This is a genomic window from Synechococcus sp. OH20 (genome assembly GCF_047502685.1).
Classification (GTDB): Bacteria; Cyanobacteriota; Cyanobacteriia; order Thermostichales; family Thermostichaceae; genus Thermostichus.
Map to the genome: position 1 here is coordinate 1 of NZ_JANSIQ010000003.1, position 55,797 is coordinate 55,797.

The following is a 55,797-nucleotide window of genomic DNA, read 5'->3' on the forward strand; positions in this document are numbered from 1 at the left end:
CCGTGGCTAATCCACTCTTGACCGAGTAGACTAGTCCTTCTTGAGTCCCCTGGCAGATGCCGGGGGATTTTTTTCTTCTACTGCCCCCTCCAATCTTTCTACCCAGGTGGGAGACCAAAATCGGCAAACGGTTTACCAGAATCTTTCCCCCAGTTTTTTCCAGTTAGAGTAGGGCTATTGCATCTGCAGGTAAAGGATATGGCGATCATTTCTTCTCGGGCTGTGGGGGCTGAGGATCCCGGGCAGCAGCAAAAGAGTTCTGCTTGCAGAGAAGGGATGGAGTTCCGCTCCCAGAACCGGGGCCGGCAAGCCGATGAGCTGTTGCAGCCACAGGCTCAGCCTGGCGAGGCTCAGGAAGAATCCCTGCGCCCGCGCACCCTAGCCGAGTACATCGGCCAGACGGAGCTTAAGGAAGTGCTTTCCATTGCCATTGCGGCGGCCCGGGCCCGCGGTGAGCCTTTGGATCACCTATTGTTCTATGGCCCGCCCGGCCTCGGCAAAACCACGGTGGCTGCGGTGCTGGCGGCAGAAATGGGATCCCACTTCTACATGACCACAGCCCCGGCGCTGGAGAGCCCCCGCGACATTGCCGGCTACCTGGTGCGCCTGAAGCGGGGGGATGTGCTGTTTATCGACGAGATCCATCGCCTGCCCAAAGTGACGGAAGAATTGCTCTACCCGGCCATGGAAGATTTTCGCCTCGATATCACCATCGGCAAGGGTCGCTCGGCCCGCATCACCTCTCTGCCCTTGGAGCGCTTCACCCTCATCGGGGCCACCACTCGCATCGGCGCCCTCACCTCGCCGCTGCGGGATCGCTTTGGCCATGTGCAACGGCTGCGCTTTTATGAGCCCCACGAGCTGGTGGAAATCGTGTTGCGCACTGCCCGTCTCCTGAACACCTCCATCGATCCGGAAGGGGCGACAGAGATCGCCCGCCGTTCTCGGGGCACGCCGCGTATTGCCAATCGCTTGTTCAAGCGGGTGCGCGATTATGCCCAGGTGCGAGGAGATGGCCACATCAGCCGAGAAGCGGCAGCCGCGGCCCTGGAGTTGTTCCAGGTGGATCCTATGGGGCTGGATTGGACAGATCGTAAGCTGCTGACGATCCTGGTGGAGCAGTTTGCGGGCGGGCCCGTGGGCCTGGAGACGATGGCCGCCGTGACGGGTGAGGATCCCCAAACCATCGAAGAAGTCTACGAGCCCTACCTGTTGCAGATCGGCTATCTGCAGCGCACACCCCGTGGGCGGGTGGTTACCCCCGCCGCCCTGCAGCACTTGGGCTACGCAGCCCGTTCCCTCACCCCCAGCCCCTCTCCCACAAGGGGAGAGGGGAGTTAATCTAGCTGCGATCGTTGCTGCCAACAGGGCTGAAACTGGGCACCACCAGCTCGCGGTTTTGCTTAGTGAGGCGGCCATACAGCTCTTGGGTGTTGGGGAAGTTGGCCGCCGGCAAGGTGGGGAAGCGGCGGTAGGGCACTGTATCTTCCCCGAAGAGATCCCGGTACTCTTGGGTATTCAGCAAGGCGCGCACAAAGGCCTTCAAACCCTGGGTGGCCAGGATCTGGTTGTACTTGCGGATCTCCTGCTGGTTCAGGGGCGCGCGGCCCAGGAAGTGCTTGGTGCCCAACTCGATCACCTTGGTGTTGGGATAGGGAGCGTAGAACTCAGAGCGGTACAGTTCTGAACACCCCAGCGCCTCGATGAACTCCTTGACGGTGATCTCGCCGTTGCGCAGCCTGGACTCGGCGGAGCTGAGCTCGGCACTGATGTTGTAAATGTCCATATCTCGCTCAAAGACCTGCCGGTAGGCGGCGCGGATGAGGTTGTTCACCTCGGCTTTGTTGGCCAGGCTGGTGAGCTTGAAGATGGGAACCTCCTGGCGCACCTTGGGCACTCCCTGCTGGGCCCGCCGCTGGATCTCCAGCTCGCCGGAGGGCATATCCTGCGGCTGGCCCAACTTGACAAAGAGGGGGATATCCTCATCAGTGCGAATGGGCTTGAGCGCCGCCATATCGCTGGATCCGGGGCGCATCCGCCGCAACGCCAGGCCGCCGGGGGTGAGGTAGCGCTCGTAGGGCACAATGTCTTCTCCGAAGTCCCGCTGGTACTCCTCGCTGTCGAGGATGGCATCCACCACCGCGTAGAACCCTTGCTTGGAGGCAATGTCGAACAGACGGTTGATCTCCTGCCGCCCGTAGGTGGGCCGGCCCAGCAGCTTGCGGTGGATAAACTCGATGGCTTTGCAAACATACAAGCTGGACCAGTACTTGTTGCGAAAGAGATCCGATTTGGCCAGTTGGCGCACAAACTCTTTGACGCTGATCTCGCCCGACTCCAGCTTGATCTCCCAGCGGGTTAGCCGTTGGCCTTCGTAGGGCACATAGCCATATAGCTGCTGGTAGCAGGCGCGGATCACCGCTTGTGTGGATCCCTCGCTGCCAACAATCCCCGCCCGTGCCCCCAACCGCCGACTGCGATCCCCAGGGGTTTGGGTGAGCTTGAAAACCTTGGGCCCCAAGCTGCCCGGATCCCCTGCCGCCCTGGGATTGGTGCGCTCGTTGGTGAGGGCAAAGCCGCGCCGGATGAGGATGCGCTTGACATCCTTGTTGAAGGGGGCGGGGCTGGCGTTGAGGGAACGGGTCTCCTTGGGGAAGATGGCGCCAAATTGGATCTCCAGCGGGTCGTTGCCGACGCCATAGGCATGCTGATCCGGCAAAGGGCGATTGTAGCGGGCAAACAGGGTGATGAACTGGGGCACCTTGCGGCGGGGGGCAGCGTAGTTGTAAAGATCAAACTTGGCCCCCCAGTTGGCGCTGGTTTGGGCTTCCACCCCTAGCTTGCGCAGGTAGGGCACCGTCTCCTCGCCGAAGTAGTCGCCGTACTCGCGGCTATCCACCAGCGCATCCACCAGGCCGGCCAGACCCTTGCTGGAGATGATGGAGAAGTAGGTCTGCACTTCCTCGCGAGTTTCTGGGGCCCGTCCTAGGAAGTGGCGGAAGGCCAGCTCCACGACGCGGCTGTTGATGTAGGGCTCGTAAAACTGCTTGCGGTACAGTTCGGATTTGCCCAGGCGGCGGATGAACTCCTTCATGGAGATCTCGCCGTTTCTCACCTTCGATTCCAGGTCGGAAAGCTTGAGGCCGTAGGCACGGCGGATGTCTCGCTCGAACACCTGCCGGTAGGCGGCTTTGATCACGTCTTCTTTCTCGGCGTTGGACAGCCCCGGCTTCATGGCAAAAACGGGCACTTTTTCCGCCGCCAAGTTGTAAATCTGGGGGAGCTGTAGCCCCTGCAGGGGCAGGCCATCGGCGGTGCTGGCGTTGCGCTGCCGCAGCTTATCGGAGGGGGAAGGAGCGATGAACTCGCTCAGCAAGACATCGAAATATTGGTTGATGATGGCCACCGCCTCAGCATCTTTGCGGAAGTAGCCAGCGGCAGCCCGCTTCATTTCTTGAATGGCGACGATGGTGGCCTCGGCGGAGCAGGCGTTTTCGATGATCTCCCGCAGGCCACGGGTGTTGACGGCAATGATGCTGGGATCCCCGGCCACAAGAGCGTAGGTGACGTAGCGCAAGAACCAGCTCAGATCCCGCAGGGACTTGCGCATGTTGGCGGCGCCGTAGCGGGAGATGTTAATGGGGCGGAAGTTGGGGGGAATCTCCACGCCGCTGGCGCTGAAGAGGTTGCGGATGGCCTCGAGGAAGCCGCCGGTGGACTCCACGTAAAAGGCGGTGCCCAACTTAAAGGCTTCCTTCTCGTCCTGAGTGACTTCTGGCCGCTCCAGATAGGCCATGGGCGAGCCCCCCGTGAAGATGCGGTTGGCCGCCCGGCTGACGATGATTTCGGAGTTGGCCGCGATCACTTGGGCAATGTCCAGGCGTTTCAGGCCGCTGGAGAAAAAGTCCTCCAGGCGATCCAACTCGGTGCGTCCCAGATAGCGATCCTGCTGTTCTGCCTGGGAGATGGTCGATACGGGCACGGTTTGGTACAGACGGGGGCTGGAAACGACGGTGCCAGCGGATACGTTGATACCCATCGATCTCTTAAACTCCGTTTTATCGAAAAAATGGCCGACAAAGGCTGAGGACGGTGCCCTCCCATCGCGCAGCGGGCCATAGCCTTTGGGGTGAAGAGGCCGACCCACGCTCGAACCGATGTCTCTCCCTGAGCCGAGAAGGATTGATGCCGGAGGGAGAAGCCAAGCCTAGAATACTAGGGGGATGTGCCCAGAGTGGGGGGGTTGTTGCAGTTTGTAACACTGTTTCTCATCCACATAGACATGGCTCCCGACCCGGCTCTGCCCTCACATCCGTTGTTTTCCGTCTCCAGCCTTGAAGACTGGCAACAGGGGCGTTACGAGTGCCTTGTCCAAGCTTTGCAGCAGCAGCTCCAGCAGGGATCCCCCTCCTCAGAGCTGTATTGGGGGCTGGGAGCTGCCTATCTGCTGCTGGGGCGGGAGCTGGAGGCGCAGCTTGTGTGGCAAGAGGGCTTGGCAATGCAGACAGCCGGAGGTGTAGCCGAAGCCGAGGCTGTGCGTGGGTGGGCAAGGGAGCTGCAGGAGCTGGCAGAGGGGCTATGGGAAAAAGGCCATTGGCCGCAGGCGGCGGCTTTGTACCGACAGCTTGTGGAGCAGGGATCCCTTCCTCCCGATCTGGCGGCGCTGGCCGCCCATCGCGTTGGCCTAACCCAAGAGCGCAGCCGGCTGTGGAGCGCGGCAGCGGAGTGGTATGAGCGGGCTTGCCGGTGGGATCCAGCAGCGGCAGAAAGTTCTTGGCGCTGGGGCCTGGCGCTGCTCAAGTTGGGCCGGTTCCAGGAGGCCACCTCGGCCTTGGAGCAAGCCGTGCGGCTGCGGCCGGAGTGGGGGGATCCCTGGGTGCAGATGGGCTTGGCCTGGCTGGATCAAGGGGATCCGGCGCAGGCGGTGCGGTGTTTCCGGGAGGCGGAAGCGCGGGGCACGAAGACGGCAGAGCTCTACAGCTACTGGGCAGAGGCCCAGGTGCGGCTGGATGACCCGCAGGCTGCCTGGGAAAAGTTCCGGCAGGCGGTGGCGGCGGAGCGGGAGTGGCTGCAGGCGTGGTGCGAAGGCAGCGGCAGAGAAAGCCCGCTGCGGTCTGGACTGGAGCAGGCAGGCAGGGGAGAGGGGATCCCCCAGGACCTGGATTCGGCTTGGCGACGGCGCTGGGCTCCGGCAGGCTCTGTTGCCCAGGCCAGCCCCCTTGTAACCGACTCCTGGCCGCTGCCAGCCCAAGGCTACCTCACCACCCGGCAGTGGCATCAGGCCACAGGCGAAGGGGACTACCAAGCACTGGATCCAGGGGAGGTGCTCTGTCTGCAAGCGCCCCCTGTAGCTGATCCGGCCATTGGGCAAAAGCTGCGCCCGCAGCGGATCCCCCTGGCCGAGACTTTTGTGGCCCAGATCCCCCGCGGATCCGTCCATGTGGGCCACTATCCCCGCCACCTCTACGCCAGCTTTGCCAGTGCGGTGCTCACCCGCCGGGGAGAATTGCTGGCCGATGTCTCCCTCAGCTTGCCGCCACCGGAGTTTCTCGACTGGGACTGGGGGCCGGATCACCTGGAACACCACCCCATCTTGAGCTTACCCCACCTGCCGCCGCCGATCCCACTGGACGGCTCTGTCGCCCTCTTGCCGTTGGGAGCGGTCAATTACTTTCACTGGATGGTGGATGTTTTGCCTGCCCTTGATGTCCTGCAGCGGTCGGGCGCCCTCGGAAAAGACATCCCCATCTTGATCCACGGGTATCAAAGAAAACCCTTTCAGGTGCAGAGCTTGGCCGCTTTGGAGATCGCAGCCGAGCCCATCCTCAGCTTCGAGCAGGTGGGGGGATCCCATCTGCAAGCGCAGAACCTGATCGTGCCCTCAGCAGGGGCTCCGGCGGGGTGCTTGACGCCCAGGGGATTGGCGGTGCTGCGGCAACTGGCCCGGCCGAGCTTGTCCAGCGCTCCCTTGCTGCCGCGGCGGATCTACATCAGCCGTCGTGCTGCCCGCTGGCGGCGGGTGATCAACGAAGCGGAGGTGCTGGCGGCTTTGCGCCCCTGGGGATTTGTATCGGTGCAACTGGAAACCCTTTCTCTAGCGGAGCAAATAGCGCTGATGCAAGGGGCCGAGGCGGTGATCGGGATCCATGGGGCGGGCCTGACCAACCTCGCCTTTTGTCAACCCGGCGCCACCGTCATCGAGATCCTGCCCCGCAACGCGGTGCTCCCCTACTTTTGGATCATCGCCCAGGTGGCAGGGCTCAATTATTTCCCTTTGCTGGCGCCGGTCTGCGATCCAGCTTTGGTGGCCCTTCTTGCCAGCCCCGATTTGGATCGAGAAGATGCCTGGGTGCGGATCCCGGACTTGCTCAAGGTGCTGGAACAGACAGAGCTCAATTGATGGTGGGAAAATGCCTTTTTTCGAATTTACGAGAGTTCTGCAAGCCTCGCATTCAAGATGGGATCGGAGGGACTCGAACCCTCACGTTCTTGAGGAACAACGGATTTTAAGTCCGTAGCGTCTACCATTCCGCCACGATCCCCTCTAGCGGCAACAGTACTCTAACAGACCACAGGCCAGCAGGATCAGCCTGTAGGATCCGGTGGTGACCTGATGGGGTTGGAGTCGGTCGGTCAACCAGCCAAACAAGGTAACGGGGGATCCTACTCTTCTCGTGGATGACGATGGCGCGGATGGCTTCGATTGCCACAGCCCCCATGGCCGGGACCCCCACCTCGGGCACGTCACCGCCTGGGATCCCCCCACCTACTCAGGAGAGGCGCTCAGGCGGTAGCCGCGGGGGGTGATCAGCCGGCTGCCGTAGCGAAAGGTCTGCGAGTTGCCGATCAAGACCAGGGTAAACATATCCACCTGCTCAGGATCCAACTCCCCCAGCGTGGTGAGGTGGATGACCTCGCCGGAACGATAGAGGTTGCGGGCCACCGCCACCGGGGTGTGGGCGGGGCGGGCGGCCAAAAAGATCTGCAGGGCTTTGAGGAAGGGATCCAGCCGCTGCCGCGAGCGGGGATTGTACAGGGCCACCACAAAGTCGGCCTGGGCAGCCGCCTGCAGGCGTTGCTCGATGGCCGGCCAAGGGGTGAGCCGATCCGAGAGGGAAATGGCGCAAAAATCCTGCATGAGAGGGGCTCCCAGGCGGGCGGCAGCAGCCTGAAGGGCGGAGATCCCCGGCAGCACCTCCAGAGAGGGGCGGATCCCATCCCAGCTGCTGCGGGCCAAGTACTCCAGCACCAGCCCGGCCATGCCGTAGATCCCCGCATCTCCCGAAGAGATCACCGCCACCTGCAGCCCCTGCTGGGCCAGGGCAATGGCCCGCTGCGCCCGCTGCACCTCCTGGGTGATGGAAAAGGCTTCGCAAATCTGGCCCGGGTGTAAGAGGGGCGCCACCAAGTCCAGGTAGAGCTGGTAGCCGATCACCACGTCGGCTTGGGCCAGGGCCAGGCGGGCGGCCAAGGTCAATTGGGCGGGATCCCCGGGGCCGGTGCCAATCAGCCACAGGTGCCCGGCGCGAGGGGAATACTCCTGAGCCGCGCGGGCAATGGCCAGGGTACAAGCTCCCTCGCTTTCTGAGGCAAAGACCTGCTTGGGGCAGAGAAGGGTGGCTCTCCCCTGGGCTGGATCCTCATCCCCCGACATGCGCTGGGCGGCCAAGAGGGCAGCCGCCTCCGCCACCGAAGGGGTGCCCACGGCCTGCCGCACCGCCTCCGAAGGGTGGGGAACTGGGATCCCCGCCAGGGCCGCGGCAGAGAAGAACTGGATGGGCCAACCGTGGGCCTGGGCCAACTCCAGCAGTCCCGCCTCATCCCGTTTCAACTCCAGGGTGGCCAAGCCGGCAACGGCCTCGAAGGCCAGCCCCTGGGCCTGCAGCAGGCGGCGCAGGGATCCCTCCAGCCAGGCGCGGCTGGTGCCCCGCTCGCAGCCCACACCCACCCACAGCACCCGTGGATGCCAGTGAACGGTGGGGAGCTTGTCCAGAGAAGTTGTAGATTCGCTGATCCGGATCTGGGCCACTGCTTGGTCGGGAGCGGTGAGGAAAAGAGAATGATCCGCTGGCCAGGCCCGCCGCCAGAGCTGCGTGCCACAGGTTTGCTCAACGGCCACCGGCTCTCCCCGCGCCAGAGCGGCTGCCACCCCGTTCCAATCGCCGGCGCCCCGCTGCCAACCGTAGGGATCCCCCAGCAAATCCAAAGGCGGGATCCCCAGCCCTTCCGAGGCAGAGGTGAGGATGGGCTCGGCTCCCAAGGCAGCCGCCACCCGCCGCGCCAGCGCCTCAGCTCCTCCCACATGGCCGCCACAGAGGCTAATGGCCCAGCGCCCAGCTTCGTCCACCACCACCACCGCCGGATCCCGGTATTTGTCTTGCAAGAGGGGGGCAATGAGCCGCACCACCGACCCAACTGGCAAGACAAAGATACAGCCCTGCACCTGCGGCCAGCTCTGGGCCACCGCTGCCGCCAGGGGATCCCCATAGGCTTGCCAGGGGGGTGGCAGCGGCTCTCGCTGGGGGTTGGCCTTGCTCCAGCAGATCCACTCCTCCGGCAGCAGCGACAGCAAAGGCTGGGCCAAGCGGCGACCGCGCGGGGTAGGGGCAAACAGGGCAAGCTTCATCAGCCTAGGGATCCTATACTGGACTACAGAGCCACCCGCAAATAGACGAGTGCCAATGCCAACCCCCCTTGGACTGATGCTGCCGCTGATCCCCCTGGAGGTTCTGCTCTCCACGAAGGGGCTGATGTTTTTGTTGCTATCGGCCTATGGCGGGGCCATGTGGACATTTTTAAGTGGCGCTCCCCGGGTGTACACCATCATCGTGCCCGATCTGGAGCAGGCAAGGGGCTTCTACGAAAAGGTTTTGAAGCTGCCGGAGGCGGAGCTGCCGCTGCAGTACTACTACGGCTATGAGCAAAGCATGGTCAGCTCCAGCCTGGGATCGCCCTATTTTCCGGGAGATATTGGCCTCAGCCCTCACTTTGATACCAGAACCCGTCCCACTTCTGGATCGACACAACCGGATACCCCTGGCCTCTGGTATCAGCTCTCCGACACTGTGCAATTGCACGTGATCCTCGGCTCCACGGATCCCTACGGCAGTCCCTCCAGGCCCCCCTCTGTACCTGCCTACGGGGCGGCAGCCGGTCGCACTGGCGGCGTCCGCTATCGCCACACCACCTATGAACGGGAAGCCCTCAAAGCCCTCCTGAAGCGGATCAACAAGCAAGGGATCCGCAACAGCGTCCGCTCCGAAAAGCCTTTTGTCTTCTGGGTGCGCGATCATCAAGGGCAGATCATCGAATTTGCCGAAATAAAAGGATGAAGGGATCCCCTAAGATCGTTGAAGGAAGGGGAAGCAAAAAGTCGGCGAGGGGAGACGCCAACAGATGAAACGGATGCTGCTGCTGTTGCTGGGTTTGCTGTGGATCGGGATGTGGGGTGGACAGCCGGCCGTGGCTCTGTCGCGGGCCAAAGACAACCCGATGGTGGGCATCCAATCCCCAGCCAAAGACTTCATCACCACCGAGTCGGGCCTGCAATACTACGACATCGCTCAAGGCAGTGGGCCTTCACCTCAACCGGGGCAAACGGTGGTGGTGAACTATGTGGGCAAGCTGCAGGATGGCACCGTCTTCGATAGCTCCTATAAGCGCAATCAACCTTTCATCTTCACCTACGGAGTAGGGCAGGTGATCCGCGGCTGGGAGGAAGGTCTGGCCACGATGCGGGTGGGTGGCAAGCGGTACTTGCGCATTCCGCCGGAGTTGGCCTACGGCAGCCGCGGCGCCGGCGGCGTGATCCCACCCAACGCCACCCTTGATTTTGAAGTGGAGCTCCTGGCCATCCAGTAGACTCTGGACATCCACACCTAAGCTTGACTGGGGGTGGGGAAAGTCAAGGCGGTGAGATTGCAGGGCGCTGCGGCAACTCCCTTCTGGGTAACAAACCTGTCTCCGTCTGTGGAGCCCAATTTTCCCCCTGAAGCTCCTAGCGCAGAAAAAGCTCGCCTGCGCCAGCACTTCCGCCAAGTGCGGCAGGGGCTGGAACGATCCCTGATCGAGCAGAAAATAGTGGCTCATCTGGCCTCTCACCCCCAGCTTTTGGCGGCCAGAACCATCTTGGCCTACGCGGCCTTCGGCTCCGAGGTGGATCTGGGATCCCTGTTCGCCCTTTTCCCTGAAAAGCGCTGGGGGATCCCTCGTTGCTTGCCGCAGCGGCAGTTGGGATGGCATCGCTACCACCCAGCCGAGCTTGTTCCCAACCGCTGGGGGCTGCCGGAGCCCTCTCCCACCAGTGAGGTTATCGACCCTGCCGAAGCCGAGTTGATCCTCGTGCCCGCCCTGGCCTGCGACCGCTGGGGGAGGCGTTTGGGCTATGGCGGCGGCTATTACGACCGCTTTTTGGCCTCGCTGCCGGATCCCGGTGTGCCCAAGTGGGGCATTGTCCCGCAGGCTTGCCTGCTGCGGCAGCCTCTGCCTCAGGATCCCTGGGATCAACGCCTGGACGGGATCCAAACCGAAGAGGGGTTTTACCCGGCGGGGGATCCCCTAGACTAAGGGAGATGGGCCTTGGAGGAAAAACATGAGCCAAGTTTGGAAGAAGGGGCTTCGCTCCCTCTGCTGGAGCCTGGGCTGGGCGGCTTTGGCGGCCCTCTTGCTGGGCTTTGGCGCCATCCCCCTACAATTGAAGGATCTGCACATCACCCCCTGCCCGGATACCCCCGAATACACCAACCTGGTCACCAGCAACGGCAACCCCATACCGGCCAGGTGCATGTTCATCGAAGGGACGGTGGTGAACCGCTCCAAAAACACCTTGGTCAATGCGGATGTCTTCGGTCGCCTTTACGATGCCAACGGCAATGAGGTTCTGCCGGAGCGCACCCGCGTGGGAGCCATCGAAGAGGTTCCCCCCGGCGAAAGCCCCTTCTCCATTCGCATCTCCGTGCCTGTGACCAGCCCGCTGCCCTTGACCCTGGAGCAATTCAAGGCCAGCGGCTTCAGCGGCACCGTGCGCCGTTGACATCCAGTTGATCCTTAGAAGAGTTGGCGGGTGAAGTCCACCTGGGCCGGGCGCCCCGGCAAATGGAGCTGGGCAACCACCGGCGGGGTTTGGGCGATCAGCCGTCCCCGACGGAAAACGTACAGGCAAGCCGGTTTCAGGCGAATGGCTTCGACGGCATCGGCAGCCTGGAGCACCACCAAATCGGCATAGCAGCCGGGTTCTAGTCCGTAGCCTTCTAACCCCAAAATGCGGGCCGGGTTTTCCGTAACGGCCAAGAAGCACTGGCGCATCTGCTCATAGCCGGTCAATTGGGCAGCGTGGATCCCCATGTGGGCCACCTCCAGCATGTTGCCGCTGCCCAGGGGATACCAGGGATCCATCACGCAGTCCTGGCCAAAAGCTACTGTCAGCCCGGCGGCCATCAGCTCCGGCACCCGCGTCAGCCCCCGTCGCTTGGGATAGGTGTCGTGGCGGCCCTGCAGCACCAGGTTCACCAGCGGGTTGGCGATCACCCCCAGCTCTGCCTCGGCCATCAGGGAAATGAGTTTGCTCACGTAGGCATTGTCCATTGAGTGCATTGAGGTGAGGTGGGAGGCGGCCACCCGCCCCTGCAAGCCCAGCCGCTGCGTCTCGTAGGCCAAGGTTTCCACGTGGCGGGAGAGGGGATCGTCTGTCTCGTCGCAGTGCAGATCCACCCGCAGACCCCGCGCCGCCGCAATCTCGCACAGGGCCCGCACCGAAGCTGCCCCTTCGGCCATCGTCCGCTCAAAGTGGGGGATCCCACCCACCACCTCTACCCCCCAATCCAGAGCCTTCTCCAAGAGCTGCACCGCCCCCGGCGAGCGGTAGTAGCCATCTTGGGGAAAGGCCACCAGTTGCAAATCCAGGTAGGGGGACACTTTTTGCTTGACCTCCAGCAAGGCCCGCACCGCCAACAGGTTGGGATCGCACACGTCCACATGGGCACGGATGGCCAGGATCCCGCGCGCCACCGCCCAGTCGCAATAGGTCAAGGCCCTCTCTATCACTGCCTCTGGCGTCAGCAGCGGCTTCAACTCCCCCCAAAGGGCGATCCCTTCTAGCAAGGTGCCCGATTGGTTGACGCGCGGGATCCCGTAGGTGAGGGTGGCATCCAGGTGAAAGTGGGCATCCACAAAGGGGGGCGACACCAAGCGGCCACTCACATCGATTTCCTGCAGGGCAGTGGCTTGTAAGTTGTTTTCCAGAGCAACAATGCGGCCCCCTTCAATGCCGATATCAACCCCCTTGCGGCCATCCGGCAAATTGGCCCGACGCAGAATGAGATCCATAGGTTATGGCTATTTCAACTTGGGATGAGCGACTAAAGTTGTTTCAAGGGCTTCCCTCCCCCCACTAAGGTAGGGGGATTTCCAGTCCTACCTATAGTGAGAGTGGCCGCCAACAAGCAATTCAAAAAGTAAGGCTCATGGCCTCAGCCCCAGCTCCGGCCCGCCAAAGCCCTGCAGAGGATGAGCATATTCTGAGCTGGTCAGGCCCTTGGCCTGCACCAACACCCCAAAGCTCCCCAACCCCATCGGATCCAGGAGGGCGTGAAGAGCGTATCGTCGCTGCAACACCTGGCCCACATCCACAGCTTCGCCGTCAAGCGGGTCCTCAATTTGGCTGAGAGCGGCCAGCCGCTCGGTTAACCCCAGGTTCACCAAAAAGCTGCTCTGCCGGGTGAACCCCAGATACTTCAGCCCCAGCGATTCTCCCACCTGCTCTAGGGTCGTAAAGTCCACATGGGCCGTGAGATCCTGGGATCCCACCTGAACATAGGGATCCGTGTAGCTGCCGTGCCGTCGGTAGGCCAGGAGCGTGCCTTGAGCGCGCTGGGGGCTATAGTAGCGCTGGGCGGTGTGGCCGTAATCGACAGTCAGCACGTAGCCCCGCCGCAGCTTGCGGGCCAGGAGCTGCAACCACTCCAGGGCTTTCAAGTTCACCTCGGTTTGGTAACCGGACGGATAGGTTTCTATGGGGATCCCCAGACGGGCAAAATACTCTCCCAGCTCAGGAGTGGACAGATCCCCCAGCACCTCCCGGAAGTCGGCTGCGGCAGCATCGCCACAAGCGACGTAAATTTCCCGCAACGCTCCCTCTTGCACCTGCACCCGATGTACCGGAAAAGCATCCACCAGCTCATTCGAGAAAAAACAGCCGATGACCGAGTCATCCGGGATCTCATCCCAATCCAGCCAGCGCACCTTTTCCCCAAAAGGGGCCAGTCGCTCCTGCTGTAGCCGACGCAGATGGGCAGAACGCTCCAGGATCCCATATTCCAGCACCTGCCAAAAAAGGGGGTGAGCAGAGCGCACGTAGGTCAGCCAATCCTGGGCCAAACGGCCGCTGCCCGCCCCCATCTCGATCACCCTGAAGACAGAAGGCGATCCCAAAATATTCCAGAACTGGCGGATCTGCTCCGCCAACAGTTGGGCAAAATCTGCCGCCAGGTGAGGAGAGGTCAGGTAGTCGGTGCCAACCGGGGATCCCCGCTCGTAATAGCCCAGCCCCGGCTCGTAGAGAGCCCACTCCATAAACTGGGCAAAGGTCACCGGCCCCTGAGCGCGAATGCGGCTGCCGATCAACTCCTGCAACCTCTGTGTGGACCGAGGTAACAACCAAGGCAAACTCAGGTCGCGCCGGGGCTGCTCAGGAACGATCACAGGTGGGGGTTCCAAAGATCCAGACTCACTTGCTCAGAGGGCGACGCCAATTTTGGCGAAACTGACGGTTCGAGACCAACAGCAGCGGCCAGAGAGCCGATACCAGCCACTTTCCGGATCCCGAATAGACGCGATCCGCTTTGCGGGCCGAGTACCAGACTCCACCTGCATAAATTGCCAAGAGCAAAAAAGGCCACATCTCAACCCATCCTGTTAACGCTGCTCAGCGAGTGGGGATCTCCGATCAGTAGGCATCCTGCAGCTCATAAAAGTCAGGCGTGATGTAGTCTTTGCGCAGCGGCCAACCAATCCAGTCTTCCGGCATCAAGATCCGCTTCAAGTTCGGGTGTCCCTCAAAAACAATGCCATACATGTCGTAGGTTTCTCGTTCCTGCCAATCCGCCGACTTCCAGATCCAATACACGGAAGGCAGCCGCGGATCCTGGCGAGGCAACTTCACCTGTAGCCGCACCTCTTGCGGGCGGTCTGCCCCATCCGATAGCTTGATCAGATGGTAGAGGCTGACCAGTGGCTGACCTGCCCCCAAGTCGTACCCACACTGGCACTGCAAATAGTTGAAGCCGTAGGCATAGAGGGCGGTGCACACAGGCAGGAGAAAATCCCGCTCCACCTCCAACAGCTCCACCCCCGCCGCATCTTTCCCCAGGTACTGGTGGTCAAAACCGTTGTCGGCCAGAAACTGGGAGACCGGGCCGCGCTCCAACGTCGCTAACGGTTCCGCTTGCCTTTCCTGAGCCTTGTCCTCTGCCATCTTACATCCCTCCCCGCAAAGCTTTGAGCTGCTGTTCCGCCTGCTTGAAGTCGGCAGTCTGCAAGGCCGGCGGCACCGGCAAGCCGATGGCAGCCGCCAGTTCCGGCGGAGGAGCTTGGCGAGTCTCGCTCTCCAGATACTTGCCGGTGATGATCTCCGGCACCGGCTTGAGGTTGTGCTTGACCGTGTAGTAGCGGTGAGTTTGTTGCAGGCGGCCCCGCTCCCGCATGTCTTCAGCGGCGATCTTCTTGCGCAGCTTGACAATGGCATCCATGATCGCCTCCGGGCGCGGCGGGCAGCCGGGAATGTACACGTCCACGGGGATTAGCTTGTCCACCCCTCGCACTGCTGTGTAGGAATCGGAGCTAAACATGCCGCCACTGATGGTGCAGGCCCCCATAGCGATCACGTACTTCGGCTCAGCCATTTGCTGGTAGAGCTTGACCAGCGCCGGGGCCATTTTCATAGTGACCGTGCCCGCCGTGATGATCAAATCAGCCGTGCGCGGTGAAGACCGGGGCAACAGGCCAAAGCGGTCGAAATCAAAGCGGGATCCCAGCATGGCGGCAAACTCGATGAAGCAGCAGGCGGTGCCATAGAGCAGGGGCCAGAGGCTGGACATCTTGGCCCAGTTGTACAGGTCGTTCACCGTCGTCAGAACGACATTGTTGGAGAGGTCGGTGGTAACCTGGGGGGCGGCCCCTGGAAACAGAACCTGCGGTTTCTCAGACGTCATGACCATTCCAATGCTCCTTTTCTCCAGGCGTACACAAGACCCACCACAAGGATGGCGATGAAAATCAGGGCCTCCACAAAGGCCAGCAACCCCAGGCGGTGAAACGCCACCGCCCAGGGATAGAGGAATACGGTCTCTACGTCGAAAATGACGAAGACCAAAGCAAACATGTAGTAACGGATGTTGAACTGGATCCAGGCTTGCCCAAACGGCTCCATGCCCGACTCATAGGTGCTGCGGCGTAGGGATCCCCGCCGCTTGGGAGCCAAGAGCGCAGAGGCCCCCAGCGCTAAAATCGGCAGCAGAGCGCAGACGATCAGGAAAACCAGCAGATACTCGTAGCCGGACAGAACAAACACAACCTCAGACCGCCTCAGTTGCTCAACATTTAGATACGTTTTCAGTATAGAGCCAGTCTGGGATTCCCCTGCGCCCTCGAATCTTCATTCTAATCATCAGTTCTGGTGATGATCACGATTGCCGGGAGCGGCGTTTTTCCAGCCAAGCCCACACTCCGCTCACCACCGCTCCGGCCATCAGGATCCCCAAAGCCGGCTGAAACAAAGGCAGCCACAGCCGCACCCAAAGCTTGTAGCCCAGTGGGATCCCGACAAAAGCCCCCGTCACCGAAAAGACAAACCAGACAAACCCGGCGAACACCAGAAAGACAATGGCAATCAGGAAGTTATCCAGCCAGCGCTTGAGGTCAGAGGAAGTCATGGAGATTAAGGCAGAACAGCTTGAAGTCAACCCAGAAGCAATATCTGAACCGAACTTTTTGGCTATCCAACGCTGGGCCAGCTCGGCTCTCGCCTGCCGTGAGCAGGCTCCAAAACCACACTAACGCCAGTGCAGTTCTCCTGCCAGCCTACCGACAGCATTTGAGAGTTGCGATTCCCTTGGTCAGCTCAGGTGGGAGATTGTCCCCCAATCGGCTGTACCGGCTGTTGACTTGTCAAGATATAGTGGTGAAAATCTGCTTATACACAATCTGTAGCGCTAAGCCGATGTCCATCTTCTCGAGCTCCTCTTTTGCAGACCGCTTACGACAGGTGATCGGCGACGAGGCCATTTATGCGTTTGGGCGACGGGCCGGCATTAGCGATACGGCCTTGCGCAGCTACCTGAAGGGATCCGTGCCCGGCATTGACAAGGCGGTGAAAATTGCCCAGGTGGGCCAAGTCAGCCTCAATTGGCTGATCACAGGGGAGGGATCCCCACGGTTGGATTCCGACTCGAAGGCAGAGTATGTGTATGTACCTTTTGTCGATGTGGCCGTCTCTGCGGGAGCGGGGGTGTTGGTGCGGGAAGAAGCGATCGCTGCGGTGATGGCTTTCGAGCGAAACTGGCTGCGGGCCCATTTGAAGGGAAACCCTGCCAAGCTGAGCCTGATTCGGGTGCAGGGGGATAGCATGGCTCCCACCTTGGAGGATGGCGACTGGATCTTTGTGGAGCGGCAGGAGGGTGGGGATCTGAGCTGTGAAGGCATTTATGTCTTTCAGATGGATGGGGATCTGTTGGTCAAACGACTGCAGCGCCTGCCCGGATCCCAGGTGAAGGTGATCAGCGACAATCCCCGTTTTCCTCCCTTTGTGGCGGATCCCGCCAACGGATTGACCATCATAGGGCGGTATCGAGGCCGCCTTAGTTTTGATTAGCCCTTTGAACGATGGCGGGAAGTGGCAGCTTGACCGACCGAGAATCCCCTCGGCGAGCTCCGGTCGCCGGCTAGGATCGCTTTCTAGAGTTGAGTGGAGTTCCCACTCTTTGCCTGCGTCCATTTAGCCGGAGGTTTGCCCAGGATGCCTCGCTCGTCCCAGCGCTCAACGGTTGCTCTCAATTTCCTCAGTGGGATCCTCTTGGTCAGCAGCGGGATCTGGCTGGGGATGGAGCTTCCCCAGCAGGCTCAACCTCAGCCCCAACCGGAGACCAACCTCTCTGCCGGTCAACCGGCTCCGCCTACACCAGCGATCTTGCCCACCCTGGCCCCACCCCAGGCCAATCCGCCGCTGGCCAGCCCAACGGCCAATGCAGATCCAAATGCAGATCCAGAGGAACGTCAGGCGAGCCCCACAGATCTGGAAACGGAGATTCGGGAAATCCGCCAGCAGGTGATCCAGCTCTTGATAAAAATTGAGGAACTGGAGTCGCGGCTGCAGCGGCTGCGTTCTCAAACAGCCCCTGAGCCCGTCAGGGAATCTTCCACCGCCGCCGAGATCGCTCCAGGGGAAGCCAGCGTTCCCGCCCCGACCCCAACGCCGACTCCCACCTCTTTTCAGGTGGGAACCCAAACCATCAGCCTGCCGGGGGATTTGCTGTTCGATTTTGACAAGGCCGAGATTCGACCTGAGGCGACCTCGCTGCTGGCCCAGGTGGCGAAATCCTTGGAAGCCATGCCCGGCGCCCGCGTTCAAGTGAACGGTCACACCGACAACATTGGATCCCTAAACTACAACCTGGCTCTTTCCCTGCGCCGCGCCAACGCGGTTAAAGACTATTTGATGAAACTCTTGCCGGAAGGCCATCCCATCAGTTGGACAACCTCTGGCTTTGGCCCTACCTTGCCGGTGGCCGATAACGACACAGAAGCCGGACGGCAGCGGAACCGCCGTGTGGATTTGATCATCGCTCCCTAGCTTCCCCCCCAAAATGGGGGATGACATGTTCTGGCAGGGCTTTGGTCTAGAATCTGGTAGGGCCAAATGGCTTCAGGTTCAATCCCTATCGTTGGGGTTCGGTTTTGAACGCAGCAGGGATCCCTTCGGGTGAGAAGCAGACATTTGCGCTGAGGGTTGAGACAACTCTCGACGCTCTTGGCCAGGTTTTAACCTGGTTTGAATCTTTTCGAAATGCCGGCATCCCGGATCCCATTTGGACGGAATGTCAGTTGGTTTTGGCGGAGGGGTTTACCAACGCCGTTCGCCACGCCCACCGCGCCCTGCCTCCCAGTACGCCCATTGATATTGAGCTGATCCTGATGCCGCAAGAGCTGGAGTTGCGCATTTGGGATCAGGGGCAGGAGTTTGACCTGGAGGGAGCTTTCCGGCACCTGATGGCCAACCCCGATCCCGAATCCGAGGGGGGACGCGGCATTTGGCTGATGAAGGCTCTCTCCACCCACCTGAGCTATACTCGTCAGGCGGATGGGCGCAACTGCCTGTTGATCGGCAAGCGCTTCGACGATCTAGCTCAAGTCTATCGGTGCCAGGCCTAGGTGAGCAGGCCGCCGCTTAACTTGCGAATGGCCGAGCTGGCCACATCGCTGTAGCGCAGTTCACCGGCCAGGATCTGGCCCATACGCCGAGTGGCTCCTGGTCGTTTGACGCCCACCTTGTAGCCCACGCCTGGAAAGCGGTAGAACAAGGCCGCAATCCGTTTAGCCCAGCGCATCTCTGAGCCCCATTCCTGTTGCACGCGGGCCGAGTAGTTCGCCAGAGCCTCTGTGTTCCCCGCCAGGGCTTGGTCGATGGCCTCTGCCGCCAACATGCCGGTGAGGAGGGAAGGGCGGATCCCCTCGGCGGTAAACGGATCGACGACGCAGGCGGCATCCCCCACCAAGAGGGCATTTTGGCTGTGGAGCGGTTGCTCTTCATCCCAGAGGCAGATGGGATGGCCGAACTGCTTGACCGATTTCAAGTCTACGCCGAAGCTTTGGGCATATTGGGCGGCAATTTCCCGCAGGTTTTGTTTTTCTCCACCGCGAAAGGTGCCGGCCCCGATCGAGTAGCCATCGGCCTTGGGGAAGTTCCAAAGGTAGCCATTGCTCACGGCGCCGAAGTCGAAATGGGCGGCTGCAGTTGGCGGTTGCCCAACGGGCACCTCTGCTTCCAGGGCGGCGGCTAGACGACGGCGGCGTTCTTGAAAGCCCAGCCACTTGGCCATCGAGCCTTTTGCCCCATCGGCTGCGATCACATACCGACCCCAGACGGGGCCGGTGCTTGTCATCACTTGCCAGCGGTCGCTTTGCCACTCGAGGCCGGAGACGGGGCATGTTGCCTGGAGCGCTGCCCCTTGCTTTTGCGCCTGCTGAATCAAGTAGTGGTCGAAAACATCCCGCCGCACCATCCAAACGGGTTCTTGCAGATCCAGGTCGGCCACCACCGGATCCCCGCCGCGCCAGGTGTAGCGAATTTGCCGGATCTTCAGGGAAATGGCGGGGCTGAAGTCGAAGTCGAACCAAGCTGCCACCATGGGAGAGACCCCGCCCCCACAGGGTTTGTAGCGGGGCAAGGGATCTTTTTCCAAGACCAGCACCGAGCGCCCCCGCTTGGCCAGATGGTAGGCAGCAGAGCCGCCGGCGGGGCCAGCACCGACAATGACACAGTCGTAAAGCTGCGACATAACCTGCGATTCCCCAGCTCCCATGTCCTGGGCTTTGTTTATCGGCTTCTAGACTATTATGGCGGCAGCAAATCTACCCGCCTGTTTTTGGGAAGCCCATGCGAATTCGATGGCAACGGCTTGCCAACTTGCCCTTGACTTGCTGCTATGCCGCCTTCAAACCCTCTAGCTCGCTTGATCTCGTTGGATGAGGAAACCCCATGCACGACCTGGACAGTTTGCCAGAACCGGTAGCCGACGCCCTAATCAAAAGCCTGCTCACGGATGTGGAACGGCTGATCAACCAGCACGGCCTGTCAGAGGTTCTGGTGGGGTTGGCCATGTATTGCAATGTGCAGTTCAAGGCCAAGTTCAATAAACCCAACCGCACCGAAAAGGATGAGGAGCTGGGATTTTATTTCCGCGACGCTGCCAAAGCCCTAGAGGTGGCGGCCAGCCTCACCTACCGCACCATCGATCGCTCCCGGCCCAGCCAGCCCAACGCTTAGAGGGTAGGGATCCCGCCCTCACCCCTCTCCCAGCCCTCACCCCCAGCCCCTCTCCCTGAAGGAGAGGGGAGGTGGCGAGTGCTCTGGGGTTTGGGGTGGCAAGGGATCCCCCTGGGTTCTTATGCTGGTGGGCGACAGTTGCAGTGAGGCCGAGCGTGAGAGTTGTCTGGGAACGCAGCATTTACGGGGGCAATGGCCGCGTGCCCTGCATTATCTGCGGCGGATGGGCCACCCCGATCCAGAAAAAGGGGCAGCAGGTGCTGCTGGCGGTGGTCTACAACGACCGCGGCCAAATCTATGGCGAGATCTGCCGCAGTTGCCTCAGCCTGGGGGCCAAGGGCATCAAAGAGTATCTACGAGAGCGGATTGCCCGCCTGCGCAGGCAACTGCAAGACCTGGAGGAGCTGGAGCGAGGAGAGGTGCAACTGCCCACCTTGGAGCAGGAGCTGAGCGCTTACTTGGATTGAAGACTACTCTTTCTGCCGCTCAACCTCGAAATCCCGTTTGGTATGTCGCGGGATCAACTCCAGCCGGTCAATGTCGTCTCGCCAACTAGGGGGAACTCTGCGAAAACACAGGCCAAACAGCTCGTGGGCTAAGGCGATCCGTTCTTTGTCAATATGCAGGTAAGCCTTGCCGAATAACCCGTCTACCATCCACAGCCCTATCGCCCAAAGGAGCGGTATGAGCAGGTTAAGCAGCAGATTCATCCTCAGTCTCATCCCCAAGCCCTCTCCCTTGCCGCAGCCGGCTGTGACCTCTGCTGCCTGGCTTGCTCTCTTGAGTGCCGGCTTGAGTGGGGCTGCTCTCTGTTTGGCAAGTTTGGCCCCTTGGAATGCCCTCAGCCCGGCCCGAGGTTTGAATGATGTGGCCAGCAAAACGGCTGTTGTTGGCACCCCTCAGTTGTCCGGCAACGCGGATCCTTCTTGGGCGGCCTCCTCCGTCCCCCAGATGGGCAACGCCTCGGAGATGAGGATCTCCCCTTCTAAAGACTTCTTGAAGCCTTCCCCAGAGCAGATCGACCGCTTCGCCCGCGCTCTTCTGGCGGTGCAGCCCCTTCTGGCGGCCACCCAAATCGCCTGCAGCAGGCCAACGGCAGCGAGGAACGTCGGCAAATTGAACAACAGTTTGAAACCGCAGCCGCCAAGGTCATCGCCGCCCATCAACTGACCCCAGAGGACTATCACCGCATCTCTGCCAGCGCCCAGTCGGATTCGGGTGTAGCAGCCGCAGTCACCGCAGCCGTGCGCCGCTGGATGTCGCTCTAGCCCGACAAGACCCTGGCCTGCAGGCGGGAGGAGAAAACTTCGTAAATAACCGTCAAAGGTTGGCCTCGGTGCAGCAAAAGATAATGCCTAGCCCAGAAAGGGCCAGGACACTGCAGCAGCCGGGCAATCGGGTCTGTCTCACCATAGTAGAGGCCGCGCAGATCGCGAAAGGTCTCCAGTTTTTCTTGGATTAGGTTTTGACCAATGGGCAGATTGGGATGGGGCAAGTATCGAGCCAGATGGTCGGAGTTCCACCAAGAGGTGGCATAGAGCAAGGGCTGCTGAGAGGTTGCTCCACACAGCCAAACCCGCCGCCGCATCAAGGGGGATCCCAGCCGTGCCAAATCCTTGGCCAGCCGTTGCATGGACTGGGGGGCGGCCCTCTGCTCCGCCGGCAAATCGACCCGGCCCGTGTCGAGCAGATGGGCCTGAATCGGCTCTTGGGTCAAGGCAGCCAGGTTGCGGGTGGTCAAGCCATCCCCCAAGAGCAGCAGGCGCAACACGGGATCCACCTGCACCAACTCAGGCTGTAGCGGGTCTACCTCCCCCTGCCAATGCAGTTGCAGGGGCCACCAATCGCCTTGGCCAGAGGAGACGTTAGAACAGAGAGCAGCGCTCCAAGGGGATCCCGCGGCGTCGGCCTGGTAGGTCAGTGGAGAAGGGGAAAGTTCCAAGGCGGAGGTTCGGTTGTTAAGTTCTGTATCGCTCCTTAGTCTAACCCACCCCCTGCTGCAGCTCTAGGGGCTTGCCTAGCTGGTGCCCGGCTGGATCAGCAGCCGTACCACCCAGGGGACGACCACGATGACGCTGATCAGGCGGGCCAGATGCATGACCACCACTGTGCTGGTTTGGGCTCCCATGTCCAGGGCAATCAAGCTCATATCGGAAATGCCCCCTGGCGCCGTGCCCAAGATGGCCGTGAGGCGCTCGATGCCCAACCAACGGGAGATCAAATACCCCGACAAAACTCCCGTGCCCACCGCAATCACCGTACAGAGCAGGGCTGGTCGCCACAGATCCTTCAGGGCAAAGAAGGTCTCAGCAGTGAGCTTGCTGCCCAAAAGGATGCCCAGCACCACCTGCATGACAAAGCGGATCCCGGCTGGGGGAGTGGGGATCGGGATCGCCCCCCAAACATTGACCAAACCCACTGCTACCATCGAGCCCACCAAGGCTCCTGCCGGCAGCCTCAGCTTGACTGCAATCAGGGCACCTGCCAACCCGATCAACACCGTCCAGAGATAGTTCATCATTGCGGCTTGGCCTCGCGGCAAGGGGATCTCTGCAAAGCAGGGCTTGGCCCACCTTTTCCACGACATTCGGCGCAAATGCCGTAGAAGTCCAGCACATGGTACTCGATCACAAATTGGTAGCGGCTGGCAAGCTGCTCCTCCAGATCTTCCACCGGGCAATCCGGCAGAGGCACCACCCGCCGACATTCGGTGCAGATCAGGTGATGGCGGTTGTGGCCGTTGCTGGGCAGAACCTGATAGTAGGTTTGCTGATCCCCCAAGTTGACCGCCTGCAGCTTGCCCTCATTGCGCAGAGCATCCAAAACTCGGTAAACCGTGGCCAGACCCACCGTGTGGTTGGCATTGCGTAACTCCAAAAAGATCTCTTGCGCCGAAAGGGGCTGCGAGCGCTGCTCTAGCAGCTCCAGAATTAATTTCTGGTTGCGGGTCTGGCGGGAAGAAGACATGATCCTTTTGTCTGGGTCATTCTTTGGGGTCAACGCTCAGAGTCTGCCTCGGCTTTCATGCGCTCTAGGGTCTGGTGCATCTGGTCGAACATTTGGGTTAGGGAGAGCCCAAATCCCCCAAGCTGGGTTTGCAGTTGTTTGATGGTCATCTGAGCCATAAAGTCGTCGGAGAGCTCCAGCCGCTTCATGAAAATGCGCTGGCGCTCCAGCAATTCTTCCATTCGCTCAATGAAGATTTTTTTGCCTTCCCGGTCGAATTGGCCGTAGCGCTCGCCAAGTCGCATCAGGTTTTGGAAGTCCTGAAACAGTTGCTTGGCTTCTTCTTGGACGATCTCCGAGTCGAAAAAACTCATGGCCTTCGGTTTGCTCTGCATAAACTGTATTGGGTATACCTATCCTATCCGATCGGGCTGGGGGGCGCAGTCCCTGCCGTTTTCCGGCCAGTACGGGATCCCGCCCTTCGCTTGGGTGGAGAATGGAGTTTGGGCCTGTCTGCCCCGCTCTCTGCTATGTTCCCCTTTCCTGGTGTGAAGGCTTACACGCAGCCGGCTTTAGCCCGGCAGTGGTGCCAACGGGTGCAGGGATCCCGACCGCTGTTTTTGGCCTGCCTGGGGTTTACGGAAACGGCTCTTGTGCCGGGCATCTCTGCTGCTGGCGCCACGCCCTCCTTGCGGCGCTACACGGCCCTTGCCGATGGAGAGGTGCTGCTGGGGGGCTATTCTCACCGCTTACCCACCTCTCCCGATGGCTATCCTTCACCGGTGGTGATCAGCCGCGCCGTCCTGAGGGAGTTGGGGATCCCCTGTCGCGTGTTCGACTGTGGTTTGCCGGAGCCGCTGCCGGGGGCAGAAACGGTAAGCGCCAGGGGGATGGCCCGCTGCTTGAGCACAGGGCAGGCTTTATCTCTGGAACAGGTGGGATCCCTGTGGCAGGAGGGGTACGAGCGGGGATCCCGGCTGGAGTCGAGCTACTGCGTCATCGGCGAATGTGTGGCAGGGGGCACCACCACGGCACTGGCGGTGTTGCTGGGGCTGGGCTGGCAAGCAGAGGGCATGGTCAACAGCAGCCACCCGGTCTGTAACCACGCCCAAAAGCTGGCCTTGGCGCGGCAAGGTCTGGCCCATCTCTCGCCCAACGCTACAGCGCCAGAGGTGGTGGCCGCTGTGGGGGATCCGATGCAGCCCTTTGTGGCCGGGCTGGCGATGGCGGCAGCCCAGCGGGGGCCGGTGCTGCTGGCGGGCGGCACCCAGATGCTGGCGGTGCTGGCCCTGATGCGGCGCTGGGGGGAAGAGCAAGGGATCCCTTGGCCCCCAGAGAACGTAGTGGTAGGCACCACCCGCTGGGTGGCCGAGGATCCCTCCGGCAATACGGTGGCCTTGGCCGAGTTGCTAGGAACTGCCCCCCTTTTGGCTACCCAACTGAGCTTTGCCCAGAGCCGCTACGCCCCCTTACAGGCTTACGAGCGGGGCTATGTCAAGGAGGGGGTGGGGGCGGGTGGGCTGGCCATTTCCAGCAGCCTATATGCCGGCTGGGGCCAGGCAGAGCTGTTGGCCGCTGTTGAGCGCAGCTACGAGCAACTTGTGCTTCAGGCCGGCTCCAGGGGGGCCATCGTCAGGCCCTCCCGCAGCAACTGTTGATGGTAGAGCTCCGCTTGCTCTTGCGGGCCGACCCAGACGACCGCTTGCCCTTCGGCATCCACCTGCACGGTTAGTTGTCGCGCCAAGGGCAGGGTCATGCCGGGGATGTACTTGAGCAGGCATTCGGTAACGTGCTGAAAGGTGTTGAAATCGTCATCCAAGACGATCACCTTGAAGTGGGGGTAGGGCTGACGAACCCCGGTTCTCGACGGAGACGACTGCTGAGCCAGTCGAGTGGGAGCTTCCGTGGTCATAGCAGCAGAACTCAAGACAACATCCCGTAACTTTAATGCCTCAGATTTGATTCAGCTTTCTCAACAGCCAAAAATAGGCCGCTGTTGATTCTGAGTCTATTCTAGTTCCTAGTCTAGTTAACTTCAGTGGACGCATGGGGTCTGCAGGCAGCCCATGTTTGCCCTCGGATTCCTTGCCGGTGCAAGAGATGGGAAAGAGGTGCGGATTCCCGACCCACTCTCACAACATCAGCTCTTCCCGCAGGGAGCGGCGGGGCTTTTTGCCGCCGAAGTGGCGCTCAAAGTAGAGGGCGGTGGCTTGCGACAGGATCCCGGCTTCGACAAGCGCCTGACACAGGGATCCCCCCGGCGGCAGGTGCTTCTGAATCTGTTCGATTTGGACGGCGCTGACCAGCCCCGAAGCCTTAAGGTAGTCGGCTACATGCCGTCCACCTGCTAGGTACACAGAGTAGCCGTCTTCGCTGAAAAACTTGACCGTCTCTGGCTTGAGGCCGCTGTGGTGGGTCAGCACATCCGTGAAGGTGCCGCCCTCTGTTTCCCAGGCATGGATGACGGCTTCGATGCCAGCATTGTCGAGGAGGCCGGCTGCCCGCAATTGGGTCAAGATCCGCTGCACCCAAGGGGTGGCCCGCTGCAGCGCTTCCAAGTCCTCTTCTCCCAAATACCCTTGGGGCGGTAATTCCCCTTCTGCTGCTCTTGCGGCTACAGTCGGCGTTGAGATGGCCTGCGGCGGGACTTGTTGCTGGGCCGTAGGTACGGTGGCAGGGGGAGGGGCTGGCTGTGTCTGAACTGCTTGCAGTTGGGCTTGGAGCTGACGCACCTGCTCTTGGGCCTGTTGGAGCTGGGCTTGGGTTTCTTGGAGTCGGGCTTGAGTTTCCTGCAGTTGCATCTGCAGCCGGTGGATGGTCTCGGCGGCTTCTTGGCGAGCGTGGGCCAGGTCGGCGATGAGGCGAGTTTTCGTCGATTGAGCCAGTTGGAGTTGGTGCTGGTGCTCCTGCAACGATTGGCTCAGGGTGGCCAGTTGGGCTTCCTTCTGCTCCAGCGTCTGGCGCAGGTGGGCTTCCGTTTGCTGGTGCTGCTGCAGCCGGGATCCCAGCTCTTGCAGCTTGGGTTTGGCCTGGGATTGCCATTCTGTCAGCTCGTGGCAGCGGCGACGTAAGGTCTCCAGCTCGGCTTGGGAAGCTTGCAACTGTTTGGCCAGGGCCTGGACTTGCGCGGATCCCCGATCTTGCTGGGCTTGGAGCTGCTCCTCCAACTCTTGAATGCGCTGCTGGGCAGCCCTGTGTTGCTCGGATCCCTGCTGAATCTGGGCGGCCAGTTGGGCTTCCAACTCGGCCATTCGCTGCTGCTGGGCCTGGTAGTTAGCAATCTGCTGCCGCAACTGCTCGGCTGTAGCTTGCTGGTGCTGTCGCTCCTGCTCCAGTTGCGCCTCTAGGGCGGCAACCTGCTCTTGGTAGCGCTCCAGTTGGGCTTTGTATTGCGCGGTAGCTTTGTGAACCTGCTGCGCTGTCTGCAGCGGCGAAGCGTAGAGGGGAGGCTGATCCGGAATGGTGGACCACTGCTCCACCATCACTTCCCAACTGTTGGCAGCTCCTCGCCGTCGCCGTAGCTGCTGCTGCTTGTCGAGGGCCCACTCCAACCAGTGGGGTTGCACCCAGCCCTGCTGCACCAGGATCTCCCCCAACTTGCGCTCGGGGTGGTGCTTTTGCTGAAGCAGAGCTTGATACACGTGCTCCAGCTCCAGGTAGCCGTGCAGCACCAGGATCTCGCCGATGCGCACCAACTCGACCGGGATCAAAGGATAGAGATCTTGCGGGGCAACCCAGCCGTGCTGCATACACAGCTCCCCCAACATCAGGGGGCTGTCCGCCTTTTCCCACATGGCCTGAGCCAACTGGGCGGGGGTGAGCAACCCCGCTTTGTTGAGGGCTTCCCCCAAGCGGATCTCGAACTTCTCCCGCTCAATAGCGGCTGGGCTGGAGCTGGTCAACGGATTCATGGGGCCTCTCGGACATGAGGAGTAAGCTTAACTACAGCTATCATGTCGGAAAATTCTTAGAAAGGTAAGGGAGTACAACTGTGATGCATTTTGTCAAGCCAGGGATCCACGGATGTTGCAGGAATGTCCATCTTTAAGCTGCAAGAGGCCGTTGTTCCCGGCTCTGAGCAAACTGCTGAAGCCGGCGCAGCATCAGCAATTGTCCCAAGCCCAAGGGCAAGAGAGAAACGGCTTCTACCCGCAACTGCACCCAGCCGTTCCCCCACCGCCAATCACAGTAGCCATCGGCTCCGCCCCACATCAGCAGGCGCAGCCGTTCCGGCAGCAGGGTTTCCACTTGGTGCGGGATCGAGAGGGGGCCCCATTGGACGGCAAAGGTGCTGCCCGGCTCCAGCCTGGCGGGCAGGGATCCCTGCAATTGCTGTGGCCAGATCCACTGCTGCAACAACTCCACCTCGGTCAAGCAGCGCTGTATCGTCGATGCACTGGCCTCGACTTCGATGCGGATGGTGGAAGATTGGAATGTCCCGAGCATCCTTGTCCCGCGTAGGTGACCCCAAAACCAAAGCGGCAAGGGGGTGACCCCTGTTAACTCTATTCTGGCCGATTGCTCCCGATTTGCCTTTGAAAACGGCTCGTCCCCATGTGGTGGCCATCTTGGCCCAAAGTCTGGATGGCAAGCTGGCAGCTCACCGCGGGCAAAGGCCCCACTTCGCCAGCGCCGAAGACTATCGGCACCTGGAAAACCAAGCTGCCCGGCAACAGGCTTTGATTATGGGGGCGGCCACGCTGCGGGCCTACGGCACCAGCCTTCGCCTCCGGGATCCCGAGCTCATCCAACGCCGACTCCAGCAGGGCCTCTCTCCTCAGCCTCTGACGATCATCTGCTCCGGCAGCGGGGATATTCCTGAGGATTTGCCGTTTTTTCGGCAGCCCCTCACCCGTTGGCTGTGGACCACTCCCCAGGGATCCCGGATTTGGGAGAACCGCACCGGCTTTGCAGATATCTGGGTGGCTGCCGATTGGGATCTGCCGGCACGGCTGGCCCGCCTGCGCAGTTTGGGCATTGAACGGGTGGGGTTGCTGGGCGGGGGGCGGCTTTTGGGGGCGTTTTTGCAGGCAGGGAGCTTGGATGAGCTGTGGGTAACCCTGGCGCCGGTGTTGCTGAGTGGGTATGCCGATGCCCCGGCTAGCATCGAGGGCTGGCAACTGCAGGGATCCCCGCCCCAGCTGGAGCTGCTGGAGTGCCACCGTGGCTCTAAGGAGCTGTTTTTGCGCTACCGGGTCGAGTGGCCCTGAGGGGGCTCGCGAGAAAAAATTTTTGGACAAATTTAGATTTCTCAGAAATCCACAGGTTTTCCCCAGACTTTCCACAGGCGGGCGGGCTGTTTTCCACAGACTCCTTGCCACAGGAAACGGCAGCGAGGGTTTCTGTGGAAAAGTCCAAACTGGAAAGTTCAGGCGGATACACCTTTAGGAATGTAACGGGATCGCGCCGTTTTTGCCGATGGCATCAAAACCAGCGGCGGACTTTAACAAACTTGGAGCCGCTGCCCAGGATTGACAGCCCCCATGGGGCAGAGGGCAGAATAGCCGCACCTGAGGTGAGGGGGAGATTTTCCTGGCAGCTCTCCTCAGAGGCAAAGAACCCTTTGCCCAAGAACTCTATCCCTTCTCCTGCCTGAGACAAGGCCAAGGGGCAGCCCGGTATCCTCTGGCCGCTGCCGGACGGGCTAGGGGCAAACTTCTACAGACTGTCTTGCTTTTGACGGGGCTGATGCGGCCCCCGGCATACCCAAGTTAGAGAGCTGGGTTGGTTTGTTTGCGATTCCCTTCTAGGCAGGCCCGGTTTTGGCCGGATCCCTAGGTTTTCTTGGTTTCACTGTTAACCCCGAGTAGGTGGTTGGGCTATGGATTCTCCCACCGTCAGCATTTTGAGCGAAATTCCCGAGGAGCTACACGACACTCTCAAAAACTACCTCTCTCGTCACCCCGACTGGGATCAAGATCGGGTGGTGACGGCGGCACTCTCGCTATTCCTGCTCCAGAGCGGAGACACAGATCGGCGCGCCGCCCGTATTTACTTAGACAGCCTGTTTCGCCGCAACTGAGCCCTCGGAAGGCAAGCCCCGAGGATGGCCCGATGCATGGGCGGGGGGTTAGGAACACTCTGTCAAGAACGTCCTACTAACCTGAACTGTTAACCTGAGTAGGAAGATGTCCCGCTGTTGCCGCATGCCGGCGGGAAGGGTAAAAAGGGATCCACCAAGGGAAAAACCGTGCCACAGGGCTTCGGGCGAGGAAAAAGCGACCGGCAGACGGCTGGGCCAAAGGGCCTAGGACGAGGCTCCGCTCTACCCCCCTGCCCTTCCCCAGAGGCGACCCTGGCGCTGGCCGAGCGCCACCGACAAGCAGGGGATCTGGAGACGGCACTGCACCTCTGCCGGCAGCTTACCCGGGCCCATCCCCACCTGTTCGCCGCCCAGGCGTTGCTGGGGTCCCTCTATCTGCAGATGGGGGATCCCTGCCAAGCCCTGACCCCCCTGCAATTGGCTTTGCATCTGAGAAGGGACTGGGTGCCAGCCTGGCAGGAGCTGGGCGATGCCTGGATGCAGCTCGGCAACCCAGAGGAAGCGGCGCACGCCTATGAACAGGGCCTGGCTTTTGCTCCTGCCGATGGGCAACTGCTCTTGCGGTTGGGCAGTTGTTGGCTGGCTTTGGGGAAACGGGAGCAGGCGATTGCGGTGCTGCGCCAGGCCGCAGCAGCCCAGCCTCCCCAAGTTTATGCTTTGGCGACTTTGGGGAACGCCCTCCTGTTCGACAACCAGCTTGGGGAAGCGGAAGCCTGGTTTCGCCGCGCTCTTGCCCTGGCGCCGCAGGAGGGGCGGATTCTCGTCAACCTCGGCCACTGCCTGCACCTACAAGACCGCCTAGAGGAGGCCGCCGACTGTCTGCGACAGGCCATCCCGCTGCTGCCGGAGGAGGCGCAGCCCCACAACAACCTGGGCACCGTCCTGCAAGAGCAAAACCAACTCGAGGCCGCTATTGAGGCTTATCGACGCGGCCTGCAGTTGGCCCCCGACTGGCCGGAGATCCATTACAACCTGGGCACGGCCTTGCTCACCCTGGGCCGCTATGAGGAGGGGTGGCGGGAGTACGAATGGCGGCTGCAGCGACAAGGGGCAGCCTATCCGCGCTTCCTCTCGCCCCTGTGGCCGGGATCCCCTCTGGGCCAGCAGACGCTGCTGATCTACGCCGAACAAGGGCTGGGGGACACGATTCAGTTTGTGCGCTACCTGCCGCTCTTGGCCGCCGCCCATCCTGCAGCCCAAATTTTCTTCCGCTGTCAGGGATCCCTCGTCGAGCTGGTGCAAGCCGCCTTCCCCCAGGTACAGGTTATCTCGGAGAGGGATCCCTTGCCCTCTTTCGACCAGCACCTGCCCTTGCTCAGCCTGCCCCACCGCCTGGGCACCACGCTGGAGACAATTCCCGCCCGCATCCCCTATCTGACCTGTCCCGATGGGAGCTCGGCCTGGCCGGAAGATTGGCCAGAGCTTCCCCCGCGAAAACTGAAGGTGGGACTGGTATGGGCCAGTGGCCGCCGCGCCAACCCTGAGCTAAACCGCGTGCAAAGGCTGAAAAGTTGTCCTTTGGACTTGCTGCTCCGGGAATTGCCAACGTCCGCCATCCAGTGGGTCAGCCTACAGGTGGGGGAAGATCTAAGCCCAGTGGGATCCCTCCTGGAACAGCACCAGGTGATGGAGTTGGGATCCCGTTTTCGCCATTTTGTCGATACAGCCGCAGCCGTTGCCCAGTTGGATCTGGTGATCAGCGTCGATACAGCCGTTGCTCATTTGGCCGGCGCGATGGGCAAGCCGGTGTGGGTGCTGTTGCCCTTTGCCGCCGATTGGCGCTGGCTCCTCCAGCGGCAAGACAGCCCCTGGTACCCTGAGACAATGCGCCTGTTTCGGCAAAACACACCAGGAGACTGGGTTGGCGTGTTGCGGCAGGTGCGGGTCGCCCTCGAAGAGACGCTGTCAGGGATCCCTTCTCAAAACCCCACCTATTCCTCGCCCTGAACGATGCGCTGAAACAAATAGCCGGTGCCGCGGGCCGTCAGGATCAGCTCTGGATTGCTGGGGTCATCTTCCAGCTTGGCCCGCAGCCGCGAAATGTGGACATCCACCACCCGCGTATCCACATGGCGCTCCGGGGTATAGCCCCACACCTCCTGCAAAATCTCGGAGCGGGAAAACGGCTCCCCCGAGCGGCTGACCAACAGCTCCAGCAGACTGAACTCCATCCCGGTCAGGCGGATGCGCTCGTCCCGTTTATAGACCTGCCGCTTGTTGGTATCGATGCGGATATCCCCCACCTGAATCACTCCAGAACTGGGGATCCCCTCGTGGCTTGCCCGCGCCACCCGTCGCAGCACCGAGCGAATGCGGGCTTCCAGTTCCTTGGGCGAAAAGGGCTTGACCACATAGTCGTCTGCCCCCAGCTCCAACCCCGTGATGCGGTCGGCCACATCCCCCAACGCCGTCAGCATGATGATCGGAATGTCGGATTCCTTGCGCAACTCCTGGCAAACTCCATAGCCATCCAGCTTTGGCATCATCACATCCAGCACCACCAGGTCGGGATCCTGCTTGTGGAAAACCTCCAGCGCCTCCTCGCCATCCGAAGCCGTAACCACGTCGTACCCGATCATGGACAGACGGGTTTCCAAAATGCGTCGAATGCTAGCCTCGTCGTCGACCACCAGAATCCGTTCCTTACGCTGTGCTTCCACGGTGCCGCAACTCCTGAACTTCTCAATAAAAAAGATTAGAAAAATTGAGGCAAGCGCTAAATTGGGGTGAGCAGATGCAATGGGGCCGATCTGGAATGGATGGGTTTGCCCAGGGAATTTCAGACCCCCCAACTCCTCGTCTGTTGGCGGCCAAAGCCGCACCTCAAGGATGCAGCCCTGGGAAACAGACACAGAACAGCAGGCTCTTTGGCCACCGGACTCGATCTTAAAGTTCTAAACTTTGTCCAGCAGCACAGGCGTGGCCCCCTGACAAACCCTTGCGGTTGACCCCTGCCAAACCTGAGAAACCTTCGTAAGAAGTTACTTTCTACTCCCTAATTTATCATCCAGAAACGGCTGCTACCCCACCTTGACGCTCTATTCTGCGGCAATTTAGCCCAACTTGATACATACCTTCACAACTTCTTCAGGTTGCGACAAGGGCTGCGCTGGGTCGGAATGACTCGAATGGCTATTCGGCAGAAAAAGTGGCTGCCGCCACTCCCTAGCCGTTGGCAGTGGGAAGAGTATAGCAACTGTCCAGCAGGCCAGCGGAACGGATTTCGCGGTCGGCGTGATGCTCCAAAACGCGCCGCAACAGACGTTCTGCCTCCAGCCAAGCCGCCAAGGGCAGCGAATCTTCGGCCAGGGGCAAAGTTGGACTGGGCAGGGATCCCAAAGCTTGCAGGACGGAACTGGAGACCCAGACAATTGGGCTGGGCCGCTGCGCCACCCGGCAAGGATCGCAGACCAAGCCGCCCAATTGCGGGCTGAAAAAAACGTTATCGACCAACCCCCCCCCGCAGAAGTGACAGGCTTGCACCTGGGGAGCGAACCCTGCCAACGCCAGGAGGTGATACAGCCCATGGATGAGCAAAGGCAAAACGGCCCGCTCCGAAGCGGCCCGTTCGATGCGTTGCAAGTGTTCCACCAACACCACAAACAGCTCTTCCTGGGCTTGGTCGGGCAAGGCCAGTAGCAAGGCCACCTCCGCCAGGTACTGGGCCGCCGTGAGATGGGCCAAGCTGCGGCCAAGACGAGGAAAAGTCTGGAGAGTTTCCACCTGGACAATGCGCTGCAGACGTTGGCAGGCCTCCGTCTGGGCAGACCAGCGCCCCCGCGCGATCAGCAGCTCGTTGATGACAAAGGGCTCCATTCGTCCTCCCCACTTGGAAGGCTGCTTACGGGATCCCTTGGCCACCGCGCGGATCAAGCCTTGCTCGCGGGTCAAGATGGTTATGATCCGATCCGACTCGCCCAGTGGGATCCCCTTTAGGTTGATGCCCGTCACCCGATAGGTGCGCCCACTCATGCGGTTCCTCTGGCTTGCAGCTCTTGCATCAGCTCCAGCCCCCAAGAGGTGCCGATGCGGCTGGCCCCTGCTTGGATCATGGCCTCTGCTTGAGCCAGCGTGCGAATGCCGCCCGAAGCTTTCACCCCCACTTTACCCCGGCTGAGCTGCCACAACAGTTGCACATCTGCCGGCGTCGCCCCGCCCATCCAGCCGGTGGAGGTCATCAAAAAAGCTGCCCCCGCATCGATGCAAATCTCCCCGGCCAGCTTTTTCTCTGCCTCGGTCAAGAGGGCCGTTTCCAAAATGGCCTTGACGCAAACCCCCGTTTCTTCCACCAGTTGGGCAATCTCGGCATGGAGGCGATCCAGCTCCCCCGCCTTGAGCCAGGCCAAGTTGATGCGGACATCCAGCTCCCGGCACCCCTGCTCCACCGCCAGTTGAGCCTCATAGAGCTTAGCCTCCGCAGTGGTGGTGCCCAAGGGAAACCCCACCACCGTGCTTACCTTGACCGGGGATCCATGCAGCCGCTCCACCACCCGCGGCACGTAACAAGGTGGAACGCAAAAAGTGGGAAAACAGTAGCGCAAGGCAATTGCGCACCCCTGCTCGATCTGTTCTGGGGTCACCATCGGCAACAGCAGCGTGTGGTCGATGTACTCCGCCAAATTGATCGAGCTATCCGCCGCGCCCTTCCGCTCCAGAGAAAGCATGGGTCGAGCCCCCAGCACCCTTCTCTACTTTAGCCCCAGTTTTCGCCCGCAGGGAGCCGCAAGGATGGCCGAGCCTTATCGGTGTACCACCGCCCGATCGCCAGCCTTGATTGACCTGCCGCGTGCTAGGCACAAATGCGGGGCAAAGGTGCGGGCGCCGAGGTCACCTGCAGCAATCGGGGAATACGGCTGCTGTCGTAGATGCGAAATTCTTTTTCCAAGATGGCTTTTTCGTCGCGCACCGCCTGGTTCAAAACGATGGATCCCTGCGGATCGGAGATGGAACGGTGGAAAGTGCCGGGGGGAATGCGCAAAATACCTCGATTGGCTTCCAAGCGCACAATGTGGAAGGGATCCCGCCAGCTAAAATTCACCAAATAAAACGTCCGCCCGCCCCACAGAGCCAACAAGTTGTCCTCTTGGTGGGGATGCATGTAAAACTGCCAATAGCCTTGAGGATTGTCGGGGGGACTGATGGCCGGCCCATCATGATAAACCAAGTCGCGGGCGTTGGATTGGGCAACTGTGATGTCGAAAAAACGTACGCCGGGGGTATCTCGAAATTGATGAAAAGGCAGCAGGGCAAACATGGAGCTCGCCATGGGAACACCTGACCAACGACAGAGAGAAAAACAGGTTTTCACACTGTTTCGTGCTGTTTCGCAGTGTGAAAATGGAGTTATGTCGTCAGTTTAGTCAAGCCCAGCAGAGGGTTCAAATCTGAGATAGCATCACATCTATGCGCAGATCGAATAGATGGGATCCATGAACATCTCACAACTGCGAACTCTGGTGGCTGTGGTGGAGCGGGGGAATTTCAGCGATGCCGCCCTGCAATTGCAGATTTCCCAGTCGGCGGTGAGCCGGGCCATCGCCAGCCTAGAGGAAGAATTGGGGGTGTCTGTGTTGGTGCGCGGTCGCTTTGGGGCCCGCCTAACGCCGGTGGGGGAGCGACTAATGCGCCATGTCCGCAAGATGCTGCAACTGTGGGAACAAATGGAGTATGAAGCCAACCTGGAAAAAGGGTTGCGGGGGGGAAATGTGCGGGTTGCCGCTTTTCGCAGTGCTGCAACCCATTTGCTGCCGCCGGTGATTGCCCGCTTCCGCCAACAATTTCCGCAGGTTGCCGTCACCCTTACAGAAGAAGATCCGGCCACAGTGGAACATCTGCTGCGCTCAGGCCAGGTGGATATTGGCCTATTGCCCTTGCCGCGGGCTGCTGAGGATCTGCAGACGTGGGAGATCGCCCGCGACGAGTTCATTTTGTTGGTTCCGCTGAGTTTTGGGCCCCTGCCGGAAACCCTCACCTGGGAGGATCTTTCCCGCTTTTCTTACATTCTCTACAACTACGCCGAATGCACCACGGCGGTGCGCAACCACTGGGAAGCGGCCCACCAAACCCTCAAGGTGGCCTACTTGGTGAAGGAAGACTCCACCATTGTGAACATGGTGGCGCAGGGCCTGGGGGCTGCTATTTTGCCCCGCTTGGCTGCCCTCCCCATTCCCGCAGGGATCCAGATCCGCCGCTTGCCCATCCCCCTGGAGCGGGTGATCGGGGCTGCCATCCTGGCCTCGGCGCTGCATCCGCCGGCAGTCTTTGCCTTCCTGGAAGCCTTACGGGGAAACCCGTCCCAGTTGCCGGGTGGAGAGCTGGCCTTAAACTCCTCTTAAAATCCTGTTCCCAGGTAACTGCTAGCATGAGGCCAACTTCACTCCCACCCCATCGGAAAGGAAGGCCTCTATGAACTGGCTGACGCTGCTTGGGCTACTTTGTCTTCCCGGCTCTCTGTTTTCATTTTTTGAGTATTTGCGCTCCCAGAGGTTGGTTCAGCAGCTCTCTGCAACTCGGTTGCTCAAGGTAGCCGAGCTTCGCAATCTCGGTCAGACAAGCCCAAAAGGATCGAACTTGGCCCAAGTTTACGGCAGGATTGTGTGCGATCGGCCTTTGGTATCGGAGTTTTCACGCCAGCCTTGTGTCTACTACAAGTCGGAGATCACTTGGGAGTATGACGAAGCCGAGTGCTATCGAAAGTATTTGAATAGCGAAGGCGATGTCGCCTACAGGGAACGGATCAGCGAAGGCGAATACCAGAACGCTCTGCGCTTGGGATCTCGGGCAAAATCCTATCCGGGGGGAATGACCGGAAAAAGGCCCGGCTTGGGCTACTCTGACTCCGGTTCTTTCCAGAAAAGGGTGGATCCCGGCTACTCTGATTCTTTCCAACAAAAGCCCGGCTCTGGCTACTTCAGCGCAGCCTCCTTTCAGCAAAAACCCGGCTCTGGCTACCCCCCTTCGGACTTTTTCCAGAAAAAGCCTGGTTACTCCGATTACCCGCAAAAGCCTGGCTTCCCAGGCCATCTGGAAAAATCGCAGTTTTCTGAAGCAGGCCCTCCCCAGAAGTATTACAACAATGTGTACTACGATCCGAGCACGGGTCGGGAATATCTCCTTGAGAGAGAGACAGAAACAAGAACTGAGACCCTTCACTCGGTGGTTCGCCAGCTCCCTTTTTTCATCGAAGACGAAACCGGAAGGGTGAGGGTGGATCCCACAGGTGCCGAGGTAGAGGCCATGTTGGTTGTGGATGAGACTGTTTTCCCCGGAAAAGGCCCCAGCCGGTTCAACTTCGATTTCAAACGCTACTTTTCCCGGATGAGAACAGAAAATCGCTCCACCCGCTCCTTTGTCTACAAAGAATGGGTGCTCCCGGTGGATGGGATGGCCTTTGCCATGGGGGAGGTGCGTTCTGAGGTAGGGGATCCTGTGATCCGAAAACCCCTTTCGGGAGGACGGTTCATCATCGCGCCCAAATCCGCTGAGGCCCTCTTGGAAGAGCACCGCTCCAATGCCTACGGCTTCTTGGCGGGATCCCTCGTCCTGCTGGGCATTGGCGTTTTCACCGTGCTCCACCTGCTGCAGTCCCTGTAGCCCTATCGGCGATAGGCTCCCATCCTCTCTCCTCACTGTTGTAGTCATTGCTACACAACGCTGTCGCGAACGCGCCGCTTCAGCTCCCCTCTCCCTCTGGGAGAGGGGCTGGGGGTGAGGGCACCTCTGGGAGAGGGGCTGGGGGTGGTCGCGTGAGCGGCGCGGAGCGCTTGGGCACCTCTGGGAGAGGGGCTGGGGGTGAGGGGTTAGACTATGGGATCAGGTTTCCGGCTGGGATCCCGGATCCAGTCCAAAAGCAGCGGGTTGACCAGCTCGGGGGCTTCGTCTTGGGGGCAATGGCCAACTCCTGGCAAGGGGATGAACCCCACCACGCAAGGGAACCCCGCCAGGGCCCGCCCCAGGGCAATGGGTTCCCAGGGATCCGCTTCCCCCCACAGGATCAAGACGGGGCAGGCGAGCTGAGGCAAGAGATCTTCTGCCAAAGGCCCCTGAGAATAGCGCACAAAAGCCAAAAAGACCTCTGCCGCTCCTGGCTCCAAAGCCGGCTTGAGCAAAAGCTGGATCAGTTCCTCGGTAACGGCTTCTTTGCGTCCGTAGGCCTGGAGGAGGATGTTGCGAATGGCCTTGGGTTGAGCTATCTGGGCGAAGAAAAAACGACCAAAGGGGGGCCACCCCAGCAGGGATTGGAGCAGAGGAGTGGTCCAGCGGCGCAGCCAGGAGATTTGCGCTCGTTTCCGCTCGTGCAGCAGCCGCAGCGAGGGATCCAACATCGCCACTCCCAAAACCTGCCCCGGATCCAGAACCGCCGCCTGCAAAGCCACAATGCAGCCAATCGAGTTGCCCACCAGATAGGCCGGCTGGCCCATCACCTCGCGCACAAAATCTGCCACCAGGGATCCCCAGGTCTCGAAGGTGTAGGGCAGAGGCGAGCCGGGCAGAGGCTTGGCGGATCCCCCAAAGCCCAACAGATCGACCGCGTACACCCGACAGTGCTGCCCCAGCTCCGGCAAATTTTTCCGCCAATGGTCGCTGCTGGCCCCAAAGCCATGGATCAGCAACACCGCCGGGCCGGCAGATCCCGACTGCTGATAGCGAATGGACTGGTCACGCCAGAGCCAGCGGTGCTCTGCAATGGGGGGTGCGGTGGGCAAAGGAAGCATGGGGAGCCTCTGGCTTCGCGTCAACGTTGCGATCTTAAATCTCTTTGTAAGTTTCCGGGGGAGGCTGGGCAATACTGGCAGTTGAGGGTTTTGCGGTGGGTCGGCTTTGATTTGGCTGGTTGGCCTCGGCTTGTTCGGCAGCGCTTTTTGCCTCTTTTGGGGACAGTTGTTGGTGGGCAAGTTGCTGCTGCCGCTGTGGGGAGGATCCCCCCTGGTGTGGAACACCTGCCTGGCTTTTTTCCAGGTCACCCTGCTGTTGGGCTACCTGTGGGCAGACCGGCTGGGGCGTGGGTTCCATCCCAGGATGGGCGTGCTGATCCAGGGGATCTTGCTGCTGATGGGGCTGAGGCTTTTACCCTTTCAATTTGGGCTCTGCCTGCAGCCGGAAGGAGCGTGGCCCCCTCTCGCCCTCTTGGCAGACCTGGCTTTGGGAGCTGGGGTGCCGCTGTTTCTCCTGTCGGCGACGGCGCCATTGCTGCAACGGGGGTTGGCGGCAAGAAAGGGCGCGGAGCAACAGGGGCTGCGGGATCCCTATTTTCTCTATGTGGCCAGCAATGCCGGCAGTTTGGCCGGGCTGCTGGGTTACCCGCTGCTGCTGGAGCCCCGGCTGTCTTTGGCTGGGCAAACTCACCTGTGGACGGGATCCTACGCGCTGGTGGCAACCCTGGTGCTGCTGAGCGGGGTGGGGCTGTTGGCGTCAGCGGCCCAGAGCACTGTGGGGGATCCCGACCCAGGATCCTTGGCAGTCTCCTGGGGAGAGCGCTGGCGCTGGGCGGGGCTGGCTTTTTTGCCGGCAGGCCTGTTGGTGGCGGTCACCACTTTGCTGACCACCGACGTGGCGGCGGTGCCCCTGTTGTGGGCCATCCCCCTGGGGATTTATCTGCTGACATTCATGCTGGCTTTTGGGGGTATCCACCCCAGGAAGTGGATGTTGGGAACAACGGCTCTTCTGGCCTGCGGGGCAGTGGGGGCCCAGGTCTTGGGCTGGGTGAGGCCCGGTTTTTTGCTGCTGCTGCATCTGGTCACCTTTGGGCTGGTAAGCTGGGGCTGCCACAGCCAGTTGGCCTGCCGGCGCCCGCCGGTGGAGCAGTTGACGCAGTTTTACCTGTGGTTGGCTTTGGGGGGGAGCTTGGGGGGGATGTTCTCTGCCCTCTTGGCCCCGCAGGTGTTTGAGACGGTGCTGGAATATCCTCTGCTCTTGGGGGTGTCGCTGGCCGTGCTGGGGGGGCGGGTGGGCCTGTGGCTGGGGCTGGGGTTGCTCTTGCCCTTGCTGCTGTTGCGCTTTCGCCTGCCGGCGCTGCTTCACCGCGGCTCCGCCGTGGGCTTAGCCTTGGGGTGGGCGGCGCTGGTGTTCACAGGAGAGGGCAAGAGGGGATGGCTGCGGCGGCTGGGGACGATGGCGGGGTTGGTTGTGCTGCTGGGGCAACCCTGGCTGATGCCGGGACTGCAGGTGGTGGCCAGCCAGCGCAGCGCCTTTGGCCTCAACCGAATCGTGGAATACCAGACCGAGCAGGGATCCTTCCGCAGCCTTCTGCACGGCACCACCCTACACGGCAGCCAAAACCTGGATCCCCAAAAGGCCCTGCAGCCGCTGACCTATTTCGCCCGGTCTGGGCCGGTTGGGCAGGTGTTTGCGGCGTTTAGAGCTCAGGCTGCGGCTCTCCGGCCCGCCATTGCGGTGTTGGGGCTGGGGATCGGCACGTTGGCCGCCTACGCCCAGCCGGGGGATGAGTGGACGTTTTTCGAGTTGGATCCCACCGTGGCCGACTGGGCGGGCCGCTACTTCTCCTATCTCGATTGGGCCAGCCAGCAGGCGCAGGTACAGGTCATCCTCGGCGATGCCCGCCTCAGCCTCCAGAGGATCCCAGCGGGCAGCTATGACTTGATGGTGATGGATGCCTTCAGCTCCGACGCCGTGCCGGTGCATTTGCTGACCCTAGAGGCCCTGACCCTCTACCTAAGCAAGCTCAAGCCCCAGGGTTGGCTGCTCTTCAACATCACCAACCGTCACCTCAACTTGGCCCCCGTGTTGGCCGGCCTGGCCGGATCCCTGCAGCTCCAGGCTTGGCAGCAGGCCCACCGGGATCTGTCCTCTGACCAGCAACAAGCAGGGCTGGCCCCCTCCCACTGGGTGCTGATGGCCAACAACCCTGGAGCTCTGCAGGGCTGGCAGCCCCTTCTGCCCCAAGCCGGAGATCCGGTCTGGAGGGATGATTTTTCCAACCTGCTGCAGGTGATCCGTTGGCCCCAGATCCCCAGTTCCGAGTAGGAATCGGACTGTTCGACCCTTGGGCGAATGCACCAGCCTTAGGCAGCCCCGCAGCTCAAACAATCTTTACAACGCAGAGTTGGTATGAGTTATGATTGTTTGAAACGTAACTAATGCCTGCTCAGGAGCTCAGCTCATGTCTCCTTCAACTTTGCAAGCCCTTACTGTCAATTCGCAAGCCGTCATGGCTGAAGCCTCTGGGGCTCGTTTCGTGGCCATCGGCGGCAGCTTGCGGCCCAATTCCTTGACTTATCAAGCGCTGGAGGTGGCGCGGCGCGAGTTTGAGAAGCTGGGGATCCCCTTGCACATTCTCGATCTGCGGCAGATGAAGCTGCCCTTTGCGGATGGCTCGGAATCCTACGCGGACTATCCTGATGTGGCGCTCTTGCAGGCGACCATGAAGCAGGCGGATGGGATCCTCTTGGCCAGCCCGGAGTACCACGGCGGCATCAGCGGCAGCCTGAAAAATGCCCTGGATCTGTTGCGTTTTGAGCACCTGGAGGGCAAGGTCTTCGGGTTGATCAGCGTTTTGGGCGGTGAGAGCAACAGCAACACCCTCAACCAGATGCGCTTAATTGTGCGTTGGGTGCATGGCTGGGCGATCCCGGAGCAAATCGCCATTGGTCGGGCTTGGAGCGCTTTTGACGAGCAGGGCAATCTCAAAGACGAGAAGCTACAACAGCGCTTTCAACACTTTGTCCACAGCTTGGTGACCCACACCCACAAGTTGCGGGGGATCCCAGTAGTAAGGCCTTCCTGAATACCTGCAGGCCCTGGCTGCCCCTGTTGCTACCCAGCCCCTCAGCGGGGGGTTATAGTTATTCCCAGCCAGTGCAAGTCCTTTGCATGGCTCTTTGGCCAACTTTTTGGCAAAGAAGAGGAGGAGTTGAGAAGGTTTTATAGGGCATTGGCTAACCTGCAGAATCAATCCACACGGGTATGGTTCAGTCTGTTCCCCCTTATTCCGATAGAGCTGGATCCCTGTCTCCCTGGGTAGCTCTGCAAGTAACCTTGCAACAGATGCGGGAGCAGAGCGATGCCAACGCCCTCATTCAGCTCACGCTGGAGTATGTCAGGGCGGTGTTTGGGGCGCCGCTGATCTGGCTTGCTCTTTACGACTATGCCAATCACCAGTTGGTGGGCCAAGGGGGGGTGACCCTGCGGGAAGACGATCAAGCGCTCTTGCGAGCTCTGTATCCCCTGCAGCCGGGGGAGATCCTGGAGCAGGTGGTGATCGAACAGCGGCCCATCAGCGTGCCCGATCTTTCCCAGGAGCCGCGCATGGGCCTTTGGCAGCGGGAGGCCAGGCGCCTGGGCGGGATCCAGGGCTGCTTCATCTATCCCTTCTCGGCGGTGGGGCGGCGGCGCTGCCTGGGGATCCTGATGCTGGGATCCCAGATGTGGGGAGTTACCACCCGCGAGGACGAAAAGGCCCTGCTGGGGATTTTGCTGGGGCAGTTGGCGGCCTCGCTGCAAGAGCTAGAAAACGCTTGGCAACAGCAGACCGAAAAGCGCCTTGAGGATCTACTTCTGAGGTTGGGAACGGCGATGCGCCAGGCGGGATCCCTGCAGGAACGGGTCAGCCTGGTGAGGCAGGAGCTGCAGACGTTCCTGGGCGCCGTCCATATTCAGGTGTACTGGCACGAGCGCAGCCAGGGGCGGTTTGTTCCCCATGGAAGCGCCGCTAGGCCCAGCCAGCCACCCACTCCTGCCCCCATGTCCAGAGAGGCCAAAGCGGGAGCAGCGTCGCCAAAAGATGGCGGCCTTTCGCTGCGGGAATTGGGAGACATGTACTACACCCTCACCGATGGCCAGGTGGTGGTGGGCGGCACGGGGACGACCCGCTCTGAGGTTCCCCCCAAGCTGATGCAGCAGTTGCGGGCTCAGGCGGTTTTGGCGGCCCCGATTTTGCTGGAGAGGGATCTGCTGGGGTTTATCTGGGTGCAATCGGAGCTGCCCCGCACCTGGCAAGCGGTGGAGCGACAGTTGGTGGCCGCTGCCGCCAATGGGCTGGCCTTGGCCGCCCCCCTGGAAAATCTGGATCGCCGCATTCGCCAGTTGGCCGACGACCAAGAGTTTGTCCACCAGGTGGGCCGTTCGCTTTACAACCCGGCAGAGCTGCAACAGGCTCTCCAGCAAGCGGTGGTTGGCCTGGGGCAGCGCCTGAAGGCCGCTGTGGTGGCCGTGTTGACGGTGGATCCCGACAGGCCCATCCCCCGCCTCTTCTACGAGCACCGCAGCGAAGGCAAGCAGGCTTTGCCGCCGCAGTTTAGCCCCTTGAGCGAGCAAGACTGGCAGGATCTGCTGCGCAGCGAGGTGGTGGTGGCAGAAAACTACGACCAAGATCTGCGCCTGCTCTCTTGGCGGCAAGAACTGGCCCCTCTGGGGGTGCGCTCCCTCATGCTCACCCATACTCGGGTCGGCGGCGCCGTCAGCAACGCTGTCTTTCCGGAAGGGCTGCTCCTGGTATTACACCCCCAGCTACGGGCCTGGAGCCGGGAAGAACGGCAACTGCTGCGCGGGATCGCCCAACAAGTGGGGTTGCTCCTGCGGCACCTCCAATCGGAACAACAGCGACAACGGCAAGAACAACTGCTCAGGGGCCTGATCGCCACCTGTCTGGCCCTGCAAAACCTGAACACCTCGCCCGTTGGCGACAGCAGTATAGAGTCCTTTCTCTACACCACCACCGCTCAACAGACGGCCCAATTGCTGGGGATCCCGTTGGCTCTCGTAGTCAGTTGGCAGCCGGGGGAGAGCCGGGCCCAGTTACAGCCGCCCTTTGCTGCTGCCCCTGAGTTCTGCCCCAGCGGAGCCACCGAGATCGACCGCCAGGATCCGCTGCTGGCTTATGTGCTGCAGGCGGGGGAGCCCCTTCAGCTTGCCCAAGAAGAGATCCCGGCTGCCAGCCGCACCTGGCTCAATTCTGCCGGCCTGGGATCCTGGCTGCTGGTGCCCTTGGGCGAGACAGATCCCTCTCTGCCGGAGCCTCTGGGGGTTTTGATCCTGGGGGCAGAGGCAGGTAAGGTTTGGGATCCCGACGAGCGGGCGGCTGTGATGTTGATCGCCCAGACCTGCGCTTGGACGCTGCGGCGCTTGCTTTGGATGCAAACTTTGCAAGAGCAGCAGGAGGTGCTCAGGGAGTTGAACTGGTACAAACACCGCCGCCTGCTAGACCTACAGAATGCCCTCCTGGACGGCCTGCGCCGCTTGGGTCAGGTGCCGGAGATCCCCGGCGACGAAGCCACCCGCTGGCAAAAAGTGGTGGAGATCGGCAAGGGGCTGCGAGAGCTGACGGTCTCCACAGAGCCGTTGTTGCAGGCGGAAACCTGGCAGATCCAGCCACAGTTGCAGTCGGTATCTTTGGCTACTTTGGTGCGCAAAAGCCTGCGCCGGGTGGAGGGCCTGACCCAAAAACGCAAGCTGTGGCCGCGGGCCCATGGGGACATGAGTCTGGCCATCCAGGGGGATCCCGGACGCCTGGAGATGGTGCTCTGGGAGCTGCTGGTGGTCGCCGCTTTGCGCAGCCCGGAAGGGGGGCGGCTGGATCTGTGGAGCCAGGCTGGCGAGGGCTATGCAGAGCTGCTGGTGGTGGATCAGGGCAGCTTTGACCCTCACCTGGCAGCGGCACTTCAGTTGGAGCCGGAGCGGGTGATCTACGCGGATCCTTTGCTCAAGTCGCCTTTGGCGGCCAGCCCCGGCCTGGAACTCAGCTTATGCCAACGGGTGGTGCAGCGGATGGGAGGTCAGCTCTCCTTCTATCTGTCTGGGGATGGGCGCTCCGTTTCCCGACTGCTCCTGCCGCTGAGCCCAGCGTAGAGCATAGCCCTCTCAGGAAGACAAGATCCTCAGCAGCCAAAACAGGGGCAAGAAGGCCAGCACCCCTCGATCCAGCCGCCGCAGTTGTAGGCGGTGCCAGCGCAGGGGATGGTCGGGGCCGGTCAGCCCACGGGCTTGCATGGCCATGGCCATCTGTTCGGCCCGCAGGAGCAAGTTTTCAAAAAAGCGCTCCACCAGGGCCAGCAGGGTTTGCATCCCGCCCCGAAAACTGAGGGATCCCCAGCGCACATCCCGAGTTCGCACCGCCCGCACCAGGTTTTGCACCTCCTCCATCACCAGCGGCAGAAAGCGCAGCGCCAAGGTGAGGGTGAGGATCACCTCCGCAACCGGCCATCCCCAGCGCTGGCAAGGTTGCAACAGTTGGCCGATCCCAGCGGTGATCTCCTCTGGGGCGGTGGTCAGCAAAAACAAGTTGGTGGCATAGAGCAGCGTAAAGATGAGGGTGCCCAGCCGCAGGGCCACCGACAGAGAACGGCGGGACACCTGAAAGGTTCGTCCCAACAGGGAAATTTGAACCAAGCGGTAGCGATAGGGCGTTGGCCAGGCACGGGTTTGCTCGCGCCAGGCGCGGTCTGGGGATCCCTGTTCTACGGCTAGGTGAACGCTATCGCGAACGCCGGGGATCCCGGTCAGCCCATAGCCCACCACCTGCACATCCTGCCGCTGCGGCTGCGGAAAGACCCCCAATCCATCTGGGGCCAAGCTGGTGATCCCAAAGGTGAGCAGGCTGAGAGCCAACACCAGAGCGAGTTGGCCTGACCAAACCCGGCGCGGCAGACGGGCTGCCACCGTCAAGAGCAAGAGAAGTGCCACCACCGCCAGGCGCCAGCCATTGCCGGCCAAAATGGGACTGAGCAGGAAGCTGAGCAGCCAGGCCAGCTTCACGCGCGGATCCAGGCAATGTAGCCAGGTGCGAGGCTCTTCCAGATAAATCCCCAGCGGGGCATTGCGCAGGATATCCACGATCGGGCAAGCGGGAAACAGCCTATCTATGTAAGCTACCCGACTCCGACCGCTGGGCGGTATTCAAATCGCGGCCAAGAGAACACAACCCTCACTAGCCTTGGATCCCCCCTTGGCGGCATGATAAGAACGAGGGATCCGCAGAACAAGGCAAAAATGGACGTGCAACTGGGCCGCAATCGGCAGGCAAGACGCGCTTATGGGCTGGATGAGATCGCGCTGGCACCAGGCAGGCGAACTCTGGATCCCAGCCTGGTAGACACCCACTTCACTCTGGGAGGGATCCAACGGCCCATCCCCATCATCGCCAGCGCCATGGACGGCGTGGTGGATGTCAAGATGGCGATTTTGCTCTCCAAGCTGGGGGCGATGGGCGTGCTGAACCTGGACGGGATCCAAACCCGCTACGCGGATCCCGACGAGGTGCTGGATCAGATTGCTGCGGTCGGCAAAGACGAGTTTGTTCCCCTGATGCAGCGCCTCTACAGCGAGCCCGTCAAGCCGGAGCTGATCCAAGAGCGCATCCGCCAGATCAAAGCCGCCGGCGCCATTGCCGCCGCTAGCTGCGTGCCCGCCCATGCGGCTGAATATGGCCCCCTAGTGGCGGAAGCAGGCGGAGATCTCTTCTTCGTCCAGGCCACCGTGGTTTCCGTCCATCACAAGGTGCCAGAGGGCATGCAAAAGCTGGATCTGGCCGCGTTCTGCCGCTCCATGCCCATTCCCGTGGTGCTGGGCAACTGCGTCACCTACGATGTCGCCCTGGAGCTAATGCAAGCGGGAGCTGCCGGCGTCTTGGTGGGCATCGGCCCCGGCGCTGCCTGCACCTCCCGCGGCGTGCTGGGGGTGGGAGTACCTCAGGCCACCGCCATTGCCGACTGCGCTGCCGCCCGCGACCAGTTCTTGGCCGAAACCAGCACCTACGTTCCCATCATCGCCGACGGCGGCCTGGTGACCGGCGGGGATATCTGCAAGGCCATCGCCTGTGGGGCCGATGCCGTGATGATCGGATCCCCCTTGGCTCGCGCTCAGGAGGCGCCCGGTCGCGGCTTTCACTGGGGCATGGCCACCCCCAGCCCCGTTTTGCCCCGCGGCACCCGCATTCGCGTGGGATCCACCGGCACCCTGGAAGAGATCTTGCGCGGCCCTGCCCGCCTGGATGACGGCACCCACAACCTCTGGGGCGCTCTGCGCACCAGCATGGCCACCCTGGGCGCCGCCAACCTCAAGGAAATGCACCAGGTGGCGATCTGCATTGCCCCTTCCCTTTTGACCGAGGGCAAGGTGTACCAGAAGGCGCAGAGCCTGGGCATGGGGAAATAGCCCCTCAGGAAATGCTAGACTCAGGGAGCCGAGGGGGCGGTTAGCTCAGCGGTAGAGCGCCTGCCTTACAAGCAGGATGTCACTGGTTCGAGTCCGGTACCGCCCATCCCCGCCTTAGCCCGTGGCTCAGCTTCAGGATACACCCGCTAGCCAGGGCCGGATCCCTGAGGTAAAGTAATGGGTATAGGGCCTGGAGCGTCTGCCGCCCTTGAGCCTCGCATTGAGTCTCGCTCAAAAAGTGTGTAAAGTGGTAGACGATGTAAGACAGGGCTGTACTATGTTCTTCTAGAATTCGCAACTGTCAGGCTCGCTCTAGAGTTGGGCAGTTGGGCATCGCTAGGAGACGTTGCCACAGCTAAACAGGTGTGAGGACAAAAAACAAGGAGAGAAACATGCCCGCGAAACACACGAACTACTGGAAAACGCTGCTGGCTGGCACCCTGGGTGCAGCGGCAGTCTTAACCCCTGGAGTGGCCTATGCCCAAGCTACAGGGCCTGTCACCTCCATCTCTGAGCTTTCCGATGTGCAGCCCACCGACTGGGCATTCCAGGCGCTGCAATCGCTGGTCGAGCGCTACGGCTGTATTGCCGGCTACCCTGACCGCACCTTCCGCGGCAACCGGGCCATGACCCGTTTTGAGTTTGCCGCCGGGATGAATGCCTGCTTGGATCGCATCAACGAGCTGATCGCCGCCGGCCTGGCCGACAAGGTTTCTAAGGAGGACTTGGCTACACTGCAGCGGCTGCAGGAGGAGTTTGCCGCTGAGCTGGCAGCCCTGCGGGGACGGGTAGACGCGCTGGAAGCCGACGTAAATGACCTGAAGGGCAAGGTCTTCAACCCGGTCACCAAGCTGAATGCCCAAGTGATCACCGCTGTCCTGGGCAGCGCTCTCACCGACGACCGGGTGGTCAACAACAGGGTGGTGGCCGAGCAGAATCAGGCGAACATGACCCTGCCCTACCGGGTGCGCTTGAACTTCGACGCTTCCTTTGCTGGGCGTGACCGTCTGCGCATTCGTCTGCAGGCTCGCGATGCGGTAACCACCTTCTTCGCAGGGGATCCAGGCGTTGGCTTCCAAGGGGGTGGTGGTGGCACCTTCACACTGGCCCAGTTGGTCTATCAGTTCCCTGCCTTTAACCGCGCTGCCACCATCTACGCCGGCATCACGGGCACTGGGGTGTCCAGTGTCCTGCAATACAGCGTCCCCTTCGATGCCCTCTCCGACTTTGCCGACCTCCCCAACTCCACGGGAGATGTGCCCAGTGGCACGCTGTTTGGCTTCCGCTATCGCCTCGGCGACCAGTTTCGTCTGGCCTACGCCTACAGCACCCGCGGCGGCCAGACCTTGGGCAGAGGTTTCGGTGACAGCGGTTTGACTGGTAACGACAGCGCCCACACGGTGGAGCTGGGCTTTCTGCCGACGGAAAATCTGGAGCTATACTTGCAATTTGCTTCCACCTATCTGCAGGACGCTAGCCGCGGCCCCGGTTTCCTGGCTACCGGCAGCAGCCTTTTCCGCGGTCCGCTGCGCCGGAATGACGTCACCCCCTCGGCTCGGGTCAATGCCTTTACAGTGGCTGCTAACTGGGAGCTGAGCCCCCGCATTATCCTGTCCGGCTGGTTTACGGCGGGCAACGTTGACTATAACCTGCCCAATGTGGTGCCGGCTGGCACTATCGATCCGGGCGATGAAGACTTCAACGGGTTCTTGCTTGGTTTTGCCTTCCCGGATCTCTTCATTGAGGGTGCCAAGGGTGGTGTAGTCTTCGGTCAGCCGATTGTGACTACAGACAACGACGGGGTTTGGGATACTCGGCCCTTCATTGTGGATGTCTACTACAGCTTCCCGGTCAACGACTACATTACCTTGACGCCCGCCGCCTACTTTGTGAGCAATCCCAATGGGGGCAGGCCAGGGGACAACGACCCGACCATCGGTGTGGGTGCTCTGCGGGCAGTGTTCACCTTCTAACCCCTTGCTCTCCCGCCTAGGTTAAAAACAACGGAGGGATCCGCTGCGGCGGATCCCTTTTTTATGGAAAGTCTCCCAAGCCTTGCCCTGGAAGACATCGAGCAAGTTGGAGCGGGCGCCGGGAAGCTAGGGGTTACAAAAGGCGCACTGAGCCGGATCTGCCCAGGTCTCTGCCACAGGCTCGGTGTGGGTGTGGGAACAGCGGGCACAGCCATATACCCACGCCTTGGTTACAGGGGTGGGGGCACCACACTGGCCGCAGGGCAGCCCAGGCAGCGCACGGATGCGCCAGTAGCCGGGAGTGCCGCAGGCGGGGCAGAGGCTTTGGGCTTTGGCGATGAGGTTTTGGGTGGCTGCCGCAATCACCTGCAGGCGGGTTGGGTTGTACAGGGCCCGCATATCGGTTTCCAGGTGCAGCCTTCCCTGGCGGGCCAGCAGCTCCTCCACCACCTGCTTTAGGGTTGCTTCGTCTTGGATCCCTTTGTGGATAAGTTGGGGGTTTTCCGGCTGGTCGAGGGCGATCAGGCCGTGCTGTGGGAACCCCACCTGTCGGGCAAAGTCGAGCGCTTCTGCCCAGCTCTGCACCCAGCGATGGCTGAAATTGGTTTGGGTGCTTTCTGCATAGCCCACCAGCTCCAAGGGATCCGCGTCAGGTTCAAAAACCTTGAGCATGACCCATTCCTGGTTCCAAGGGATCCAGGGAAGCTGGGGGTGGGGGCCGAAGGATCCCTCGCTGGCCAAAACCAAAGAGGCAGGATAAGCTTGGCGGGCTCTCTCAATCTTTAGGCGTAGGGTGTGGATGGGATCCCCCGGTCGGGGCCGCTCCCGTGAGAAGGTGCCCAGTTGGTCGGTGTCGAGAGGTATCACTTGCACCTGGATCCCCAGGTGTTGGGCCAAGAGGGGGCCAATCACTTGCTCCTTGCGATGCAGGGTTGCCAAGTAGGCAACCCGACCTTGCCATTGCATAGACTCAGGCCCGACCCCGATCCGGCAAACGAAGTCTACAGCTTTATTGTTGGGCTCATCGGATGGCTCAAACCAGGGGACTGGGTTCTGCCGCCAAGCCCAACTGGGCGACGGCCTCGGCCAAAGCGGCCTCCCGGCTCTCCACAAACCGCTCTGCCGGCAAGGGCAAACGTAGGCTTTCCAAGCGCTGTCGGATCCGGCCCCTGGCCCCGACAATCCACACCTGCTTGCCGCGATCTAGGGCCTCACGAATGGCATTTTCCAGAGAGAGCGTCGCCGAAACCCCCAGCATCGGCACATCCGACAGATCCACCACCAAAGCCAGACAAGAAGCCACCGCCTGGTGTTGGCGGGAAATGGCCTGGGAAACCCCGAAGATCATCGGGCCGCTCAGGTAAAACAGCAGCACCTGGCCGCGGCCCTGGCGCAGCAATTCCTTTTCCCGCGGCGTGAGATCTACGGCATCGTCGGCATCGGTAATGGCCTTCACCTCTTCCGACTGCAGCTCGCTCAAGCGCTGGATGGTGAGCAAATTGGCCACAAACACCCCCACTCCCACGGCGGCGATGAGATCCACGAACACCGTCATGAACATCACCCCGTACATGATGGCCGCCCCTTTGAGGGAGAGGCGGTGGGCCCGCTTCAGGAAGCTCCAGTCGAGGATATCCACCCCCACCTTAAAGGCGATCCCCGCCAGCACCGCCATCGGGATCCCTTGGGTGAGGGGAGCGGCAAACAGCACCACCATCAAGAGGATGAGGGCGCGGGTGATGCCGGCTAAAGGGGTACGCCCACCTGACTGGATGTTCACCACTGTGCCCATGGTCGCCCCCGCCCCCGGCAAGCCCCCCAGGAAGCCGGAGACCAGGTTGGCGATCCCCTGCCCGATCAGCTCTTGGTCAGAGTCGTGGCGGGTGCGGGTGAGGTTGTCGGCAATCACCGCCGTCAAGAGGGTGTCGATGCAGCCCAGCATGCCCAGCACCACCCCGTCCAACACCAAGCTGGCCAAAGATGAAAAGGGCAACTGCGGCCATTGCACCTGGGGCAGGCCGGTGGGAATGGGGCCAATGCGCCGCAAATCCCAGTCAGCCATGAACCAGTTGGCCACCAGCGTTCCCAGCACCAGGGCCACCAACTGGGGCGGCACCGCCCGTCGCCAGGGCTTGGGATAGAAAAAGAGGATGGCCAGCGTCAGCAGCCCCAACCCCAGTTCCGGCACCTTGAGGTTAAGCAGGTAGGTCGGCAGGTTCTGCACCGACCCGATCACTCCCCCCTGGCTGGCGTGGCCCAACAGCGGCGGGATCTGCAGCAAAATCATGATCCAGCCAATCCCCGACATAAAGCCGGAGATGACGCTGTAGGGCATGAGGGTGATGTACTTGCCCAGCTTCAGGGATCCAAACAAAATTTGAAACAGGCCCCCCAGCATGACCACGGTAAAAGCTGGCCCCAACCCCTGATCCGGATAGCTGGCGGTAACCTTGGCAACCACCGCCGTCATCATCACCGTCATCGGCCCGGTGGGTTCGGAGATAAGGGTGGGGGTACCGCCGAACAGGGCGGCAAAAAAGCCCACACACACCGCCCCGTACAAACCTGCCACCGGCCCCGCCCCGGAAGCCACCCCAAAGGCCAAAGCCATCGGCAGCGAGACAATCGCCGTCGTCAGGCCGCCGAACAGATCCCCGCGCCAGTTTTCTAGGCTCAGACGCCGACGCCAAGCCAGCACTCCCCCACCTTGCCTCGTCACTTGGCCTAACATGCCCCACTGCCCTCAATGCTACAGGTAGCCTATCATTGAGCGTTACCATAAAGCCCCGATTAGAGGATAGGTTTTTATCTATCAATGTCTTCAGGGATCCCCTTTGGACAGGGGGCGGATCCGGACAACTCCCTTTGCCGGCAGCCACTCTACCCCGACAAAAGGCAATGGTAGACTGGAAGCACATGAATTTATTTTGTCACCATCCTGGGTTGCCGACCGTTGGCGGGCAACAGCGATTGGCGCTGCGACAGCCTCATAACCTCGAACCGTGCCCGCGCCCAAGCCGACCGGGATCCCTCACCTCTACCCCCACCCCATGAGCGACAACGAATTGACCGCACGCATCATCTCCACCGATCTGCAGCGGGAGATGGCGCAGTCCTACCTGGAATACGCCATGAGCGTGATTGTCGGGAGGGCTCTGCCGGATGCCCGCGACGGCCTCAAGCCGGTGCATCGCCGCATCCTCTACGCCATGCACGAGCTGGGCCTGACGGCGGATCGGCCTTTTCGCAAGTGTGCCCGCGTCGTCGGGGATGTGATCGGGAAATACCATCCCCACGGGGATCAGGCGGTTTACGATGCCCTGGTGCGCATGGCGCAGGACTTCTCCATGCGGGAGCGCCTGGTGGACGGGCACGGCAACTTCGGCTCCATCGACAACGACCCGCCGGCGGCCATGCGCTACACTGAGTGCCGCCTCACCGCCTTTGCCCAGGAAGCCCTGCTGCAGGATATCGACGCCAACACGGTTGACTTCATCGACAACTACGACGGATCCCAACAAGAGCCGCTGGTGCTGCCGGCGCGGATCCCGCAGTTGCTCTTGAACGGCTCCTCCGGCATCGCCGTGGGCATGGCCACCAACATCCCACCCCACAACCTGGGAGAGCTGGTGGACAGCCTGATCGCCCTCATCCACAACCCCAACCTAACCAGCCTGGAGTTGATGCAGTGGATCCCGGCCCCCGATTTCCCCACCGGCGGGCTGATCATGGGCCAGGAGGGCATCCGCGAAGCCTATACTACCGGGCGCGGCTCCATCACCCTGCGGGGGGTGGCCACGGTGGAGACCATCGAGCAGCGGGGCCGACCGGCGCGGGAGGCCATCATCATCACCGAGCTGCCCTACCAGACGAACAAGGCAGCCATGATTGAAAAAATTGCCGAGCTGGTCAACGAGAAAAAACTGGAGGGCATTGCCGACATCCGCGACGAAAGTGACCGCGAGGGCATGCGGGTGGTGATCGAGCTGAAGCGGGATGCCCAGCCGCAGGTGGTGCTCAACAACCTCTACAAGCAAACCCCCCTGCAGAGCAGTTTTGGGGTCAACATGCTGGCCATCCTCAACGGCGAGCCGCGCACCCTGACCTTGCGGGACGCGCTGCAGGCTTTCTTGGATTTTCGGGAGGAGGTGATCGAGCGGCGCACCCGCTATGAGCTACAAAAGGCGGAGGAGCGGGATCACCTGTTGCAGGGGTACCTGGTGGCTTTGGGGCAGTTGGATCGGGTGATCGCCCTCATCCGCGGAGCCGCCGATACCGCCGCCGCCCGATCCGAATTACAAGCAACATTGGGCCTGAGCGAAGCGCAAGCCGACGGGATCTTGCAAATGCAACTGCGCCGCCTCACCGCCCTGGAAGCGGAGAAAATCCAGGCCGAACACGAAGACTTGGTGAGGCAAATTGCCGATTTGCGGGATATTTTGGCCCGTCGGGAGCGGGTGATGCAGATCATCAGCGAAGAGCTGCAGCAGCTCAAGGCCCGCTTTGCCAGCCCGCGCCGCTCCCGCCTCTGTCTGGAAGACTGTGAGCTGCAGACAGCCGATCTGATCGAGAACCGCGAGACGGTCATCTTTCTCACGGAGCAGGGCTACATCAAGCGCATGGACATCAAAGAATTTCAGGTGCAGGGGCGGGCCACCCGCGGCAAGGCTGGCACCCGTATCAAAGACGACGATGCCATTGAACAGTTTTTTGCCTGTCGCAGCCACGACACCATCCTCTTTTTCACAGATCGGGGGATGGTCTATACCCTGCCTGCCTACGAGATCCCGCAGGGAAGCCGCACCGCCCGCGGCAGCGCCATCGTCCAGTTGCTGCCCCTGAGCCGGGAAGAGCGGGTTACCTCGATGGTGCCCGTGAGCAAGTTCAGCGACGACGAATATCTGGTGATGCTGACCCAGGGGGGCTACATCAAAAAAACGGCCCTCAGCGCCTTTGCCAATGTGCGTTCCAACGGCCTAATTGCTATTTCTCTGGAGGAAAACGATGAGCTGCGCTGGGTGCGCCGCGCCCGCTCCAGCGACGATGTAGTGATGGCAACCCGCCAAGGCATGTCCATTCGCTTCCGGGCAGATGACGAGCAACTGCGTCCCCTAGGGCGGCCTGCTCGCGGCGTGCGGGCCATCACCCTCAACCCCGGTGACGACATCGTCAGTATGGACATTATTTTCGCCGAGTCGGTGATGGCTGCTGAGCGAGAGGGGGAGGGGCTGGCCAACCCCTGGGTGTTGGTGATCACCAAAGAAGGGCGGGGCAAGCGCTCGGCCATCGACCACTTCCGTCAGCAAAACCGGGGTGGCAAGGGGGTGATCGCCACCAAGTTCCGCCAGGAGTCGGATGAATTGGCTGCCCTGCGCATCGTCAATGCCGAGGACGAGATCCTGTTGGTAACTGCCAGAGGCATTGTTATGCGCCAGTTGGCCAAGGCCATCCCCACTCAGTCTCGTGAGGCAACAGGGGTGCTGGTGCAGCGCTTGGATCCCGAAGACAGCATTGTAGCGGTGACGGTGGTGCCGGCCTCTTTTGTCGGGGATCCCACTGAAGTCGAGGAAGAGCCCGCGGGCGAAACCTCGGAAGACAGCCGTTGATCCTGAGGCCCCAGCTTCAGCTCTGGATCCCAGGTGCGGTATTTGCCACGGCAGAGGGGTAGGATCCCGTACCGAGAGGGGTGAGGATTGGGTGTTAGCGTTGACATAGCCCAAAGCGGCCAACTGCGAAGGCCTGAGGGATCAGGCCGGGCTTCCGAGTTGGGCTGGATCTGCTGTGTTTGGGGAGCTTGGTGACTCCATGTCGAGCCCATTAAATTTCATCCCTGGTTTTGAGGCTGTGCAAACTCCGAGCCCCGACAACCGGCTCTGGCAGTATCTGCAAGCTCAGGATCCCAGCATTTTTCAGGATATTGCCCGCAATTCTTCCCCTGAAGTGCTGGAGATCTTGGGCCACAACATCCGCAGCTTGGTGGGGAGCTTGCCCTCCGATCAATTTGGGGTGCAGATCATCACCAACCGCGAGAGCTTGGCGAAAATGCTCTCCGGCGCGATGATGGGCGGCTATTTTCTGCGGGTGATGGAGCAGCGTCTGGCCCTGGAGCAATCCTTGGGCAGCCCGTCCGCTCCTGACACTTCTCCTCATTCGGAGAGCGGCCATTCTTAGCCGCCCAGGCATAACTTCCTGCGGCATGGCGCTAGAGTGGAGCTGTCGGGCTGGGCCAGGAGCATGCAATTTCTCGTCGCTCTTTTGTTAGCACTGGCGTGGCTGTTTGCCCCCAGCCCGGTTCAAGCCCAAGGGGTTGCTTGCCCCTACGCCACCTTGCGCCTGGAGTCCAGGCTGGCGGTGGATGCCAAGCAAGTCTGCGAGGCGGCTGCCCCCTGGGCAGCGAAAGGTTTTCGGGTGCTGGTTTATCTCACCGATGCGCGGGATCCCTCGGAGCAGGCCTGGTTTGCCCGTTTGGATCGTGTGGAGGCAGAGGCCGGCCTGCGGGATCGGTCGCAAGTGGATTTTTACGACCGCAACGGCTTGACGGTAGCCGCCAGCACCGATACTTTCCCGCCCTGGGGGTTCAACATCACCTATGGCGAAACCCTCTACGGCACCCGCCTCGATACCGCCGACCACGAGTACCAACACCTCCGATCCCAGGTGCGCGAGCTGCTTGGCCAAGGGGATCCCTCGCAGGCGCTGGTGGTCGGGCTGCAGCAGAGCTATCGGCTGGCCTATCCGCCTCCGCCTTCCCCCTGGCCGCTGCTGGGAGTGGGGGCCGGTGCCGCAGCGGTGATCGGCGGCACGATCTCCTGGCGCAGGCAGCGGCGCCGCCGGCAGTTGCAAAACCAGATCCAAGTCCTGCAAGCTCCGGTGGCCACTCTGCTCTTGGCCCTAGAGGGTCTCTTGCCCAGTGACAAGCCGGAGGAGACTATCTTCTACCGGCTTTATTTGATTTTGGGGGGGGAGCGCTACCCACAGTTGGGATCCCGCCTCCTCGAGACTTTGCAGGCCTGTCGGCAGGCTCTCACGCAGGCCTTTTGGGTGCAAGGGCAGCTCTCCAACCAAACTCCCACCACCCTCAGGGAGCTGGAGCAGCAGGTGGAAGCCTGGGAACGCCTCTACATCAGCCTGGTGGGCAGCCGTGAGCGCCTGCTCAACCTCAGCGAAGAGCAACTGCAAACTCTGCTCAACCCGGTGCAGTTTCTTCCCTCTAACCTGGCCGAGGAAGGGGGATCCCTGCTGCGGCAACTGGAAGACCTGCGCCAACAGTTGGAAGGTCGCCCCCTGAAAGTCGAGCTGCTGCGGGTGGATCCCAGCCGCTTGGATGCCGATGGCATTCTCGGCCTGATCGAGCGGGTGCAACGGGAGCTGGATCGCCTGCAGAAGGCCCCTGCTCTGCTCTCCGCCAAGCTGGCTACTCTGGAAAACCGATTGCGCCAAGCCCCTGCGGGGATCCCGACCTCTCTCGGCTCTGGCTTGGCCGGGCTGTTGAACCAAGTGCGCTCCCTGCAGCAAAGGGGTTTGGATCTGGATGGGTTGGAGCTGGCCGAGGCCGGGATCCGCCTGCTGGATCTGCTGGCTCAACTGCAAACTTGGCAAAACCAGGGCTACCGCTTTCCCCGGCAGGCCGACGACCTGGCCCAACTGGTCTCAGCCCTGGGATCCCTGCCCGAGCTGCACAGCGCCATCGACAG

At 61.2% G+C, this 55,797-nt stretch carries 53 protein-coding genes and 2 tRNA genes (1 of these 55 only partly in view); 28 read left to right on the plus strand and 27 right to left on the minus strand.

What is annotated here, in order from left to right; genetic code table 11:
* Positions 1–198 precede the first annotated feature (198 nt).
* Positions 199–1,341 (plus strand): Holliday junction branch migration DNA helicase RuvB, encoded by a 1,143-nt coding sequence (gene ruvB / locus NW826_RS00465; RefSeq protein WP_414334583.1) that lies wholly within the window; start codon positions 199–201, stop codon positions 1,339–1,341.
* Between the two features lies 1 nt (position 1,342).
* Here ruvB and NW826_RS00470 read toward each other — a convergent pair whose 3' ends face one another.
* Positions 1,343–4,039, minus strand: a complete 2,697-nt coding sequence (locus NW826_RS00470; protein WP_414509172.1) for a phycobilisome rod-core linker polypeptide — start codon at positions 4,037–4,039, stop codon at positions 1,343–1,345.
* A gap of 207 nt (positions 4,040–4,246) precedes the next feature.
* On the opposite strand from NW826_RS00470, the gene NW826_RS00475 reads away from it, so the two are divergent.
* Positions 4,247–6,400: a glycosyltransferase 61 family protein gene (locus tag NW826_RS00475; RefSeq protein WP_414509173.1), complete on the plus strand. Its 2,154-nt coding sequence runs from the start codon at positions 4,247–4,249 to the stop codon at positions 6,398–6,400.
* A 58-nt stretch (positions 6,401–6,458) separates the two neighbouring features.
* Here NW826_RS00475 and NW826_RS00480 read toward each other — a convergent pair.
* Positions 6,459–6,542, minus strand: a tRNA-Leu gene (locus NW826_RS00480).
* Positions 6,543–6,766: 224 nt separating this feature from the next.
* A complete protein-coding gene (gene cobJ, locus NW826_RS00485) occupies positions 6,767–8,626 on the minus strand; it encodes a precorrin-3B C(17)-methyltransferase (protein WP_414334578.1) in 1,860 nt (619 codons plus the stop codon).
* 55 nt (positions 8,627–8,681) lie between these two features.
* On the opposite strand from cobJ, the gene NW826_RS00490 reads away from it, so the two are divergent.
* The 4 genes from NW826_RS00490 (at position 8,682) to NW826_RS00505 (ending at position 11,032) form a co-directional block, all read left to right on the plus strand.
* Positions 8,682–9,332, plus strand: coding sequence for a hypothetical protein (locus NW826_RS00490; protein WP_414509174.1), 651 nt, complete (start codon positions 8,682–8,684; stop codon positions 9,330–9,332).
* Between the two features lie 64 nt (positions 9,333–9,396).
* On the plus strand, positions 9,397–9,861 hold the full coding sequence (locus NW826_RS00495; protein WP_414509175.1) for an FKBP-type peptidyl-prolyl cis-trans isomerase: 465 nt from the start codon (positions 9,397–9,399) through the stop codon (positions 9,859–9,861).
* 51 nt (positions 9,862–9,912) lie between these two features.
* Positions 9,913–10,566, plus strand: coding sequence for a 5-formyltetrahydrofolate cyclo-ligase (locus NW826_RS00500; protein ID WP_414364128.1), 654 nt, complete (start codon positions 9,913–9,915; stop codon positions 10,564–10,566).
* Between the two features lie 25 nt (positions 10,567–10,591).
* The gene (locus NW826_RS00505) at positions 10,592–11,032 is read left to right on the plus strand and encodes an FxLYD domain-containing protein (RefSeq protein WP_414334570.1); all 441 of its coding nucleotides are present in this window, start codon (positions 10,592–10,594) and stop codon (positions 11,030–11,032) included.
* A 14-nt stretch (positions 11,033–11,046) separates the two neighbouring features.
* On the opposite strand, the gene NW826_RS00510 is transcribed toward NW826_RS00505, so the two are convergent.
* From NW826_RS00510 to NW826_RS00540, 7 genes are all read right to left on the minus strand, one after another.
* Positions 11,047–12,324, minus strand: coding sequence for an amidohydrolase family protein (locus NW826_RS00510; protein ID WP_414338817.1), 1,278 nt, complete (start codon positions 12,322–12,324; stop codon positions 11,047–11,049).
* A 135-nt stretch (positions 12,325–12,459) separates the two neighbouring features.
* Positions 12,460–13,629, minus strand: coding sequence for a class I SAM-dependent methyltransferase (locus NW826_RS00515; RefSeq protein ID WP_414334566.1), 1,170 nt, complete (start codon positions 13,627–13,629; stop codon positions 12,460–12,462).
* A gap of 94 nt (positions 13,630–13,723) precedes the next feature.
* A complete protein-coding gene (locus NW826_RS00520) occupies positions 13,724–13,897 on the minus strand; it encodes a hypothetical protein (RefSeq protein WP_414334564.1) in 174 nt (57 codons plus the stop codon).
* 45 nt (positions 13,898–13,942) lie between these two features.
* The gene (locus tag NW826_RS00525) at positions 13,943–14,470 is read right to left on the minus strand and encodes an NAD(P)H-quinone oxidoreductase subunit J (protein ID WP_414334563.1); all 528 of its coding nucleotides are present in this window, start codon (positions 14,468–14,470) and stop codon (positions 13,943–13,945) included.
* Position 14,471: 1 nt separating this feature from the next.
* Complete coding sequence (locus NW826_RS00530) at positions 14,472–15,212, minus strand: NADH dehydrogenase subunit K (RefSeq protein ID WP_414334561.1); 741 nt, start codon at positions 15,210–15,212, stop codon at positions 14,472–14,474.
* Positions 15,203–15,565 carry a photosynthetic/respiratory NAD(P)H-quinone oxidoreductase subunit C gene (gene ndhC, locus NW826_RS00535; protein ID WP_414334560.1) on the minus strand — a complete coding sequence of 121 codons (363 nt, stop codon included), beginning with the start codon at positions 15,563–15,565 and terminating at the stop codon, positions 15,203–15,205. The genes NW826_RS00530 and ndhC overlap by 10 nt, the downstream gene beginning before the upstream one ends.
* Before the next feature lie 112 nt (positions 15,566–15,677).
* Positions 15,678–15,926 carry a hypothetical protein gene (locus NW826_RS00540; protein ID WP_414334559.1) on the minus strand — a complete coding sequence of 83 codons (249 nt, stop codon included), beginning with the start codon at positions 15,924–15,926 and terminating at the stop codon, positions 15,678–15,680.
* Positions 15,927–16,213: 287 nt separating this feature from the next.
* Here NW826_RS00540 and NW826_RS00545 point away from each other — a divergent pair, with 287 nt between their 5' ends.
* The 3 genes from NW826_RS00545 (at position 16,214) to NW826_RS00555 (ending at position 18,420) form a co-directional block, all read left to right on the plus strand.
* On the plus strand, positions 16,214–16,864 hold the full coding sequence (locus NW826_RS00545) for a LexA family transcriptional regulator (protein ID WP_414338809.1): 651 nt from the start codon (positions 16,214–16,216) through the stop codon (positions 16,862–16,864).
* Positions 16,865–17,008: 144 nt separating this feature from the next.
* Positions 17,009–17,842, plus strand: a complete 834-nt coding sequence (locus tag NW826_RS00550; RefSeq protein ID WP_414334555.1) for an OmpA family protein — start codon at positions 17,009–17,011, stop codon at positions 17,840–17,842.
* A gap of 104 nt (positions 17,843–17,946) precedes the next feature.
* Entirely contained in the window at positions 17,947–18,420 is a 474-nt protein-coding gene (locus NW826_RS00555; protein ID WP_414509176.1) for an ATP-binding protein, read from the plus strand.
* On the opposite strand, the gene NW826_RS00560 is transcribed toward NW826_RS00555, so the two are convergent.
* The gene (locus tag NW826_RS00560) at positions 18,417–19,547 is read right to left on the minus strand and encodes a geranylgeranyl reductase family protein (RefSeq protein WP_414368449.1); all 1,131 of its coding nucleotides are present in this window, start codon (positions 19,545–19,547) and stop codon (positions 18,417–18,419) included. The two genes, NW826_RS00555 and NW826_RS00560, sit on opposite strands and share 4 nt — an antisense overlap.
* 200 nt (positions 19,548–19,747) lie before the next feature.
* On the opposite strand from NW826_RS00560, the gene NW826_RS00565 reads away from it, so the two are divergent.
* Both NW826_RS00565 and NW826_RS00570 read left to right on the plus strand, forming a co-directional pair.
* On the plus strand, positions 19,748–20,035 hold the full coding sequence (locus tag NW826_RS00565) for a hypothetical protein (protein WP_414334549.1): 288 nt from the start codon (positions 19,748–19,750) through the stop codon (positions 20,033–20,035).
* A gap of 155 nt (positions 20,036–20,190) precedes the next feature.
* Positions 20,191–20,502 (plus strand): hypothetical protein, encoded by a 312-nt coding sequence (locus NW826_RS00570; protein WP_414336599.1) that lies wholly within the window; start codon positions 20,191–20,193, stop codon positions 20,500–20,502.
* A gap of 3 nt (positions 20,503–20,505) precedes the next feature.
* Here the strand turns inward: NW826_RS00570 and NW826_RS00575 are convergent, their stop codons facing one another.
* A complete protein-coding gene (locus NW826_RS00575) occupies positions 20,506–20,745 on the minus strand; it encodes a hypothetical protein (protein WP_414509177.1) in 240 nt (79 codons plus the stop codon).
* Between NW826_RS00575 and NW826_RS00580 the strand changes: the two genes are divergently transcribed.
* Entirely contained in the window at positions 20,720–21,205 is a 486-nt protein-coding gene (locus NW826_RS00580; RefSeq protein ID WP_414509178.1) for a hypothetical protein, read from the plus strand. The two genes, NW826_RS00575 and NW826_RS00580, sit on opposite strands and share 26 nt — an antisense overlap.
* Positions 21,151–21,303 carry a hypothetical protein gene (locus NW826_RS00585; RefSeq protein ID WP_414509197.1) on the plus strand — a complete coding sequence of 51 codons (153 nt, stop codon included), beginning with the start codon at positions 21,151–21,153 and terminating at the stop codon, positions 21,301–21,303. The genes NW826_RS00580 and NW826_RS00585 overlap by 55 nt, the downstream gene beginning before the upstream one ends.
* On the opposite strand, the gene NW826_RS00590 is transcribed toward NW826_RS00585, so the two are convergent.
* The 4 genes from NW826_RS00590 to NW826_RS00605 form a co-directional block, all read right to left on the minus strand.
* Positions 21,300–21,977, minus strand: a complete 678-nt coding sequence (locus NW826_RS00590) for a chorismate pyruvate-lyase family protein (RefSeq protein WP_414509179.1) — start codon at positions 21,975–21,977, stop codon at positions 21,300–21,302. The genes NW826_RS00585 and NW826_RS00590 overlap by 4 nt on opposite strands.
* 75 nt (positions 21,978–22,052) lie before the next feature.
* The gene (locus NW826_RS00595) at positions 22,053–22,556 is read right to left on the minus strand and encodes an AbrB family transcriptional regulator (protein ID WP_414335049.1); all 504 of its coding nucleotides are present in this window, start codon (positions 22,554–22,556) and stop codon (positions 22,053–22,055) included.
* A complete protein-coding gene (locus tag NW826_RS00600) occupies positions 22,553–23,002 on the minus strand; it encodes a Fur family transcriptional regulator (protein WP_414336590.1) in 450 nt (149 codons plus the stop codon). Before NW826_RS00600 ends, NW826_RS00595 begins: the two co-directional genes overlap by 4 nt.
* 29 nt (positions 23,003–23,031) lie before the next feature.
* Positions 23,032–23,355, minus strand: coding sequence for a DUF1825 family protein (locus NW826_RS00605; RefSeq protein ID WP_414335060.1), 324 nt, complete (start codon positions 23,353–23,355; stop codon positions 23,032–23,034).
* Between the two features lie 156 nt (positions 23,356–23,511).
* On the opposite strand from NW826_RS00605, the gene cobT reads away from it, so the two are divergent.
* The gene (gene cobT / locus NW826_RS00610; protein WP_414509198.1) at positions 23,512–24,639 is read left to right on the plus strand and encodes a nicotinate mononucleotide-dependent phosphoribosyltransferase CobT; all 1,128 of its coding nucleotides are present in this window, start codon (positions 23,512–23,514) and stop codon (positions 24,637–24,639) included.
* Here cobT and clpS read toward each other — a convergent pair.
* The 3 genes from clpS to NW826_RS00625 all read right to left on the minus strand — a co-directional run bounded on the left by clpS (position 24,588) and on the right by NW826_RS00625 (position 27,427).
* Complete coding sequence (clpS, locus tag NW826_RS00615) at positions 24,588–24,893, minus strand: ATP-dependent Clp protease adapter ClpS (protein WP_414509199.1); 306 nt, start codon at positions 24,891–24,893, stop codon at positions 24,588–24,590. The genes cobT and clpS overlap by 52 nt on opposite strands.
* Positions 24,894–25,113: 220 nt before the next feature.
* A complete protein-coding gene (locus tag NW826_RS00620) occupies positions 25,114–26,892 on the minus strand; it encodes a hypothetical protein (protein ID WP_414509180.1) in 1,779 nt (592 codons plus the stop codon).
* Between the two features lie 133 nt (positions 26,893–27,025).
* A complete protein-coding gene (locus tag NW826_RS00625; RefSeq protein ID WP_414336584.1) occupies positions 27,026–27,427 on the minus strand; it encodes a hypothetical protein in 402 nt (133 codons plus the stop codon).
* Between the two features lie 89 nt (positions 27,428–27,516).
* Here NW826_RS00625 and NW826_RS00630 point away from each other — a divergent pair, with 89 nt between their 5' ends.
* The 3 genes from NW826_RS00630 to NW826_RS00640 all read left to right on the plus strand — a co-directional run bounded on the left by NW826_RS00630 (position 27,517) and on the right by NW826_RS00640 (position 30,971).
* Positions 27,517–28,191 carry a RibD family protein gene (locus NW826_RS00630; RefSeq protein ID WP_414335053.1) on the plus strand — a complete coding sequence of 225 codons (675 nt, stop codon included), beginning with the start codon at positions 27,517–27,519 and terminating at the stop codon, positions 28,189–28,191.
* A 611-nt stretch (positions 28,192–28,802) separates the two neighbouring features.
* Complete coding sequence (locus NW826_RS00635) at positions 28,803–29,003, plus strand: DUF2811 domain-containing protein (RefSeq protein ID WP_011430239.1); 201 nt, start codon at positions 28,803–28,805, stop codon at positions 29,001–29,003.
* A 168-nt stretch (positions 29,004–29,171) separates the two neighbouring features.
* Positions 29,172–30,971 carry a tetratricopeptide repeat protein gene (locus NW826_RS00640; RefSeq protein WP_414509181.1) on the plus strand — a complete coding sequence of 600 codons (1,800 nt, stop codon included), beginning with the start codon at positions 29,172–29,174 and terminating at the stop codon, positions 30,969–30,971.
* Here the strand turns inward: NW826_RS00640 and rpaB are convergent.
* The 4 genes from rpaB to NW826_RS00660 all read right to left on the minus strand — a co-directional run bounded on the left by rpaB (position 30,956) and on the right by NW826_RS00660 (position 34,278).
* The gene (gene rpaB, locus NW826_RS00645; protein ID WP_414335055.1) at positions 30,956–31,684 is read right to left on the minus strand and encodes a response regulator transcription factor RpaB; all 729 of its coding nucleotides are present in this window, start codon (positions 31,682–31,684) and stop codon (positions 30,956–30,958) included. The two genes, NW826_RS00640 and rpaB, sit on opposite strands and share 16 nt — an antisense overlap.
* A gap of 505 nt (positions 31,685–32,189) precedes the next feature.
* Positions 32,190–32,996, minus strand: a complete 807-nt coding sequence (gene recO / locus NW826_RS00650; protein WP_414335056.1) for a DNA repair protein RecO — start codon at positions 32,994–32,996, stop codon at positions 32,190–32,192.
* Positions 32,993–33,688 carry a deoxyribose-phosphate aldolase gene (deoC, locus tag NW826_RS00655; protein ID WP_414348914.1) on the minus strand — a complete coding sequence of 232 codons (696 nt, stop codon included), beginning with the start codon at positions 33,686–33,688 and terminating at the stop codon, positions 32,993–32,995. Before deoC ends, recO begins: the two co-directional genes overlap by 4 nt.
* A 125-nt stretch (positions 33,689–33,813) precedes the next feature.
* On the minus strand, positions 33,814–34,278 hold the full coding sequence (locus NW826_RS00660; RefSeq protein WP_414335063.1) for a redox protein: 465 nt from the start codon (positions 34,276–34,278) through the stop codon (positions 33,814–33,816).
* A gap of 175 nt (positions 34,279–34,453) precedes the next feature.
* Between NW826_RS00660 and NW826_RS00665 the strand changes: the two genes are divergently transcribed.
* Complete coding sequence (locus tag NW826_RS00665) at positions 34,454–35,359, plus strand: LysR family transcriptional regulator (protein WP_414335058.1); 906 nt, start codon at positions 34,454–34,456, stop codon at positions 35,357–35,359.
* 235 nt (positions 35,360–35,594) lie between these two features.
* Complete coding sequence (locus NW826_RS00670) at positions 35,595–36,617, plus strand: E3 ubiquitin ligase family protein (RefSeq protein WP_414336581.1); 1,023 nt, start codon at positions 35,595–35,597, stop codon at positions 36,615–36,617.
* 206 nt (positions 36,618–36,823) lie between these two features.
* Here NW826_RS00670 and NW826_RS00675 read toward each other — a convergent pair whose 3' ends face one another.
* The gene (locus NW826_RS00675) at positions 36,824–37,738 is read right to left on the minus strand and encodes an alpha/beta fold hydrolase (protein WP_414336580.1); all 915 of its coding nucleotides are present in this window, start codon (positions 37,736–37,738) and stop codon (positions 36,824–36,826) included.
* 106 nt (positions 37,739–37,844) lie between these two features.
* Here NW826_RS00675 and NW826_RS00680 point away from each other — a divergent pair, with 106 nt between their 5' ends.
* From NW826_RS00680 to NW826_RS00690, 3 genes are all read left to right on the plus strand, one after another.
* On the plus strand, positions 37,845–40,007 hold the full coding sequence (locus NW826_RS00680) for a spermidine synthase (RefSeq protein ID WP_414509182.1): 2,163 nt from the start codon (positions 37,845–37,847) through the stop codon (positions 40,005–40,007).
* Positions 40,008–40,143: 136 nt separating this feature from the next.
* Entirely contained in the window at positions 40,144–40,767 is a 624-nt protein-coding gene (locus tag NW826_RS00685; protein ID WP_414335151.1) for an NADPH-dependent FMN reductase, read from the plus strand.
* A 179-nt stretch (positions 40,768–40,946) separates the two neighbouring features.
* A complete protein-coding gene (locus tag NW826_RS00690; RefSeq protein WP_414509183.1) occupies positions 40,947–43,826 on the plus strand; it encodes a GAF domain-containing protein in 2,880 nt (959 codons plus the stop codon).
* A 12-nt stretch (positions 43,827–43,838) separates the two neighbouring features.
* On the opposite strand, the gene NW826_RS00695 is transcribed toward NW826_RS00690, so the two are convergent.
* Entirely contained in the window at positions 43,839–44,810 is a 972-nt protein-coding gene (locus NW826_RS00695; RefSeq protein WP_414509184.1) for an energy-coupling factor transporter transmembrane component T family protein, read from the minus strand.
* A 156-nt stretch (positions 44,811–44,966) separates the two neighbouring features.
* Here NW826_RS00695 and NW826_RS00700 point away from each other — a divergent pair, with 156 nt between their 5' ends.
* From NW826_RS00700 to NW826_RS00710, 3 genes are all read left to right on the plus strand, one after another.
* Positions 44,967–46,130: a GuaB3 family IMP dehydrogenase-related protein gene (locus NW826_RS00700; protein ID WP_414335148.1), complete on the plus strand. Its 1,164-nt coding sequence runs from the start codon at positions 44,967–44,969 to the stop codon at positions 46,128–46,130.
* Positions 46,131–46,164: 34 nt separating this feature from the next.
* Positions 46,165–46,236: transfer RNA gene (locus NW826_RS00705), tRNA-Val, on the plus strand.
* Between the two features lie 286 nt (positions 46,237–46,522).
* Complete coding sequence (locus NW826_RS00710; RefSeq protein WP_414509185.1) at positions 46,523–48,103, plus strand: iron uptake porin; 1,581 nt, start codon at positions 46,523–46,525, stop codon at positions 48,101–48,103.
* A gap of 126 nt (positions 48,104–48,229) precedes the next feature.
* On the opposite strand, the gene NW826_RS00715 is transcribed toward NW826_RS00710, so the two are convergent.
* Positions 48,230–49,069, minus strand: coding sequence for a DUF6671 family protein (locus tag NW826_RS00715; protein WP_414509186.1), 840 nt, complete (start codon positions 49,067–49,069; stop codon positions 48,230–48,232).
* A 67-nt stretch (positions 49,070–49,136) separates the two neighbouring features.
* The gene (locus tag NW826_RS00720; protein WP_414509187.1) at positions 49,137–50,834 is read right to left on the minus strand and encodes a SulP family inorganic anion transporter; all 1,698 of its coding nucleotides are present in this window, start codon (positions 50,832–50,834) and stop codon (positions 49,137–49,139) included.
* Between the two features lie 319 nt (positions 50,835–51,153).
* Here NW826_RS00720 and gyrA point away from each other — a divergent pair, with 319 nt between their 5' ends.
* From gyrA to NW826_RS00735, 3 genes are all read left to right on the plus strand, one after another.
* The gene (gyrA, locus tag NW826_RS00725) at positions 51,154–53,709 is read left to right on the plus strand and encodes a DNA gyrase subunit A (protein ID WP_414509200.1); all 2,556 of its coding nucleotides are present in this window, start codon (positions 51,154–51,156) and stop codon (positions 53,707–53,709) included.
* Positions 53,710–53,947: 238 nt separating this feature from the next.
* Positions 53,948–54,274, plus strand: coding sequence for a DUF760 domain-containing protein (locus NW826_RS00730; protein WP_414334831.1), 327 nt, complete (start codon positions 53,948–53,950; stop codon positions 54,272–54,274).
* A gap of 63 nt (positions 54,275–54,337) precedes the next feature.
* A protein-coding gene (locus tag NW826_RS00735) for a hypothetical protein (protein WP_414509188.1) crosses the window boundary here: on the plus strand, positions 54,338–55,797 show its 5' portion. 541 nt of this gene lie beyond the right edge of the window; the window shows 1,460 of its 2,001 coding nt (coding positions 1–1,460); its start codon is at positions 54,338–54,340; its stop codon lies beyond the right edge, outside the window.

Coding starts and splice junctions, on each gene's coding strand:
- clpS (WP_414509199.1), bottom strand. CDS start 24,893: ATGACCACGGAAGCTCCCACTCGACTGGCTCAGCAGTCGTCTCCGTCG.
- NW826_RS00685 (WP_414335151.1), top strand. CDS start 40,144: ATGTCTCCTTCAACTTTGCAAGCCCTTACTGTCAATTCGCAAGCCGTC.
- recO (WP_414335056.1), bottom strand. CDS start 32,996: ATGAGTGGGCGCACCTATCGGGTGACGGGCATCAACCTAAAGGGGATC.
- NW826_RS00530 (WP_414334561.1), bottom strand. CDS start 15,212: ATGGTCATGACGTCTGAGAAACCGCAGGTTCTGTTTCCAGGGGCCGCC.
- NW826_RS00660 (WP_414335063.1), bottom strand. CDS start 34,278: ATGTTTGCCCTGCTGCCTTTTCATCAATTTCGAGATACCCCCGGCGTA.
- NW826_RS00510 (WP_414338817.1), bottom strand. CDS start 12,324: ATGGATCTCATTCTGCGTCGGGCCAATTTGCCGGATGGCCGCAAGGGG.
- cobJ (WP_414334578.1), bottom strand. CDS start 8,626: ATGAAGCTTGCCCTGTTTGCCCCTACCCCGCGCGGTCGCCGCTTGGCC.
- NW826_RS00565 (WP_414334549.1), top strand. CDS start 19,748: ATGCACGACCTGGACAGTTTGCCAGAACCGGTAGCCGACGCCCTAATC.
- cobT (WP_414509198.1), top strand. CDS start 23,512: ATGTTCCCCTTTCCTGGTGTGAAGGCTTACACGCAGCCGGCTTTAGCC.
- NW826_RS00710 (WP_414509185.1), top strand. CDS start 46,523: ATGCCCGCGAAACACACGAACTACTGGAAAACGCTGCTGGCTGGCACC.
- NW826_RS00600 (WP_414336590.1), bottom strand. CDS start 23,002: ATGTCTTCTTCCCGCCAGACCCGCAACCAGAAATTAATTCTGGAGCTG.
- NW826_RS00545 (WP_414338809.1), top strand. CDS start 16,214: ATGTCCATCTTCTCGAGCTCCTCTTTTGCAGACCGCTTACGACAGGTG.
- NW826_RS00525 (WP_414334563.1), bottom strand. CDS start 14,470: ATGGCAGAGGACAAGGCTCAGGAAAGGCAAGCGGAACCGTTAGCGACG.
- NW826_RS00665 (WP_414335058.1), top strand. CDS start 34,454: ATGAACATCTCACAACTGCGAACTCTGGTGGCTGTGGTGGAGCGGGGG.
- NW826_RS00625 (WP_414336584.1), bottom strand. CDS start 27,427: ATGCTCGGGACATTCCAATCTTCCACCATCCGCATCGAAGTCGAGGCC.
- NW826_RS00470 (WP_414509172.1), bottom strand. CDS start 4,039: ATGGGTATCAACGTATCCGCTGGCACCGTCGTTTCCAGCCCCCGTCTG.
- gyrA (WP_414509200.1), top strand. CDS start 51,154: ATGAGCGACAACGAATTGACCGCACGCATCATCTCCACCGATCTGCAG.
- deoC (WP_414348914.1), bottom strand. CDS start 33,688: ATGCTTTCTCTGGAGCGGAAGGGCGCGGCGGATAGCTCGATCAATTTG.
- NW826_RS00490 (WP_414509174.1), top strand. CDS start 8,682: ATGCCAACCCCCCTTGGACTGATGCTGCCGCTGATCCCCCTGGAGGTT.
- NW826_RS00605 (WP_414335060.1), bottom strand. CDS start 23,355: ATGAGTTTTTTCGACTCGGAGATCGTCCAAGAAGAAGCCAAGCAACTG.
- ruvB (WP_414334583.1), top strand. CDS start 199: ATGGCGATCATTTCTTCTCGGGCTGTGGGGGCTGAGGATCCCGGGCAG.
- NW826_RS00540 (WP_414334559.1), bottom strand. CDS start 15,926: ATGACTTCCTCTGACCTCAAGCGCTGGCTGGATAACTTCCTGATTGCC.
- NW826_RS00620 (WP_414509180.1), bottom strand. CDS start 26,892: ATGAATCCGTTGACCAGCTCCAGCCCAGCCGCTATTGAGCGGGAGAAG.
- NW826_RS00690 (WP_414509183.1), top strand. CDS start 40,947: ATGGTTCAGTCTGTTCCCCCTTATTCCGATAGAGCTGGATCCCTGTCT.
- NW826_RS00520 (WP_414334564.1), bottom strand. CDS start 13,897: ATGTGGCCTTTTTTGCTCTTGGCAATTTATGCAGGTGGAGTCTGGTAC.
- NW826_RS00675 (WP_414336580.1), bottom strand. CDS start 37,738: ATGCTTCCTTTGCCCACCGCACCCCCCATTGCAGAGCACCGCTGGCTC.
- NW826_RS00715 (WP_414509186.1), bottom strand. CDS start 49,069: ATGCAATGGCAAGGTCGGGTTGCCTACTTGGCAACCCTGCATCGCAAG.
- NW826_RS00635 (WP_011430239.1), top strand. CDS start 28,803: ATGGATTCTCCCACCGTCAGCATTTTGAGCGAAATTCCCGAGGAGCTA.
- NW826_RS00720 (WP_414509187.1), bottom strand. CDS start 50,834: ATGTTAGGCCAAGTGACGAGGCAAGGTGGGGGAGTGCTGGCTTGGCGT.
- NW826_RS00495 (WP_414509175.1), top strand. CDS start 9,397: ATGAAACGGATGCTGCTGCTGTTGCTGGGTTTGCTGTGGATCGGGATG.
- NW826_RS00575 (WP_414509177.1), bottom strand. CDS start 20,745: ATGAATCTGCTGCTTAACCTGCTCATACCGCTCCTTTGGGCGATAGGG.
- NW826_RS00505 (WP_414334570.1), top strand. CDS start 10,592: ATGAGCCAAGTTTGGAAGAAGGGGCTTCGCTCCCTCTGCTGGAGCCTG.
- NW826_RS00580 (WP_414509178.1), top strand. CDS start 20,720: ATGAGCAGGTTAAGCAGCAGATTCATCCTCAGTCTCATCCCCAAGCCC.
- NW826_RS00700 (WP_414335148.1), top strand. CDS start 44,967: ATGGACGTGCAACTGGGCCGCAATCGGCAGGCAAGACGCGCTTATGGG.
- NW826_RS00595 (WP_414335049.1), bottom strand. CDS start 22,556: ATGATGAACTATCTCTGGACGGTGTTGATCGGGTTGGCAGGTGCCCTG.
- NW826_RS00560 (WP_414368449.1), bottom strand. CDS start 19,547: ATGTCGCAGCTTTACGACTGTGTCATTGTCGGTGCTGGCCCCGCCGGC.
- NW826_RS00550 (WP_414334555.1), top strand. CDS start 17,009: ATGCCTCGCTCGTCCCAGCGCTCAACGGTTGCTCTCAATTTCCTCAGT.